43 protein-coding genes are annotated in these 48884 nt (G+C 59.9%); 19 read left to right on the top strand and 24 right to left on the bottom strand.

The window, feature by feature from the left end; all coding sequences use genetic code 11:
• Positions 1–210 precede the first annotated feature (210 nt).
• The 7 genes from OC450_RS28825 to OC450_RS28795 form a co-directional block, all read right to left on the bottom strand.
• Positions 211–1221 (bottom strand): NAD-dependent epimerase/dehydratase family protein, encoded by a 1011-nt coding sequence (locus OC450_RS28825; protein WP_256809087.1) that lies wholly within the window; start codon positions 1219–1221, stop codon positions 211–213.
• Positions 1222–1466: 245 nt separating this feature from the next.
• Positions 1467–2114 (bottom strand): hypothetical protein, encoded by a 648-nt coding sequence (locus OC450_RS28820; RefSeq protein WP_262049119.1) that lies wholly within the window; start codon positions 2112–2114, stop codon positions 1467–1469.
• 118 nt (positions 2115–2232) lie between these two features.
• Positions 2233–4446 carry a polysaccharide biosynthesis tyrosine autokinase gene (locus OC450_RS28815; protein WP_211381877.1) on the bottom strand — a complete coding sequence of 738 codons (2214 nt, stop codon included), beginning with the start codon at positions 4444–4446 and terminating at the stop codon, positions 2233–2235.
• A gap of 6 nt (positions 4447–4452) precedes the next feature.
• Positions 4453–5034 carry a hypothetical protein gene (locus OC450_RS28810; RefSeq protein WP_262049118.1) on the bottom strand — a complete coding sequence of 194 codons (582 nt, stop codon included), beginning with the start codon at positions 5032–5034 and terminating at the stop codon, positions 4453–4455.
• A 102-nt stretch (positions 5035–5136) separates the two neighbouring features.
• The gene (locus OC450_RS28805) at positions 5137–5736 is read right to left on the bottom strand and encodes a transglutaminase-like cysteine peptidase (RefSeq protein WP_211381875.1); all 600 of its coding nucleotides are present in this window, start codon (positions 5734–5736) and stop codon (positions 5137–5139) included.
• Positions 5737–5837: 101 nt separating this feature from the next.
• Complete coding sequence (locus tag OC450_RS28800; RefSeq protein WP_211381874.1) at positions 5838–6500, bottom strand: hypothetical protein; 663 nt, start codon at positions 6498–6500, stop codon at positions 5838–5840.
• 61 nt (positions 6501–6561) lie between these two features.
• Positions 6562–7911 carry an O-antigen ligase family protein gene (locus OC450_RS28795; protein ID WP_262049117.1) on the bottom strand — a complete coding sequence of 450 codons (1350 nt, stop codon included), beginning with the start codon at positions 7909–7911 and terminating at the stop codon, positions 6562–6564.
• 142 nt (positions 7912–8053) lie between these two features.
• On the opposite strand from OC450_RS28795, the gene OC450_RS28790 reads away from it, so the two are divergent.
• The 4 genes from OC450_RS28790 (at position 8054) to epsC (ending at position 13382) form a co-directional block, all read left to right on the top strand.
• On the top strand, positions 8054–9370 hold the full coding sequence (locus tag OC450_RS28790; RefSeq protein WP_211381872.1) for a hypothetical protein: 1317 nt from the start codon (positions 8054–8056) through the stop codon (positions 9368–9370).
• Positions 9370–10581 carry an acyltransferase family protein gene (locus OC450_RS28785; RefSeq protein WP_262049116.1) on the top strand — a complete coding sequence of 404 codons (1212 nt, stop codon included), beginning with the start codon at positions 9370–9372 and terminating at the stop codon, positions 10579–10581. Before OC450_RS28790 ends, OC450_RS28785 begins: the two co-directional genes overlap by 1 nt.
• An 843-nt stretch (positions 10582–11424) precedes the next feature.
• On the top strand, positions 11425–12702 hold the full coding sequence (locus OC450_RS28780; protein ID WP_211381870.1) for a lipopolysaccharide biosynthesis protein: 1278 nt from the start codon (positions 11425–11427) through the stop codon (positions 12700–12702).
• 83 nt (positions 12703–12785) lie between these two features.
• Positions 12786–13382, top strand: coding sequence for a serine O-acetyltransferase EpsC (epsC, locus tag OC450_RS28775; protein ID WP_283814049.1), 597 nt, complete (start codon positions 12786–12788; stop codon positions 13380–13382).
• On the opposite strand, the gene OC450_RS28770 is transcribed toward epsC, so the two are convergent.
• A complete protein-coding gene (locus OC450_RS28770) occupies positions 13379–13939 on the bottom strand; it encodes a serine O-acetyltransferase (protein ID WP_211381869.1) in 561 nt (186 codons plus the stop codon). The genes epsC and OC450_RS28770 overlap by 4 nt on opposite strands.
• 736 nt (positions 13940–14675) lie before the next feature.
• Here OC450_RS28770 and OC450_RS28765 point away from each other — a divergent pair.
• The 8 genes from OC450_RS28765 (at position 14676) to OC450_RS28730 (ending at position 27268) form a co-directional block, all read left to right on the top strand.
• The gene (locus tag OC450_RS28765) at positions 14676–18041 is read left to right on the top strand and encodes a hypothetical protein (RefSeq protein WP_262049115.1); all 3366 of its coding nucleotides are present in this window, start codon (positions 14676–14678) and stop codon (positions 18039–18041) included.
• A 402-nt stretch (positions 18042–18443) separates the two neighbouring features.
• Complete coding sequence (locus tag OC450_RS28760) at positions 18444–19580, top strand: glycosyltransferase (RefSeq protein ID WP_211381867.1); 1137 nt, start codon at positions 18444–18446, stop codon at positions 19578–19580.
• Positions 19581–19717: 137 nt separating this feature from the next.
• On the top strand, positions 19718–20899 hold the full coding sequence (locus tag OC450_RS28755; RefSeq protein ID WP_211381866.1) for a polysaccharide biosynthesis/export family protein: 1182 nt from the start codon (positions 19718–19720) through the stop codon (positions 20897–20899).
• Between the two features lie 239 nt (positions 20900–21138).
• Positions 21139–22365, top strand: a complete 1227-nt coding sequence (locus OC450_RS28750) for a glycosyltransferase (protein ID WP_211381865.1) — start codon at positions 21139–21141, stop codon at positions 22363–22365.
• An 83-nt stretch (positions 22366–22448) separates the two neighbouring features.
• Positions 22449–23807, top strand: a complete 1359-nt coding sequence (locus tag OC450_RS28745) for a hypothetical protein (RefSeq protein ID WP_262049114.1) — start codon at positions 22449–22451, stop codon at positions 23805–23807.
• A 70-nt stretch (positions 23808–23877) separates the two neighbouring features.
• Positions 23878–24993, top strand: a complete 1116-nt coding sequence (locus tag OC450_RS28740) for a glycosyltransferase family 4 protein (protein ID WP_211381863.1) — start codon at positions 23878–23880, stop codon at positions 24991–24993.
• A gap of 259 nt (positions 24994–25252) precedes the next feature.
• Positions 25253–26083: a glycosyltransferase family 2 protein gene (locus tag OC450_RS28735; protein WP_211381862.1), complete on the top strand. Its 831-nt coding sequence runs from the start codon at positions 25253–25255 to the stop codon at positions 26081–26083.
• A 42-nt stretch (positions 26084–26125) separates the two neighbouring features.
• Complete coding sequence (locus OC450_RS28730) at positions 26126–27268, top strand: acyltransferase family protein (protein WP_211381861.1); 1143 nt, start codon at positions 26126–26128, stop codon at positions 27266–27268.
• A gap of 83 nt (positions 27269–27351) precedes the next feature.
• On the opposite strand, the gene OC450_RS28725 is transcribed toward OC450_RS28730, so the two are convergent.
• Genes OC450_RS28725 through OC450_RS28715 form a run of 3 tightly spaced genes read right to left on the bottom strand, consistent with a single transcriptional unit; the run spans position 27352 to position 30393 of the window.
• Positions 27352–28425: a glycosyltransferase family 4 protein gene (locus OC450_RS28725; RefSeq protein WP_211381860.1), complete on the bottom strand. Its 1074-nt coding sequence runs from the start codon at positions 28423–28425 to the stop codon at positions 27352–27354.
• 4 nt (positions 28426–28429) lie between these two features.
• Positions 28430–29185 (bottom strand): class I SAM-dependent methyltransferase, encoded by a 756-nt coding sequence (locus OC450_RS28720; RefSeq protein ID WP_211381859.1) that lies wholly within the window; start codon positions 29183–29185, stop codon positions 28430–28432.
• Positions 29182–30393, bottom strand: coding sequence for a glycosyltransferase family 4 protein (locus tag OC450_RS28715; protein ID WP_211381858.1), 1212 nt, complete (start codon positions 30391–30393; stop codon positions 29182–29184). The genes OC450_RS28720 and OC450_RS28715 overlap by 4 nt, the downstream gene beginning before the upstream one ends.
• 34 nt (positions 30394–30427) lie before the next feature.
• On the opposite strand from OC450_RS28715, the gene OC450_RS28710 reads away from it, so the two are divergent.
• Positions 30428–31801: a glycoside hydrolase family 5 protein gene (locus OC450_RS28710; RefSeq protein ID WP_262049113.1), complete on the top strand. Its 1374-nt coding sequence runs from the start codon at positions 30428–30430 to the stop codon at positions 31799–31801.
• Between the two features lie 238 nt (positions 31802–32039).
• On the opposite strand, the gene OC450_RS28705 is transcribed toward OC450_RS28710, so the two are convergent.
• Positions 32040–33467, bottom strand: a complete 1428-nt coding sequence (locus OC450_RS28705; RefSeq protein WP_211381856.1) for an undecaprenyl-phosphate glucose phosphotransferase — start codon at positions 33465–33467, stop codon at positions 32040–32042.
• Between the two features lie 344 nt (positions 33468–33811).
• Between OC450_RS28705 and OC450_RS28700 the strand changes: the two genes are divergently transcribed.
• Both OC450_RS28700 and OC450_RS28695 read left to right on the top strand, forming a co-directional pair.
• Positions 33812–34090, top strand: a complete 279-nt coding sequence (locus OC450_RS28700; protein WP_211381855.1) for a hypothetical protein — start codon at positions 33812–33814, stop codon at positions 34088–34090.
• 173 nt (positions 34091–34263) lie between these two features.
• Positions 34264–34998, top strand: a complete 735-nt coding sequence (locus tag OC450_RS28695; RefSeq protein WP_211381854.1) for a metallophosphoesterase family protein — start codon at positions 34264–34266, stop codon at positions 34996–34998.
• A 37-nt stretch (positions 34999–35035) separates the two neighbouring features.
• Here the strand turns inward: OC450_RS28695 and OC450_RS28690 are convergent, their stop codons facing one another.
• From OC450_RS28690 to rfbC, 3 genes are all read right to left on the bottom strand, one after another.
• Positions 35036–35458 (bottom strand): hypothetical protein, encoded by a 423-nt coding sequence (locus OC450_RS28690; RefSeq protein WP_211381853.1) that lies wholly within the window; start codon positions 35456–35458, stop codon positions 35036–35038.
• 110 nt (positions 35459–35568) lie between these two features.
• A complete protein-coding gene (rfbD, locus tag OC450_RS28685) occupies positions 35569–36465 on the bottom strand; it encodes a dTDP-4-dehydrorhamnose reductase (protein WP_262049112.1) in 897 nt (298 codons plus the stop codon).
• Position 36466: 1 nt separating this feature from the next.
• A complete protein-coding gene (gene rfbC, locus OC450_RS28680) occupies positions 36467–37021 on the bottom strand; it encodes a dTDP-4-dehydrorhamnose 3,5-epimerase (protein WP_262049111.1) in 555 nt (184 codons plus the stop codon).
• Between the two features lie 87 nt (positions 37022–37108).
• On the opposite strand from rfbC, the gene rfbA reads away from it, so the two are divergent.
• Together rfbA and rfbB are read left to right on the top strand one after the other, a co-directional pair.
• The gene (rfbA, locus tag OC450_RS28675) at positions 37109–37996 is read left to right on the top strand and encodes a glucose-1-phosphate thymidylyltransferase RfbA (RefSeq protein ID WP_211382415.1); all 888 of its coding nucleotides are present in this window, start codon (positions 37109–37111) and stop codon (positions 37994–37996) included.
• A gap of 12 nt (positions 37997–38008) precedes the next feature.
• Positions 38009–39073 (top strand): dTDP-glucose 4,6-dehydratase, encoded by a 1065-nt coding sequence (rfbB, locus tag OC450_RS28670; protein WP_262049110.1) that lies wholly within the window; start codon positions 38009–38011, stop codon positions 39071–39073.
• 386 nt (positions 39074–39459) lie between these two features.
• Here the strand turns inward: rfbB and OC450_RS28665 are convergent, their stop codons facing one another.
• Together OC450_RS28665 and OC450_RS28660 are read right to left on the bottom strand one after the other, a co-directional pair.
• Complete coding sequence (locus OC450_RS28665) at positions 39460–39723, bottom strand: hypothetical protein (protein WP_262049109.1); 264 nt, start codon at positions 39721–39723, stop codon at positions 39460–39462.
• A 407-nt stretch (positions 39724–40130) separates the two neighbouring features.
• Positions 40131–40286: a hypothetical protein gene (locus OC450_RS28660; protein ID WP_211381848.1), complete on the bottom strand. Its 156-nt coding sequence runs from the start codon at positions 40284–40286 to the stop codon at positions 40131–40133.
• A 694-nt stretch (positions 40287–40980) separates the two neighbouring features.
• On the opposite strand from OC450_RS28660, the gene OC450_RS28655 reads away from it, so the two are divergent.
• Together OC450_RS28655 and OC450_RS28650 are read left to right on the top strand one after the other, a co-directional pair.
• The gene (locus tag OC450_RS28655) at positions 40981–41154 is read left to right on the top strand and encodes a hypothetical protein (protein ID WP_211381847.1); all 174 of its coding nucleotides are present in this window, start codon (positions 40981–40983) and stop codon (positions 41152–41154) included.
• Between the two features lie 203 nt (positions 41155–41357).
• Positions 41358–41723, top strand: a complete 366-nt coding sequence (locus OC450_RS28650) for a VanZ family protein (RefSeq protein WP_211381846.1) — start codon at positions 41358–41360, stop codon at positions 41721–41723.
• Between the two features lie 21 nt (positions 41724–41744).
• Here OC450_RS28650 and OC450_RS28645 read toward each other — a convergent pair whose 3' ends face one another.
• The 7 genes from OC450_RS28645 to OC450_RS28615 all read right to left on the bottom strand — a co-directional run.
• Positions 41745–42827, bottom strand: coding sequence for an acyltransferase family protein (locus OC450_RS28645; protein ID WP_262049108.1), 1083 nt, complete (start codon positions 42825–42827; stop codon positions 41745–41747).
• Between the two features lie 455 nt (positions 42828–43282).
• A complete protein-coding gene (locus OC450_RS28640; protein WP_262049107.1) occupies positions 43283–43567 on the bottom strand; it encodes a hypothetical protein in 285 nt (94 codons plus the stop codon).
• A gap of 125 nt (positions 43568–43692) precedes the next feature.
• Positions 43693–44139, bottom strand: coding sequence for a hypothetical protein (locus tag OC450_RS28635; protein ID WP_211381843.1), 447 nt, complete (start codon positions 44137–44139; stop codon positions 43693–43695).
• A gap of 149 nt (positions 44140–44288) precedes the next feature.
• Positions 44289–46016 carry a chemotaxis protein gene (locus OC450_RS28630; protein WP_211381842.1) on the bottom strand — a complete coding sequence of 576 codons (1728 nt, stop codon included), beginning with the start codon at positions 46014–46016 and terminating at the stop codon, positions 44289–44291.
• A gap of 5 nt (positions 46017–46021) precedes the next feature.
• Positions 46022–47113 carry a chemotaxis response regulator protein-glutamate methylesterase gene (locus OC450_RS28625; RefSeq protein WP_262049106.1) on the bottom strand — a complete coding sequence of 364 codons (1092 nt, stop codon included), beginning with the start codon at positions 47111–47113 and terminating at the stop codon, positions 46022–46024.
• A 16-nt stretch (positions 47114–47129) separates the two neighbouring features.
• Complete coding sequence (locus OC450_RS28620) at positions 47130–47984, bottom strand: CheR family methyltransferase (protein ID WP_262049105.1); 855 nt, start codon at positions 47982–47984, stop codon at positions 47130–47132.
• Positions 47985–48123: 139 nt separating this feature from the next.
• Positions 48124–48884, bottom strand: a 761-nt coding sequence (locus tag OC450_RS28615; RefSeq protein ID WP_262049104.1) for a methyl-accepting chemotaxis protein, incomplete at its 5' end; no start/stop codon positions are given.

The raw sequence follows: 48884 nt of genomic DNA, 5'->3' as shown, positions 1-48884 counted from the left end.
GCTCCGGACACCAGTCCCACATAGCCCGTTCCGATCATCGCGATTCGCATGAAAAACTCTTTCCGTTGAAGACGGATGTTCCACTGAACACCCTAGACCATTTCTCTACCCGGCCGCTCGCCCAACATTAGGGCAGGATGCTGCGCGAACTGAACAAACCTTAACCGTCGCCACCCGATTTTTTTCGTGTCTTGCCGTTCGCTTCGGCGATCAGACGCCGTGGTACTTTCGATACCATTCGACGAAACGCGCGAGGCCTTCCGCGATTGGCGTCGACGGCGCGAAGCCGACGTCGCGCTGGAGGGCGGAAATGTCGGCGCGCGTCTCCAGGACGTCGCCGGCCTGCATCGGCAAAAGCTCGCGGATCGCAGGCTTGCCGATGATCTTCTCGAGCGTCTCGACGAACTCGATCAGCTTGACCGACCTGTTGTTGCCGATGTTGTAGACGCGGTACGGCGCATAGCTGGTCGAGTTTTCCGGCTGCTCGGCATTCCACGCCGGATTCGGCGTCGCAGGCCGATCGAGCGTGCGGATCACGCCCTCGACGATGTCGTCGACATAGGTGAAATCGCGCCACATATCGCCATTATTGAAAATCTTGATCGGCTGGTTCGCGAAGATCGCGCGCGTGAACAGATAGGCGGCCATGTCGGGCCGGCCCCACGGACCGTAGACGGTGAAGAAGCGAAGGCCGGTCACCGGCAGCTTGTGAACATGTGCGAACGTGTGCGCCATCAGCTCGTTGGCCTTCTTGCTCGCGGCATAGAGGCTGACCGGATGGTTGACCGAATGCTCGGTCGAATACGGCAAGGTGCGATTGGCGCCGTAGACGGAACTCGACGAAGCGTAGACAAGATGCGCCAAACCGTGGCGCCGGCCGGCTTCGAGCACGGTGACAAAGCCGTCACAATTGGCGCGGATGCTGGTGATGGGATCATCGATCGACGCGCGCACGCCGGGCTGCGCCGCCAGATGCACCACGCGGTCGGGCCGCACATCCTCGAAGACCCGCGCCGTGGCGTCGGGATCGGCAAGGTCCGTCTCATAAGACTTGAATCCGGGATACCGTTGCAGGCGGTCAAGTCGAGCGCGTTTCAAAGCTGGATCATAGTAGGCCGTGATCGCATCGATGCCGACCACATCCTCTCCGCGCGCGAGGAGGCGTTCAGATAGATGCATACCGATAAAACCGGCCGCACCGGTGACAATCACAGGAGCCATGATCAACTCGTCGCCTCATCCATCTCGCACTGCAATGCCAGACTGATACGTCCGAAGCAAGGCTCGGCTTTGCGGCCGTTTCATGCATTGAGAGCGGCATTCCGCTCCATCGTCCGGCGACGGACGTGCCGCGATGGCGATGCATGCACGATGTGGAGCAGCAGCTCAGGGGGCCAGTTCGAAAGGCCGGCGCTCCACGCGCGACGGCGAGAAGCGGTCGTCGTCGGCCATTTCTTTGCAAAATACTATCCGCGGGCTGGATGGTCGGGCTCGGCAAAGCACGCATGCGCGATGCGCAGCCCGCGACCTTCGGCGAAGCGACGGAAGATGAGTCTCACCTCGATCGGATCGTCGCACATGCCCTCGAGCAGCACGGCTTGGGTCGCTTGTGATGCGGCCTGGTACATCAGAACGGCCGTTGGAAAGAGACGGGCGCCAACGATGTCGTCGAAATCGGCGCGTGTCTGTCGCTTGAGGTCTTCCGGCAGGAAGCTGTAGGCGCGCAGCGCAAGCGGCGCGCGGAAAAGTTGCACCCAGATTTCATGCGGCCCGAAATGATACGACTGAGTGAGATAGGAAACCGCGGTCGGGCCAAAGCCTGCGGCTCGAATTTCAACCCAGTACAACGCCAGCCAAGCGATCGATTCCGAGGGCGAGCACGCGATCAGGTGTTTGGCCGAGCGCGTCACGTTCTCCAGGCTCGCATCGAGCGAATCGACGCTGCCGGATTCGAGGTGATTGCTCAGGAGCCGCAGGTTGACCAGCAGCAGGTTGCGACGCTGCCGGGGATCGCAAAATGCCCCCGAGGCGTCGTCGTAACGGGCCGCAATACGTTCGAGCACCTCATTGTCGTAGTTCTCGCCACGGCTCAAACGCTCGGCCAGATCCTGCAACGTGGGCCGAAATGTATAACTCGCAGCCGATAGCAGCCAGACGAGTGCCGTCGCAGCGACTACGACGTTGATGATGGCTGCATATACCGCCGACGGGCGGCGGGACCCGTGCTTGTTCTCAGGCTTGCTCGACGTAATAGTCGGAATAGTGCCGCCCCTTGTACGACTCAATTCGCTTCAGCGTTTTCGGATTGGCTCGATTCAGCACGATACCGACGATCTTGCCTCTGAACACTTCAAGATCGACGATGGCCTCGTTCACCGCCGCACGGCGGGTCTTGCCCCACTCAACCACATAAACGATGGCGTCGACCAAATGTCCGACCGCCTTGGCGTCCGTCACGGGAAGCACAGGAGCGAGGTCGACAAAGATGTAGTCGTATTTTTTTCTCGCCGATTTGAGAAAATCCGACATCGCCTGGGAAGACAGCAAATCAGCCGAATTGACCAGCCGCGCCCGCACGACCGACGGCAGAAAGTGAAGATTGGACTGCCGGTCGACCTGGATGTGCTGCTCGAACTGCCCCGGCTCCGCGAGAGCCTCGACGAGACCAGACTTGGCGCCGGGAGCGATTTTCCGGGTCAATGTCTGAGTGTGCAGATCGCCATCTATCAGCAATGCGCGATGCCCTGCGAGAGCGGCCAGATGCGCCAGATTCGCGGCAACGGTCGTCTTTCCTTCCTTTGGAAGTGACGAGACGACGGCAATGACGTTCGTCTCTCTCGTCAGACGCGACAGGTCGACGGCGGTCTTGATGTTGCGAAGCGTTTCGGCAAACCGCGAGAACGGATGCTCGAGCGCATATCGCGTAAGCGCCGCCCCGCGCGTGTCCGACGACGAACCATCCGACGCCTCCGGACGAAGCTCAGGCAGCGTGCCAAGGCATTGCAGCGCTGTCTCAGTCTCGACCTCAGATGGCGTCCGCAGGACCTCGGTCAGCAACTCCTTGCCGACGGCACCACCGAGACCGAAGCACAGGCCTCCGATCAGCCCGCCCAGGAGCAGCAGCCCCGTTCTCGGCCAGCTCTTCTTGTCCGGTTTCTGAGCCGTGCTGATGATCCTGGCTTCGCTGATCGGGAAGCTCTGGTTTTGCGTCGCTTCCTGCAATTGCTGAAGGAAGTTGTTGTACAGCGTCCGATAGGTGTCGGCGGCGCTCTCCAGATTGCGCAGCTTCACCTGGGCCTGACTGGCGCTGCCGGATTCGCCCACGAGCTTGTTAAGGTCCGTTTCGAGCGAACTTTCCCTGCTTCGCGCAATCTCGTAATCGCTCTTGTAGGCATCGGCGATGCGCCTGACCTCGTCCTTTATCGCCCGCCGCAGTTCCTGCATGCGGGAAGCCAGGTTGACCGACGCCTGGTGCTCCTTGCCGTACTTGTTCGACCAATCCGCATACTGCGCGGCGAGATCGAGATATTGCGCGCGCAGTCGCGTAATCACGGTGTTGCTAAGAGCGTCAGTCACCGTCGGTTGAGCAAGATCCTGGTCGGTGATCGCGTTGATTCTGTCGAGCCGGGCCTTGGCCTCCGCGGTGCTGGCGCGAGCCTGAATCAATTGCGTATTGACGTCGGAGAGCTGCTGCTCGTTCATCAAGCCCTTGCTCGTCCCAACGATGTGATTTTCAGCCTTGAACGTCTGAACCGCCCGATCGGCTTCCATCGCCTGCTGCTGCAGCTCAGTGCTTCGCCTTTGCAGCCATTCGCTCGCTCGCTTCGTCGACTGGTACTTGGCTTCCAGGACGCTGGTCATGTACGCATCTGCCAGGGCGTTCGCAATTTTCGCCGCCTTCTCAGGCATGGTCGATCGAAACGACATTGTCAGCACATAGGTGACGCCGACCCGCTCCACTTTCAGATTTTTCTTGAGGCTGGCGACCACCATCCGCTTCACAAAATCTTTGGATTCCGGCTCGGCGAGACCGAGCAGATTGGTGATTGAGCCAACCACGTAGGAGATCATGTCCCCCTGGACGTATTCAGGATCGCTGGTGAGGTTCAACGTATCTACGACCGAGCGCACCAGGTCGTCGGACGTGAGAATTTCGACTTGGCTCTCGACGAAGCCGGGATCAATCAGCGTGCTGTTCGCCGCGTCCGTCGATTTGTTCATAACCGCTTGACGGGTATCCACGAGAATACTGACGGAGCTCGTGTAATAAGGGGTGGCCGTCAGGGCGTACGCCACCACCACAGCCAGACAGAAGCCCACGACAGAGGCGATCAACGGCCACTGCCGGCGCACAATGTCGAGCGTCCGCTCGAACGTCAAAACGGCGGTGTTGAGCGGAAACGACGAAGACTGCCCAGGCTCGAAAGAATTTCGCGGCTGATACATGCTGCGCTACCGCGGCAGTTCGAGAGGAAGCGGGACGGGGGCGAACGGATTGCCGACATCCATGTTCCATTCTCCCTCGAATAACGAGTTGGACTGGGCGACCGGCTTGCTCGGCGCCGAAATCGGAACAGGTGCGTCGCTCTCAATCGACGCATATCCGGCGCTCACCGACGAGTCCTGCGATCTTCGTACAAAATCGATGATGCTCTGCACGACCTTGGGCTCGATCGGGCCGCAATGCTGTGCCGCTCGAGCAAGCCCGCGTCCGATTGCCGACCGATTCGACCCTGGAGCCAATGAAATCAATTTTGCAATCTGGGGCAGCAGATCGGGGTCGGTGGCCAAATACTCCGTTACTTTGTCCTCGAGCTTGGTCTTGTCGTTGTTCGCGTACTTCAAAAGATGCGCCGGATCGGCCGCAAAAACGCGAAGCTCGACCGGCGGAGTCCTCAACAGCAACGGCAGGCAATGTGCCGTTGCCGACGGCGCACCAGCCAGTGTGAAGCACACCACGGCCAGGAGCGATCGCACCAAGATCGGAGTACGCGAATAAAGGCACAACAGGCGATTGCGGTCTCTACGAAGCACTTGGTCTCACCGTATGTCATGGATCATCCGCGCTTAACGGATAAATACGGCAAGTCTTTGTGCATTGCAAAAGAAAACCGATCGCCCTGCTTGCGGCGGCCCTTACCTGTTCCCGAGCTCGGCAAAATCGCGGTGATCTTGCTTGGCGATCGAAACCCAAAAGCGAGGATCCTCGCCGGATTCCATCGACACCCATAGATAGCTCGATCTCCGCCAATCGCGCACGTCCGGCACGAGATTGTCCAGGACATAGTCACCGTCCTGCAACCGTACGATCAACACAAGGTGCCCTCCAGCGGGGGCATAGACGACCGCCAGACGCAAGGCACTCGCAGGCCACCCCTTGGCGAGAAGCAGATGGCGCTTGGTGATTGCATAGTCGTTGCAATCTCCCGACGAAGGCGAGATCGTCCAACGCGCCAGCAGCGGATCGGTTGATTTCTGCACAGGCGAAATGGCTTGGTTCACGCTCGCGTTGACCTCGGCGAGGGTCGAAAGAGCGACATCCTGAGCCGGCAATCGCGCTTCAGGCGAGCTCTGCGCGCACTCGCTCGAGTAGTTCATGCAGAATTTCACAAACTGCAACGGAGCCAGAACGTTCTGAGCCTCCTTCAGGAACACTCCCTTGCTCGCTCCCTGCTCAACCGCAAGGCACGGCAACGAAGAGCTTAGAACAAACAGAGCTGCAACCAGATGCTTCATCACCGCCTCCCGCGATACATTCGATCGCTCGACGGTAGACTCGAAAGTTCTCGACCCGATTGCGCAATTTCGTAAAATTGCGTCTAAATGGCTCGCTTCGTTCAGTTTGTCGGGCTGGTCTGCGCGAGCGGATTGATCGAGGTGGCCGAGGCCGCCGAGAAGAACGTCGTCGAAGCCGGAGCCGAGGCCGCAGTAAAAGTGCTGCTCACGGAAGTACTTACCGCGCCAGGGGACTGGACCGGAGAGGTACTGCGCCCGCCGCCAAAGATCGAATCCCCGTTTGGATCGGAGCCGGGAACGACGTTCGTCGGGACATCGCCGGTGATGCTTACGAAAGATTGAATGAGATCGCTATTCTCGGTCTTCAGGACAGCGGCCTGGATTGCCATGGCGGTCGTCGGCCGACTGAGCACGCATGTCGATGCGGCCGTTCCAAGTCCAGCGCCAATCGCTCGGTTCTGCGCCGGAGAACTGGCGCTCGATAGCGATCCAATGCCCTCCACCGTCTCGGGGCGCATCGAGGCGAAGTCTCGAATTGCTGCGGACAGCCTGCCTTCTTCCCCCTCGGGGATTCCACTCAACAGCCCAGGCGGATTATCGAGAAACTGAGTTGCCTTTTCAGCGGTCACGCCTCCGGAAAGAGGTACGCAGGCCACGTCAACGGCGGTCGCCGCATTCGATGTCGATGGCGCCAGCAGCAATGCAATCACCAAACCGGGTATCATGCGCATCTGGAAACCCCAATTCCTTCCAAGAAAAAACATCGATTAGACATACAGGATTTCCCGGGGAGCGGTTGAGTAAATTTAACGAGTGGTAAATTGCCTAAATTTTTTGCGGACGTCGGGTCGTGGATATCGACTGAGCCAGGCCGCAGCCCGAAATTGCCGCGAATATCACCGCAAATCCAGCAATTTGTAGTGAAAAATCAATACACGAATGCAACACCCCGAGCAGAAACACCGAGGCAGCGGTGGCGGGAATGTCTCGGTCGCGCAGCCTCGAGAAAGTCCCCCAGAGCATCCGCCCCCAGAAGAAAGCGGCGATGGCGCAAATTGTCGCTCCCAACGGAAGCCCGACCGAAATCATCATTTCCAACGGCGTGCTGTGCGCCTTGTCCCAGATGCCCTGACTGCCAAGACTTGCCGGGCGGTGAGGCGGAAATGCAGTCTCGAAATTTCCAATGCCTATGCCGAGCAATTCATGCCCGCGCAACATCTCCAGTGCCGTCCGATAGACTTCGGCACGTTGACCGTCAGTTAGGCCGAACAGACTAACCCGGCCGACAACACTTCCGCCGATCACAAGGAACCCCACGAGGGTTGCAGCCGCGACGGCTCCCGCTCCCAGCCAGTAATGCCTGGATTGGAACCGAAGTTGCATGAGATGGAGATTGGCGAGGCAGGCAAGGCTGAACAGGGTCAATAGAACCCCGGCACGAGAGCCGGTCATGCCGGTGGCGACGAGACATGTCAGAAAGCCCCCAGCAAGGGTGGCAGGATGGTCTGTAAATGAACGCGAACCGTGCCGACGCGGCTGCTTGGCAACCAGAGCGTCCGATGCAATCCGAGCAAGACGGCCCAAGAACAAGATCGAGCAGCTGCCCCAAAAAACGGCAGCAGTGTTGCGGTTCACGAACGTTCCCGTCGCATAAGGAAGATAGTATTCCTTGCTCCTCCAGAGCAGCGCGCTCGGCGCCGCGAGATGCGCCAGGATGCCATATAGCGCGTAGGCGAATCCCGCATACGCGATCGTTTTCAACGTCTGCCGTGCCGCCTCCTCGTCGGTGGCAAGCAGATAGGCACGCAAGAACGCGAGTACAAAGAGCAAGCAAGAACCGAACCCGATCCATGGCACCGATGCCGTGGCTGAAATACGGTTCGGCTCCGTCACTCCCGCAATGTCCCTGGCAACCCGCCAGGAAGGATCAGCGAGCGCATCACTGACCCCGGGGAAGATCTGAAAAACCGCGAGCGCACACAATAGCAGCAGAACAGCGCCCGTCGGCCCGATAACCCAGAAATCCGAGTTGCAAACCCGGGAGAGATTGGCGGTTAGCAGACTCGCAAGCAGAAGCGACGTCCATATCCAGGTCCAGATCAGATCGACCGACCCAAACGGCAAAGGGACTATTACAAAGACTGCGACTGCGATGAACCGGGATATACGATGCACTGAAAATTCTATAGGCAAGCTGCGGAATCGACGATCATTTGAGCCAGATGTGTAGAATGACCAAAATCGAGACAATTTGCTACGCTACCGATGGGTCATATTGGTCCCTTACAAGACGCGCGATCTAACCGAAGGCCCTACGATGGATCAACCAACGACGCTGGCAGCGGAAAAACGCGAGGTCACACCTGCGGCCTGGGCCCTGCCTACCCTGGAAGGCTTCGCGGTGCTGCTCTATTTCAGCCGCGACGCTTTTGCCGGCGTCTTCCGCTATTATGCGAGTCTGACTCACCTGGACGCTCTGTGGTTCGTTCCCGACGTGTTTGCATTCGCCTGCGTCGGAGCATTCACGTACAGATATGCGTTCAAGCAAGGCAGCATCGTCGCCATTCTGCTCGTCCTGTATACGGCCTTCGCGCTCTTCCTCGGATACGTGTTCCTTGGAGAGGTGAAGGGGTTGGCCTCTTCCATGAAGATGATCGCGCCCGCCTTTGTCGGATTTTGCTTTTGCGGCCGCGAGTTCAAGGATCAAAAAGTTCTGCTGAACATCATATATTTTCTCTTCTTCGCGTCGATGATCGGGATTTTTTGGTCCGCGCATTCGCGGCTGCCATGGGTCGCCTTCTCCTACGAATCTTTCGGCGCGACGCGAACTGCGGCACGACTTTGGTGGACGGGCGGCGAAAGTCGCATTTCAGGGTTCGCCGCTGACAGCACCATGGCTGCATATTTCGTCCTGATAACCTATGTCTTCACCTCCATTCGCAAGAGCGTGCTATGGTGCCTGCTTTGGGCGGGTCCCGCGCTCTATGCGATTCAGGTCTCGACCAACAAGACCGCGCTGGGCGTCCTGGTGATCTATCTGGGCGCCCTTCTGCTGGTTCGCGCATTCGGCGAACGACATCGTTTCGCTGCGCTTCGTTCGCTCGCGCTCTGGTCCTTCCTTTGCCTTCTCGTCCCAGCTGCTTTGATGCTGGCGTTCAGCGGGACCAATCTGGGGAGGATCGCAAAGGGCCTGTACAGCCTGCAGGATCGCATCAACAACAGCTGGCAGCTGCCGTTCGTCTATATGAACGATCTGATGCCTCTGGGATACTTCACCGGCTGCGGGCTGGGCTGCTTCAACTATCCTCAGCAACTGTTCTCGAATAAGGCCAGCTATTACGTACCCGTGGATAATTTCTACATCGGAACCTACCTGATGTTCGGTCCGATCTTCGTGATCTTCGTGATCTTCGTGATCATGGCCGTGGCAAGGACCCGCGACATCTACAAGCTCACTGCCATCTTTGTGATGAATTTCTACACCATAACCGTTCTCGGCTACGGCCCTGCGAGCGGTCTACTGGTGATCACCATGGCGTTCAGCGAAGTTTTTGGAAAGCCGTCCCCGCTCCCGCATGTGAACCGCAATGCGAACAGACAGCCGCCGCAGCTCCTAAAGGTTGCAAGCGGGTGATGGCTCTTCTTGAGCGTCCTTTGGGCGCAGGGAGGGCGAAGTATATCGCCAAGAGGATATCCGACAGCAGGCGCAATATCTTCGGGCCGCACGGCTCTACGGCCCAAGCTCAGCTTTTTGAACCGTCGATCCAAGGGCTGCGTGGCCTTGCCGCGCTAAGCGTCTTGCTCGTCCATCTCTATGACATGCCCCTCATCGCCGGCTTTCTGCCGCCGGTGCCGTCGTGGTTCGATGCGACCATTGCAACCTTCGGCCGCGGGGTCGAAGTGTTCTTTATGATAAGCGGATACCTGATCCCAGCCAGCCTGGTCCGGCATCAGGTGGTCTCGAAATTCTTCGTCGACCGCTGTCTGCGCATCCTTCCTGTATTTGTCATCCTTCATCTCGCGCTCTTCGCCATCGGGCCGCTGGTCGGATACAAATTCTTCAAGGGCATCGATGCGCTGGACTACGCGAAGATCTTCCTCGCGAACCTGCTCTTCCTTCCCGACGTTCTGCATCTACCGCTTGGGCAGCAGAACGCATGGACGCTGACATATGAGTGGGTCTTCTACTTGTGGTTCGCGGCGGGTTTTTATTTCGCCACGCGCTCCCGGCCGGTTACCGCCCTGCTCGTGCTTGGTGGCGCCATCACCGTTCTCTACTTTCCGATCTCGGCCTATTTTCTGGTCGGGTTCGCGCTAAGGGCGATCGACCTGCGCATCGGAGCGCGAGGCGCATCGGGACTGCTGCTCAGCTTCACGTGCCTGGCATTGACGTACATGCTGCTGGAGTATGTTCATCCGTTCCTGGGGCTGCTTCCAGGCCTCATCTTGTTTTCGACAGTCCTGAACCCGGCCTCGACCATTGCGCAGTTGCTGTCGAAAGCTGCACCACAATTCGTCGGCAAGATCAGCTACAGCCTGTATCTCGTTCACCCGTTCGCGCTCTACCCGCTGCAGGTTGTCGGGGCACGGCTGGTTTCCCATGGCTACTCATCATGGGTGGTTTGGCCCATGTTCGTCGCCCTCGGACTGCTGTCCTCGTTCGTTGCCTCGACTATCACCTATGAGCTGATCGAGGTCCGGCTACGGAACGCCATCGCAGCCCGCCTTCGCACGGGCGGCCGGAAGACTTCGGTCGAAGTCCAGAGCGCGGTCGCCAGTCCCCTCTTGCAAGAAAATACGAGCGACCACGTCCCGCTCGATCGTCAGGGACGCCGGCGTGAGTGACGGTCGTGCTTCACCCGACCTGCCTCGACCGGGAGCTTTTTGGCCGGCGCGCTACGCCGTTTTTTCGGGACGATGCTGGGCGAGATCGTCTCTGGCGGACCGTCCTCACCGAACATCTCTATATAATGCGACAAAGGCATGTAACCGGCGTCGACAAGCGCCCTCGCGCTGTCGCGCGTGAGTTTTGCCTTCATTCCAACCTCCCCTTGGTTAACTCATACTTACTCTTCTTTGCCTTTCGATCAGCCTAGGCCGGGAACAGTAAAAGGGGCGTTGAGCAATTCGCCCTGATTCCGCCGATACGTCCACGAGGGCTAAGATCGAATGAACACCGCGATTGGCCATCGCCAGCCGTCGGACGGGAACCGCACGGATTGAAGCCTTGAACCGCCCGCCTTGCGTTTCGATGCGACGCCACGCGGTCTCGAACCGTGCGAGGCTTGCCCGCTCAGGCGGCGCAGAGGCGGGGGCAGTCGCGATGGAAGCACGCCGGCCGATCGGGCTGTCGTATTGGGCAATGACGAGCGGGAGCGCAGTTCGACCCGAGATGCCTCCCTGCATTGCACCGGTTCTCGATATCAACCTCCCGACCGCCTTTGATCGGCGCGCCTCTCTGGCAACCGCACGAGCGGCCTTGCGACATTCGACTTGAGAGCGAATCTTGCGCAATCGGATTCCTGCCTGCAATGAGGCACAAGCGGTCAAAAATTCGGCGGATTGGCGTGCCGCAGAATGATCGCGTGCATACAGGCGAGCAGTAACCCGCGCGATGACGCTTCGCCTTTGACACCGGTCGGATGATATGCTTGCCCTGCACAATCACGGATCATCGGTGCCCTGACAATGCAAGTCCCCCAGAAGCTGGTTGCCTTCGCGAATGTACTCATTCGATCGGCGACGCTAGGGCTACGATTCCTGCTTTCGTTCTACGTCATCAAATATCTGGGCTACGACGCGGCAGGTGTTTATGGGCTGACGGTCGGTGTCACAGGCCTCGCTCCGGCGGTGATCGGCTGGGGCCTGAATTATTTCGTGGCGCGCGAGGTCGTGGGATTGTCCCCGGCCGAAGCGGCAATTCGAGTCCGGAATCGCTTGTTCGTCACATTCGCTTCGCTGAGTCTGGCTACGATCCTGGCGCTATTACTGTCGCTGTACCTGCACCGCACGATCAGCCTCCTTTACGCGCTGATCGCCGTCCTGGTGTGGCTCGAAACGATCGGGCTCGATTTGCACCTGCCGTTGATCGGCCTCGACAAGGCGCTCGAAGCCAATGTGCTCGTTCTGCTTCGTTCCGCCGTCTGGATTCCCTTTGTCATCGGCCTCGGCCTGTTGTTTCCGCAACTGCGCTCGATAGAAACGGTGCTGTGCGCATGGATCGTCTCGAACGTTTTTGCCCTCGTTGCGCTTTGCATCATGGCAAGAAAGTGGAAACTCAGTGGCGTGCTGTCGCGGGAAGTCGACTTCGATTGGATCACCAACCGCCTCAGGAAATCCTGGCACATCTATGTGAGCGATGTCAGCCTCGTCGGGCTCATGTATCTCGACCGCTACATCGTAAGCTTCTTTCTCGGACTCTCGGCGACAGGAATCTATACGTTCTTCTGGTCGCTCAGCAATTCGCTGCAGACGCTGGTATCGACTGCCGTCGTTCAAACTGCCCTGCCGGTTCTCGTGACGACCTATTCGAGCGGGAATCGCGAGGCATGGCGCGAAGCCCTTCGCGGTGAATTCTACAAGGTCATCTCGATTTCCACGGGAATGGCCGTGGCCATTTTCGCGGCGAGCGAAGTGGCGCTGCGCTACATGGCCATGGAGGGACTGAGCGAACATCGCGGCTTGTTCCTGCTGCTGCTTGCGGCAGCCGTGCTGCGCTCATGCTCAGATCTGGGTAATGTCGGGCTCTTGAGCACGAGAAAGGATGCGTCCTACGCTGCCATCAACACGATCGGGGTCTGTCTTTCGACCGCAATGACCTGCGTCGGCATTGTAACTCTCGGCCTCCTCGGCGCAGGAATTGCAATTTTCCTGACCGCGGTTATCCTGTTGCTCATGCGCGCGTGGTTCTTGGCAGGGGCGCTTCGCTCGACCGGCGCATCGTCCTCTCCCGACAACAGCGGATGAGTGGAAATGAAGGTCGCCCTGCCGACCCATCGAGGCCGTTTGGATCTAGCCAGCGCCCAGCCGACGTTGCGGAGCTCACGTTCATGACAGAGAAGATGAAGATCATCGACAAGATCAAAGAGGATCTTGCTCATTACGCCTCGCGCGAACACACCTCGGTAGGCTTTGCATTTGTTGCACGCATGCTGTTGCTGACGCCAGGCTTCCAGTTCGTCTTTGCCTGGCGCATACAGGAGGTACTCTTCCGGGTACCGCTCGTCGGCCGGATTCTTCGCCGCATCGTCTGGTGGTTCACATGCCTGCTGTTCGGCTCGGAAATTGCCCTGGCGGCGAGCGTCGACGGCGGCCTTTATGTTCCGCATCCGTACGGAATCGTCGTGGGTGCCAGTGATATCGGAAAGCGCGTGACGTTATTGCAGCACATCACAATTGGTCGAAAAGACCACACCGATCGGGGCCGGCCGCGGATCGAGGACGGAGCTTCCCTGATGGCAGGCTGTGTCGTCCTCGGGAGCATCACCGTAGGCAGCAATTCAATGATCGGCGCAAACGCCGTCGTGCTCAAGGACGTGCCGCCGAATTCCGTGGCGGTAGGTGCCCCTGCGAAGATTTTGCCGCGCTCCGACGCTTCGCCGAAGTCCCTGGACGGGCTGCAAGGTCTGGCATCCGAAGTGGCTTAGCGCGACGAAGTCGCCCGATTCATATCCGCCGTCAACAACGGGCTTTCCGGCCTGACAGTGCCGACGATCCTCGCGGGCGCCCCCACGACCGTGGCAAAGTCCGGCACGTCAGACAGAACCACCGAATGCGCCGCGACGACCGCGTTGCGTCCGATTCTGATCCGGCCCAGCAATGTTGCGCCAGCGTAGATCACCGCACCATCGTCTATCGAAGGATAGGCGTCGACGTCGTGCGAAGCCCTGCCGAGCGTGACGCCTTGGTAGATCGTCACGTCGTTTCCGATCACGCTACCTTCGCCGATCACGATTCCGACCGGATGCGGCAGGCAGAGGCCGGCGCCGAGGCGCGCGGCAGGGGCAACATAGCATCCGTAATTCCTGACGGTAGACCGCCAGACGAGCCGCGAAAGAGCCCTGCCCCCTTTGCCCCGGTCGTCCAGCCAGGACGCAAGCCTTGCACGCGACACAAGAGCGAAGCCGGGTGACGTGACGAAAGCGATCAGGGCGCCAGTCAGACCATTACGTGCTGCGTTTCGCTGAAGATCCTGTCTCCACATGCTCATCATCACCCTGCTGGACGCCTCTTAACCGATGCTTGCGACCGGCTCCGCCGACCATGATGTAGCAAGTTCCACGGCCTTTCCAAGCGGCCAATATCGGGGCTGGGCTCGCGCAGCCTCTCGGCAGCTGCGCTTGGCAGTCGATATCCGATACCGCAAGGATCGTATGGCACCGTGAACCGTCCAACGAACTGCAACAAAGACTCAAAGTCAGACCGCCCCGGAACTTCATGCGCCCAGGCGAGCCCGCCCGTAAGCAGATCGATAACGCGAAAGTCGCGCGCTGCTTCGCCGTCGTGCAAGCGAGAAGCCGCAACCATCCGGACCGATCTGCACTCTTTCACGCCAACGGCAACTCGAGCACACGATAAACATCTGGCTAACAACGCTTGAACACCTGACGGCCGGAATCGGATTTACGATTCACGCAAATCCGTGCGACGCCGGACGTCGGCTGATTACGAACGAAGCATCTGCCAACTTTCTCATCGGAGATCGCATCTTCGTTGCCCGTGAGAACACGGGGACGGACTCGTTTTCGTGCCCGATGGCATCGAAAATGAGCAGACCCATTTTGCGGAACCTCGCGCACGCGTACGCGATCCGCGGCGCTTGCGCGATCATCGACCTCATTGGGAACACTGTGACGAAACTCTTTTTACCATCTTCAAACACGAAAACTTCCAAGTTGCATGACAGAGATGAGTGAAACTCTCCAACTCGGAATCTCTTCATGACGACGACAAGCACATCATCCGCCGTCCTTTCCGCGCATGCATTCGTCGATTCGATCGCAGTCAACGCCCATGCCGCCTACTCGGCCGCATCTTCCTGGGGAAGCTACGCCAACTCGAGTCTCATGATCGACGACCTGCGCTATCTCGGCGTCACGACGATCCGCGATTCCCTGCCAACCGATCCGTCGGCAATCCCGGTGATCGATGCGCTTGCGGCTGCCGGCGTGAAGTTCGACTTCGTCGTGACGTCCGACCTGCCGGCATCCGGTGCGGCTGGCATTGCCCAGTTCCTCGCTTCCCTCGACGGTTTCGTCGCAGCGTATCCGAACAGAGTCATCGCGATCGAGGGTCTCAACGAGGCCAATATCCAAGCCTTCACCTACCACGGCAGCTCCTCCCTGCAAGCTGCCGCGCAATTTCAGAAGGATCTGTACACGGCCATCAAGGCCGACGCACATCTCAGCGACGTCGCGGTCTACAACATGACGCTGGGACTGAACGACGTGAGCGGCTACGCTCGGCTTGGCGATCTCTCGAAATATTCGGACTATTCGTCGTCCCACGCCTACGTCGCGACGACTACGCCCGAAAACTACGGCATCAAGTACGCCGTCGACCTCGCTTCAACCAGCTCTCCCAACAACCCTTCGGTCATTACCGAGACGGGCTACACCACCCTGGCAAGCTATTCGGGCCTCGGCGTCGACCAACTGGTGCAGGCAAAGTCCATTCTCAATTCACTCGTCGATGCCTTCAAGGATGGGGTCACCACAACGTATCTCTACGAGTTGCTCGACCACGGCAGCAGCTCCGACCCCGAAGGCAAGTTCGGCCTCTTCAATGCGGACGGCACCCCGAAGCTGGCCGCGACCGCAATCCACAATCTGACGACACTCCTTGCTGACGATGGTGCAGGCGGCCACACGCCGACAAAGTCGCTCGGCTACACGATCGAGAACCTGCCCTCAACGGGCAGCAGCATGGTTCTCGGCAAGAGCAATGGGGCCTACGATCTGGTGGTTTGGGCCGAACCGCAGCTCTGGAACGACGCGAAGGACGTCGAAATCGCAAACCCGACAAAGCGGGCTCATGTTCATCTGAACAGCGTGCACAAAACCGTCACGATCTACGATCCGCTGAACACCACGAAGCCGATCGCGAGCTATACGAACGTCCAGGATTTCACCGTGCCCGTGAGCGACCATCCGCTCATCATCGAGATCGACGCCCCCGCCACCTCGGTGACGCAGCCGGCCGTGACCAATGTCACCGGCACCGCAGCCGAAATCGTGGCCGATTTGTCCGACCTCAATGCCGCCGGAACCGTCAAGTCCATCACGCTGACCGACACTCATGTTCTTGCCGTGTCGACGAAAGCGACGATGGACTACATGATCTCGCACTATGGCAACGTGCTTTCGACGATCAAGGGCGGCTATTCGTTCGCGGTGACCACCTCGACGTCAACCTGGAGCCTCACCAAGAACTACGATTCGACCGGTGCGCTCACGTCGACCGAGCAAACGGCCTATCAGGCCGGCCTCACGGTCTACGACCTCGTGACCTACGCCGACGGATCAACCGCCTCCTCGTCCTACGCGAACGGGGTCAAGACGTCGATGACGGTCACCCATAGCGACAAGTCGAAGGACGTGTTCGTCTATGGAATCACAGGCAAATCATATGTCACCGAGGTGACTCACAAATCCGCCTCGGGCGCCCTCACCGGAAAGACCTATATCAGCGCGGACGGAAGCGCGATCGACGATCATTACAACCCGGCCGGCGCGCTCGTGTCGGAAACCAAGACCAACGCTGACGGCTCGACGAGCACCACGCTCTTCACTTCGGGCGTCAAGACGGCAATGTTCGTCACCCATACCGACCGCTCGAACGACAATTTCCTCTACAACATCGTCGGGAAGAGCCACGTCGCCGAGGTTCTGCACGTGAACGCCAGCGGCGTCGTCACGTCCGTCGTCAGAACCCACGCCGACGGAACCCTGGACTACACCGAGACGCGCAGCGCCGACGGCACGGCGACGTCGACCAGCTTCGATGCCAAGGGCGTGAAAATCGCCCAGTCGATCTCGCGTCCCGACGGGACGAAGGACATCTACGCGCTGAACATCAAGCAAAAGGCTTATGTGACGGAACACAGCGGCTTCGACGCGGCGGGTCACCTTGTGCTGTTCGAGCGGCTGCATGCCGATGGCAGCTACGCACAGAAAGTCGCAATGGCAGGCGGCGTCACGACCACCGACAATTTCGACTCGGTCGGAGCTCTCTTGAATGAAACTGTGGTCGTCGCGGGCGGCGCGAGCACGACTTCGCTGTTCAGGGGCGGCATCAAGACGAAAATGTACGTCACGAACGCCGATCACAGTCAGGACAATTACGCGTTCAATGTCGTAGGTCAATCCTACGAAAACATCGTCCAGCACGTCAGCGCATCGGGCCAATTGACGTCCATCGTCCGCACGCATGCGGATGGAACCCTGGAGTACACCCAGGTCGTCGACGCCCATGGGACGAAGACCAGCACGCAGTACGACGCTCACGGCACGAAGCTGGCGCAGACGGTGCATCACACGGATGGATCGTCGGTCAACGATCTGTTCGATGCCGCGGGGTCGATCACTCAGGAAAGCGTCAAGAACGCGGACGGATCCACCTCAACGTCTCTCTTCACGGACGGCGTGAAGACCAAGATGTATGTATTGCACGCGGATCACAGCCAGGACAACTATGCCTACGGCATCGTCGGCCAGTCATACGTCAACATCGTTCAGCACGTCGATCCTGCCGGCAAGCTGAACTCGGCGACCCGCACCCACGCTGACGGTACGCTCGACTACACGCTTGCGACCGGCTCGGACGGCAGCTCGACCGCGACTTACTACGACGCAAAGGGACTGATGGCATCCAAAGTCGTAACCCAGAGCAGCGGCGTGAAGGACATCTATACCTTCCTCTCGTCCGGCGCGCAGGACAAGACCTACAGCCCCGCAGGAGTCTTGCAGAAGACGGATCTGCTCAAAACCGACGGCACACACGTCGAGACGGCGAACGCGGCGGGCGTAACGCTGAGGGGCGGCAACGGCAACGACCTGTTCACGGCGGCCGGTTCGACGACTTTTGTCTTCAGCCACGGCAACGATCAAATCTCCGGTTTTCACGCGGGCGCCTCCGCGAACCACGACGTCATCCAGATATCCAAATCGCTCGCGGCCGACTTCGCTCACCTGAACGTCACCCAGACGGGAGCGGACGCGATTGTTCACCTGGGCGATGGTGCTTCGATTCTGCTCGCGCATGTCAATTCGACCACCCTAACGCACGACAATTTCCTGCTCGTGTAGGGTGCAACGCCCGCGCAGGCTGCCTCGCGATCAGCACTCGCCGTTCTTCTTGCACTCCGCGCGCCAAGCAAGCGCGCGGAGCGACGTTAGATATTCGCGTTGCAATCGCTTGGGCGGAAATATAGACATTGGCGGCTGAGCGGCAGATCGGATGGCGCTACCATTCGAGGCTGAGCTGGTGTTTGTGTGTGCAGTCCAGAGACCAGCAAAGGGCGGACCAGGAAATCGCACCCGCAAAATTTAGTGGGGGCGCTGAATTGCCACAAAGCTCGTTTTGGTTAAGTCTGTCAGCGAATGTATCTCAGCCTGTACCGGGCTTGCTCAAAACCGAAGCAGGAATATCGTTGAAGACCGGGTGTTTGTTGTGTGGGTCGCATATGTCTCCATCAAGCCAATTTTCGAATGACGCCTGATTCCCCTCGGCTTAAGATCATCCACGTTGCCGAGACTATTCGCGGTGGGATCGCGACCTATTTCACCGAATTGCACGCGCTTCAGTGCCAGACTTTCGGCAAGGAAAACGTGTGCTATATCGTTCCGTCGGATCACCGGGCCGACCTGATCGGAATTGCGAATTCCAATATCGTCGCCTTTGACCGCTCAGGGCGGAACTTGCCCAGCCTGATGAGGCTGGCTCTTGAGACGATGCGGCAAGTGCAGGTTGCCAAACCGGACATCGTGCACGTTCACTCGACACTCGCCGGCCTGATCGTGCGAACGGCGTTCGTTTTCATGCGCAATCGTCCTGCCATCGTTTACTGCTCGCATGGCTGGGCCTTCTCGCGCGAGACGTCGCGCTTCAGCAACGCCGTCGCCAAAGTGGCGGAGCGGTTGCTCGCCAAGGTCACCGACAAAATCATCTGTATCTCGCAAAACGAGTACTCGGCAGCTCGCGACGCCGGTATCCCGGAGAAGAAGCTCAGCCTCGTCCTGAGCGGAATGCGAAACGAGCGCCCAAATTTCAGTCGCGATGATGCCAGCTGGAACACATCAAAGCTGAAGGTATTGTTCATTGGACGCCTTGATCGCCAGAAGGGATATGACTTCCTGATCGAGGCGGCGAGGCAGCTCGAGACGTCTATTGACGTCCGAATGATCGGATCCGCGGTCGTCAACGAGGAAGGCGACCACACCATGCCTTCGAATGTCACCCTTCTGGGCTGGCTCGCGCGGACGGACATTGAGGCCCAGCTCGACCTGACAGACATCGCCGTGATCCCGTCGCGGTGGGAAGCCTTCGGATTCGTCGCGCTGGAGGCAATGCGCGCGCACAAGCCGATCCTGGCATTTCGCGCAGGCGCGCTGCCGGAAATCATCGAGGACGGGCTCACCGGGTTGATCTGCGATCCTGCCGGAACACAGGCACTTGTGGCGGGACTGAGGCGAGCCTCACAGGTGAATTTGCGAGCGCTGGGAGAGGCTGGTTACGATCGGTTCGTGTCGATGTTCCGCATCGAGAGGACGCATCAGGAACTGCTCAAAGTTTACGCACTGGTGGTCACAACGTCGCCAAGGCACCTGTCGAAATTTGTCTTCTAGCGAAACGCGACGTGACCGGATTGCAACACTGATTTTCATTGTCCGTTGCAACCTGATCCAGACTTGGTCTCAAATGGTGCGACTGCTAAGAATTCAGCAGGCTAAGTGTGAGATAGGATGCGCGTTTGTTAGTATCGATGTTCAAAGTTTCTCCCGCGCTTGCCATCTCCGCCATTTGCTTGGCGGCGTGCGGCGGGCTTACGCCGCAGGACGCGCCGAACGGGGCTTCGGTCGTCTCAAATGCGGCGCTGACGGTCGCGCCCAGCCCGCCGGTGCCTTACGCGCTTCTGGCGGTGGACCCGCAGATCATGAAGGCGGCAAACTCGATCAGCGATCACGTCAGCGGCAATTTTCGCAATTTGCCTGGCGGAAATTACAAAGACATCACCATCGGCGTCGGCGATATCGTTACTGTAACCGTGTTCGAGGCCCAGTCCGGCGGACTCTTCATTCCGCGAGAGGCCAGCGTCCGGCCTGGTAACTTCGTGGACATACCTCGCCAGCAGGTCGACCAATCCGGCAACATCACGGTTCCTTACGCAGGCACGATCAAGGCCGCCGGGCTGACCGCTCGTGCGGTTGCCGACATCGTTCGCGAGCGGATCAAGAACCGCGCGATCGATCCGCAGGCCGTCGTCTCCGTCGTCGAGCAACGCGGGAACCAGATCAGCGTGCTCGGCGAGGTCAATGCGCCGCTCAGATTTCCGGTCGACCCGGGCGGGATTCGCGTGATGGGCGCAATCGCGCGCGCGGGCGGCCCGAAATACCCGTCGTGGGAAACTAAGGTCAGGGTCAAGCGAGGCGGCCGGACGTACACCGAAACGATGAGTTCGATCGTGCGTCATCCGGAAGAGGACGCATTCCTTGCGCCAGGCGACGTCGTTTATCTGTCCCGTGAACCGCGCGTGTTCATGGTCTTCGGATCGACGCCCTCGCCCGGCTCCATCGGCGGCACCAACAATCGCAGATTCACCTTCGAAAACGACAGGATGTCGTTGGCTGAGGCGATCGCGAAGGCTGGCGGCTTGGACGGCGCTCGCGCCAATTCACCTTCGGTCTATGTTCTTCGTCTTGAGCCGCGCAATCTGCTCAAGTCGGCCGGAATCGACGTCGAACGCTTCCCCGGCGATTTGGTTCCGACCGTCTACAACTTTGACTGGAGCAAGCCCGACGGGTTGTTCTTCGCCGACTCCTTCCAAGTTCGAGATCACGACGCGATCGTGGTGTCGGAATCGCCCAGCACAGAGTTCATCAAGTTCTTCTCGCTTATGATCGCCGGAACGGACTCGGCTGTTAACATTCAGACTCTGACGAGATAACGCACGTCAGACTGGATGGCACCGGCACTCGGCGCTGCAATCCTGCAGCGCCGCATTCGCATCCAATATCTCTTGGGTTGTGCGCGGCTAGGCTGCCTCAGTTCATTGTGACTGGAGCGGGTGAGCCGGGCATTTGGCCCGGATACTGCAAGATGCTGGATGACCTGGGCACGTCATAAAAAGGCGCTGTGTCTGCGCTTAAAGGAGCCAGATCCGCTAGTCATTTGGAGCTTGAAAGTATGCGCATTCTGGTTGTCTCGGCAATGTTCCCTCCGAATGTGCTCGGTGGTGCTGAGATTTCTGCTTTCAACCTCTCCTCCTGGCTCCAGAAGCAGGGACATGAAATCGGCGTACTCACGGCTGCAAAGTCTCGCGCAGAGGAGAAGCACGGCGAGCTCGTCGATGGCATGAGAATCTGGAGTATCTACATGCCGCGGCCATACCCGATCTATAAGCAGGGACGCGTCGATGAAACTTACCTGAAGCCGTTGTGGCATCTGCAAGATCATCTGGACCCGAGAAATCAGCGTATCGTCGGCCGCGTGCTCGACGAGTTCAAGCCCGACTTCTGCAATGTGCATTATCTGACGGGCATCGGACACAACGTTCTGCAGGAGTTTGCCAAGCGCGATCTCCCGATGATGTACGTCATGCCGGACCTGGCGCTGTCCTGCCTGCGGCTGACGATGTTCGTCAACGGAAAGACCTGCGAAACGCAATGCGGCGTGTGCAAGCTTTCGGCGAGCGTAAAGCGGCGCGGGATTCTCTCGATGCGGCGAATCGGTTTCTGTTCTCCATCCCGCGCCAATCTGGAACGGAATGCCGAGTTTCAGCCGCTGAAGCGATTCCCAACCGCGCACATTCTCAACGCGAACAAGTACCCGTCGCCAACAGTCCAGCGCGCCGATTCAGCGTCGGTCCGATTCGTCTACGCGGGCCGGCTGCACGAAGCGAAGGGAATAGATGTCCTGCTTGAAGCCGCCGAGGGGCTCGTGGATCGCTGGCCGTTCACGTTCACGATCGTTGGCGGCGGCGGACATGAACCCGCGTTGCGAAAGAGGTTCGGTCATCATTCGTGGATCAACTTCACGGGCCACGTTCCGCTGCAGGAAGCCATAAATCATATCGCGACGAGCGACGTGCTTTGCATTCCGTCGATCTGGCTGGAGAATTCGCCAGGTGTCGTCATTCAGGCCCTCGGCCTGGGAGTTCCCGTGCTCGGCAGCAACTTCGGCGGAATTCCCGAACTCGTCGAACACGATGAAACGGGGCTGCTGTTGCCGCCGGGAGACGTGGATGCGTGGCGCGCCGGCCTCGAAAAGGTCCTGTCGGACCGCGAGACGCTTGGCCGATACCAGGCTAATGCGATGGGCCGCGCGCGTGAGTTCGATCAGGACTTTCTCGGCGCGAAGTACCTCAAATTCATCGACGAGATTCGCAATTTCCGCGGGCCTGCGAGCCAATGAAGGCCCCAGGATCTTTGACCGGCAGGCCTGGCCATCATCGTACTACGTCGCGTCCGGCACGTCCCGGCGCGCCGTTCAATTCGGTGCTGCGTCGAGCCATTCCATGGTGCCTGATGTGCGGCGTCGCGTTTTTCGGTGCCGAGCGCTCCGCGGCCGCGGAGCGAACCGTAACTCTGCCGCCCGTCACCAGCGCCAATCCGGCAGCTCGGCTGCTGATCGGATCAAACATACATTTCGGCCTCGTGCGCACGCTCGGATACGACTCGGCAACCACGGCCCTGCACGGGCTGGCGCAGATCGGCGCGGCATCTTTTCGCGACTACCTGCCGTGGCAATCCTTCAGCTTTCCGCCTCAAGGTCCGACCCTCGTCAAGTCGCAGCGGCTGATGAATTTTCTGCCTCAAACGAAGTTGAAGCCCGTCCTCAATGTCGGGTCTACAAACTCATTCGTGCCGGGAGGTATCCCGCCCCTGTCCGATGACGCGCTCGGAGTATTCGATGCCTACCTCAAAAAAGTCGTCGAGCTGACACGGCCATATGATCCGATCTATGAGATCTGGAACGAATGGAACATGGACATCGGCACGGGAACACGCCTGCCGAGACTTGTTGGCGAAGGACCGGCCAGCGATCCCCGATCGGCGGTCAACTATGTCCGCGTTGCAAATTCCGCGGTTCGAGCCATCAAGAGTGCGAATGCGCAAGCTGCAGTTATCGTCGGAGCTGTAGGGGACGATATCGACTGGAAATGGGCGAGGGCAATCGTCCGCGATGGTGCTATGAACGGCGCTGATGGCTTATCCGTTCACCTCTACAACCATTGCCTGAAGCCGCAAAACAGAACGGCCACTGAACTGATCGGCCGGGTCAAGCGTTTGCAGCAGGAACTGATGCAGGACCGTGGCGGGGTCGTGACGCCGATCTACGTGACCGAATTCAGCTGGCCCACGTCCACCGAGCCGTGCGGCCTATTGCCACTCGCTGCCGGTTATAACTTCGCTCAATTCATCATGCAGAGCGCAACGATCCCCTGGATCAAGGGAATATGGGTGCATGAATTGAAGGATATCGGTCCGAGTCCGACGGACAGGGAGCAGAACTTCGGTCTATTCACCTTTCACGATGAGCCAAAGCCGGCCGCCTGCTTTGTGCGTGAAGCAACGGATCTCGTTCGCTCGGCTGATCACGTTGACGTTCAAGAGCCGCTCCTGGACGTCTTCATTTTCAGGGCCCGACGCGGCGCACGACAAAACATCGTTCTTTGGACCTCAAACTCGGCCGTCAAGGCGCGATACGAACTATTGAACCCGCCCGGCGCATTGGGACGGCCGATGTGCGACGAGGCCGCGCCGGCCTCGGGTCCGCAAGGCAATGTTGGGCCGAATCCGGTCGTCTACGACATCGATGCGTCCGCTCCGGTCACCGTACGGGTTCTCAACTGATGCTGCCACAAGACCGAACCCCAGAGAGACTCTCGTCCGTTCTTGGCGCGATCAGAGGTCGAGCGACGTGATGCCCAGTGAACTCACCATTCCGCTGTTCGCAATACATCACCACAAGATCGGCGGCACGGAATCCGCGATCTACAATCTCATTCACGGTCTCGACAAGGCGAAGACCGCATTGACGCTCGCCTTTTCCGATCCGAAGCGCCTCTCCCCGGAATTTCTGCAGTGGATGGCGAAAACCCCGACGATCGCGCAGCAGCGACAATCCCCGCTTCCTGGCAAGAACAGCCGCTTCCTCGAGGAGCTTATGTTCGAATGGCAAAGGCCTGGGAACGGCTGGGCAGTCTATCCGAACTATTTCCTTCCGCCGCGGCGTCCCGGCAGCCGCGCCAAGTCAGCCGTAATACTCCACGACATTCAGTACAAGGTGCTGCCGCAGTACCATTCCCGCAAGAGAATCGCCTGGCTCGACTTCTATCTTCCCCGCATGTTCAAGACAGCCGACCTCGTATTCCTGATATCAAATTCCGAGAAGGAGTACGTTCGACGCCATTTCGGGGACGCGGCGGCTAACAAATGCAAGGTCATCTACAACGCCATCGAGTGGTCCAGGCTTGAACAGGGCGAAGTTAGCGAAGAGGCTCGCAGGCTTGCGAGCCGGCCTTACGTTCTCACCGTCAGCCACCCCTTCCCGCACAAGAATTTGGGAGTACTCATCAAGGCTTTCGACCGAGTCGCCCAATCGATGCCCGAAGTCGAATTGTATCTCGCCGGCAAAGCCTCCGACGAGAAAAGGCGTCTGATCTTCGAAAATGCGAGTGAGAGGACCGCCGCTCGCATCGTGATGACGGGCATATTGTCGGACGCAGATCTCGGCGAACTCTATCGAAACGCAAGGCTCTTCGTCTTGCCCTCGCTCTACGAAGGCTTCGGCATGCCGGCAGCGGAGGCTATGGGCTTCGGCGTCCAGACGCTCGTCAGCGGCGTGACATCGCTTCCCGAAGCAACCTTGGGTAAAGCGGAATACGTTGGCGATCCGACCAATGTGGATGCATGGACGGATCAGATGATCGCAACTCTGAATTCCGGAAAACGTCTCTCCACCGAGACCGTCGCAGAAATACGAGAGGCGTTCGCACCCCATAAAGTTGCGCAGTCTCTCCTGCAAAATCTGGGTTAGCGCACTCATGCAGTTTCTCGATGATGACAAAAATAGAGGCTCTCCCGGCTGGGTTTGTGACGGGGTCATCCGGAAAGTTATGGTATGACCTCATCAAGACCGACGAAGGCCGAGCACATCCAGGAAGATCGGAATTCATGCAAAAGATCAGCAGCAGTTGTGACGTCACACGGACGCGGGAATCCTGCCACGGGCGCGGTTTGTCATAGCGAGCACGTTTTGCATGACTAGGCCTTCAACTCTGCAGGAATCTCGCTCGATGAGCAGTTCGGGTAAGCTCCAGGCGATCATCGTCAATTTCAGAACCGCTCAACTGACCATTCGCTGCGTGAAATCGATGCTGGAGCATCGCGTGGTGGATTCGGACGGCGTGCTGATCGTGGACAACTGTTCCGGAGACAACTCGATCGAAGACGTTCGCAAGGCCCTGCCCGGAATTCGAACAATCGTTGCCGACCACAACGGCGGATTTGGAGCCGGTGTGAATCTGGGCGTGGCGGCAACCACCGCCGATTATCTTCTCGTCTTGAATCCCGACACCTATTTCGAGTTCAACAGCGTCGCTTCCGTCGTAGACTTCATGGAGCGCAGTCCCGAAACCGCAATGGTCGGGCTGGACCTCGTCAATCCCGACGGAAGTCGGCAATACTCGGCTCGCCGCTTCTACTCGGTGTTCGACGTCCTTGCCCGGCGCGTGGACTGGATCGGGGCCCTGGTGCCCGGGCGTACCGAAAAGCACCTGATGAAGGACGCTTGGGAGACCGGAAGGCCGTTTGATGCGGAATGGGTTATGGGGACGGGCTTCGTCGTCCGGCGCAGCGCATACGAGCAGATCCGGGGAATGGACGAGAGCTATTTCCTGTACATGGAGGATGTCGATCTCTGCGCACGTCTCTGGCGGGCGGGACACAGGATCAAAGGCATGCCCGGGGCCCAATTGGTTCATGACCATCAGCGGTCCAGCGCCGCCGGTCCTCTCACTTTTGCAGGGAGGACGCATATTCGCAGCCTTCTTCTGTTCAGGTCGCGGTTTACCGTTCCGCTATTCCGGCCGCCGGGCGTGGACAAGATCAGCGGACGCGCAGGCTGAGCTTTGGGCTCCGCTGCGACTTGACGGGGAAAGTCAGCTTTCATGAAGCCCGAACTTCCGAAAGGAGAAACGCAGGTGCCACGGCAAGGACAACTGCTGCAGTTGAACTGGATCCGAGGCATCGCAGCGCTGCTCGTCGTGGCCTACCATTGCGAGGTGACCATGCTGATGCCGAAATACTTCGGGGTCAGCACGTTTCCATTGTTCAAGGCAGGCCATTCCGGCGTTCAGCTGTTTTTCGTCCTGAGTGGCTTCGTCATTTACCTGGCGCATCATCGCGATCTCGAGAATAGCCGCAGTGCCGTCGCAAGGTTCGCGGCGAAACGGTTTCGCCGCCTCTATCCGTCGCTTTGGATCGTGCTTGTTCCCCTGATCATCTTGTCGTTTCTCGGCTTCTCCACGAGAGTACCGAGCAGCACCGACGTCGCCCTGTCGCTGCTGATCTTGCCCGTAAAGGAAGAGGTCATCCTGGCTACGGAATGGACGCTTCGCCATGAAATTCTTTTCTACGCGATGTTCGTCTGCTTCCTGTGGAACCGGCGAATCGGATTCGGAGTTCTGATCGCGTGGGGCCTTGTCGGCCTGCCTCTCGCGTTGGTCGACGAGAAGGGCTGGCTTATCGATTTCATCTTCAACAACAACCATCTGCTCTTTCTCGCAGGGGTTGGCATTGCGTGGCTTTATGTTCGCGGATACTCCGCCGGCGGCCCCTACTTTCTCTTCGCCGGCCTGATCATTTTCGCCGTCACTTTCTACTTCGCAATCTCGAAACAGATTCCTGCAAAGGCTGAGCTTCTGCTGTTCGGACTGGGGGCCGCAGGAATCATCTACGGCGCGTGTTCGATGCCATCCCTGAACCGGCGAATTGGCCCGCTAGAGGAGGCAGGAGCGGCTTCATATGCGCTCTACCTCATTCATTATCCGCTGATCTCACTGCTTGTGAAGTTCGCGGTCAAACTTGACCATTCGATCGCGCTGCCGCACGCCCTGTATTTTGTGACAATTTTGGTCGTCTGCCAGCTGGCCGCCGTGCTCTTCCATCATCTGGTAGAAGCCCCTCTGATGAAAGCCCGCTGGATGCAAAACCTGTTCGTTCCCGCCAAGGCGGCGGCGGTCACCTCGAGCTTTCAGGGACAATCTCCGAAAATCGCGGAACGCAACATGCCGGCGCCGTCTTCCGACTAATTGGGGTTTCAGTTCCCTTCCTTGGTGTGGTTCAGGGCGCCATTGCGCGGCCGCTCGCCGCCGCGAGCCAGCGACAGCGGGCGCTATATCGAATTCAGCAACGCAAGGGCCGACGAAGTCCACGTATAACGTGCCAGCCGGCCGGCTTGGCGTTGTCGCTCGAAGGCGGACAGCGGCCCCTTTTCGATCCGTTCGTGCATCAGAAGCGACAATTGCCCTGCATCCGTCGGGTTGCAGTATTCGGCTGCATCACCACAGATTTCTCGCAGCACGGCAATATCCGAAGCGATCACGGGGCAGCCGAACAGCATCGCCTCGAGCGGAGGCACACCGAATCCCTCATAGAAGCTTGGAAAGATCAATGCTGCCGCGTGCTGGTACAATGCCGCGATCGCCTCATCGGAGACCTGCCCCACACGCATCACTCGTTCATCGGGCATCGGACCGGAGTGCCGGAATACGCGCTCATCCTCCGCGCCGACGATCACGAGCCGATGGTCTGCCGGCATCGATTTGATCGCGTCCGTTGCGAGCCGGATATTCTTGTTCTTTTTCGTGGACCCAATCGCCAGAAAATACCTGCCCGGACCGAGGTCGAGCCTTTCGAGTATCGAAGTGTCCGGTTCGACCTCGGCGAGGTGCTCCGCACTATTCGAGCAGACCGTGATGGCGTCGGACGGGACACCGAGGACAGCCGAGAGTTCGCTCCGGGAGAACTCCGACACGGTTATGAGGTTCGCGGTCCTCGCGTAAAGCCGTCCAAGACCACGATGGAAAGACGCGTAGCTGCGGCTGAAGAACTCGGGGTGACGAAAGACCTGCGCATCGTGAAGCACGATATGATGCCGACGATGGAGCACGGGCCCGGAATTGGCCAGACTGATGAGAGTACCGTTCCGCGCCGCCACGGCGAGATCGATCTGATCCCAGGCATGCCCGGTGCGCGTTCCGACCCTTGCGATGTGAATGTGCTTCAGTGAAAGACGTTCTTCGGCGTTCGAAGGCACCAGAAGGGTCCAGCTTGCGTCGCTGAGCCGAGCAGGCAGCTGCTGTCGATCGATCAATTGATCGATTGCCTTGACGATTTCTGCGGCAAATCGCTGAACGCCGCTCAGCGATTGTGAAAGGAACCGACCGTTCAGGAAGACATCAGGCATGCTTCTAACGGCCTTGCGCGGCCTGCGGCGAGTTCGAACGGCTGAGAACCATGAGGGACCATCCGCCGACAAGTCGAACTGTGGCGTCGGGAGCGGCGCGAAACGCCAAACGTCGGGGCCATGCGGCCAGCCGCTTTTTCCAGGTCTTGTAGGACTGGTCGATCGCCCAAGCCGTATAGAAGCAATCGATCGTCTCCAGGCCGGATTCCGCAATCATCGACAACGCGCTATCCCGGGAGAAATAATGGATATGCCCCAACGTGCGACGGGCTTCGGGCAGCACCCAACCACGTCCGACCGCAAGAGCATTCATGTCGAGCGGGAGATGGATGACCTGCCAACGAGACATCTTCCCCATCGCCCTGAGGAATTCAAAGGGGTTCTCGACATGCTCCACCACGTCGATCGCCATGGTCAGATCGAAATGCTTCCCGCTCTGAAAAGCATCCTGCATGCTGAAACTTAGATTTTCCGACGCTCGCTTGAGGGACAGCTCATGAGCATAGGGAGAAACCTCAAAACCTTCCAGTTTCGATTGCGGATACTGCTTGGACAGGATTCCGACGATCGCACCCGTCCCGCAGCCGATATCGGCGAGCGTTGCCCACGGGATAGCGTTGCGCTCCAGAATCGTCCGAATATGCGAGACCTTCCACGGCGCGTCTTCCTCGTGCCAGTTCGGATTGTCGGCCGCGTAGTCGTCCTGCCTGTACCTGCTCGTTGCGTCTGCCGCCGGCTGCTCCGTCGAGGAAGAATTCATACCGGTAGCGTCCTCACGCTTTCATAGAAGGCAACGACTCGCCGCCCCAAAGTGTCCTGATTGAATTCTTGCATCGCCGCGCCGGCGCTGTCCTTGTACGCCTCAAGACGCTCCGGATGATCCAGTATTTTCTCGATCGCGGCGCTCCAGGCTCTTACATCGCCCGCCTCCACAAGGATACCATTTTTCTCGTGTGTGATGAGTTCCGGTATTCCGCCGGCATTGCTCCCCATGACGGGAAGCCCCTGCCCGAGAGCTTCAACGATCACGCCGGGGGAATTTTCGAACCATATGGACGGCACGAACAGGAGATCGCTCTGCGCCATGCGGTTGGCGACTTCCTGCACCGAGACATGGCCGGCGAACTCGATCCAGCGATGATCACCGAAGCGCCGCCTGAGATCATCTTCGCTGGGGCCGGTCCCGACCAACGTCAGCTTGAAATCATGGCGTGCCGACAGCGGCTCGAGAGCCTGGAGCAGAACGTACAACCCCTTGGACTCATGCAGACGCCCGACATACAGGAAACGAACGGTTCTCGATCCTTCCTTCTCGACTGTCGGGTCCGGCGACTTGTTCGGGTTCAGGATGTGGTCATGGAGCCAAGTCTGGATCGGTTGAAATGCCGACAGCCGACGGAAAATTGCAAGCGAAGGCGACACGAATCCCAGTCGTGGAACGGAGCGGAGAAAGCCGAGCTTCGCTCTCGACGAAAACGCGCAAGGCGCGCATTGGCGCTCGCACTCGCGACCGGACTTGAACATCGCCATCCTCACGCAGGCGAGGCTGAGGTCATGAATCGTGAAGACGACAGGTATGTTCCTGGCACCGATCGCGCGAAGGGTATTCCAGCCGATGCCTTGCAGGACGTGTATGTTGACCATGTCGGGGACAAATTCGTCCAGCACCTGACGCATGATCCAGTTGTTGCGAGGGTCAAAATGGTCTTGAAGATGCCAGATGGATTTCTGCAGACCGGATTTTTGAGCAGCTTCAAACACCGCGTACGGCCGAGGCATGTGAATGCGCCAGACTTTGAGACCGTCAACGATCGCCCCCCTCACCTCGTCCTCCGGAGCCGGTGATGTGGTCAGGACGGCGACCTCATGGCCGTTCGCAACGAGCCACGCCGCCAGATTGCGCGCGGAAATTTCGGCTCCGCCTTGGACAAAGGGCGGAAAGAAAGCTGAAACGATGAGAATTCGCATGTACGTTCGTTACCTGACACAAGTGAGGGCGTAGATGGCCAGAGCAGCGACAAGAGGGTTAGTGGCACTTGCAGTCATCGCAGCGGGTTTGCTCTTCAGTAAAATCTATGCGGCTAATCAAACTACATCCTTCTGGATTGGCAAGCAGCCGTTAGCCGAGCGGGCCGAACGGCCGATAATCGGCATCGGCGTACACTTCGGGATAGGTGGAGAATATGGCTATTCCCCTCAGAAGACCGCGCTGACATTGCGATCCGACGCCTTTGATTCAGTCAGGGACGATCTCGCCTGGAGCTTGTTTCAGGCTGGACCGACGATCGGCAACGCGGCCACTCAAGTGGCACGAGAACCAGCCAAGCTGTTCGATTTCCTGGATCGAACTCAAGCAAGGCCATTGCTCATCCTGGGTCATCCAAATCCTCTGGTTCCTGACGGCCAGCCCCCGCTGACCGACGTCGGCCGAAAGAGCTTCGGCGACTTCGCGGCGAAGGCCGTTCAGGCGACCGCCAAACGTAACCCGATTTACGAGATCTGGAACGAATGGAATATGAACGCCGTGCTGGGACGCCCCTTCCTGGTCGGCGAAGGCGACCCGAGCGATCCGCGCGCGGCGGCCAATTATTCCGCCCTCGCGAAGGAGGCGCTCGCAAGGATACGCAGCGTGGCACCCCAGGCACAGGTGCTGGTCGGGGCGGTCGGAATGGATCCCGACTGGAAGTGGACCATGGCGCTCGTTCGGTCCGGAGCGCTGGACGGTGCCAGCGGCTTGTCCGTTCACCTCTACAATCATTGCGAGCGCGAGGTTTCCAACCGAACCGCAGAGGCTGCGATACATCAAGTCAGCTCCTTGCGGAAGTTGCTGGACTCCGCCGGATCAAACATCCCCATCTTCGTCACAGAGGTCGGATGGCCGACAACATCGAAGACCTGCCCGATTTCAACGCAAACTGCCGCGAACAATATCGCGCAATTTCTATTTTGGACTGCAGCCACACCTTGGATAAAGGGGGCCTGGATCTACGAAATGAAGGATCAGGGTTCTGATCCGACTGCCCTGGAAGACAATTTCGGGCTGTACGACTACGCTTTTTCACCAAAGCCTGCTGCATGCGCGACCCGCGAAGCCATTGCTATCATCAAGAGCATGGGCCCAATGAGACTTGAGCAACCCTTGCCCGGGCTGTTTGTGGTCGAGGCAACGACCCCTGGAGGAAAACAGCTGATCGCCTGGACCTCACAGGAAAAGACTTCGGCGACGCTCGAATTTCCCAACGACACAAAACCGGAATTTGCGCCGCTGTGTCAGCAAAAGACCACGTCGAGCACAATACGGCTAGGGGCCACCCCCGTCGCCATCACCTTGCCGACCACAGCCCCATTCGAACTGAAGGCCACATTGAATCAATGATCCCCGGTCGGCGGACGCCGGCCGGACCTGTCGTACCGCGCTAACGTCGGCGCGCCCGGAGAGAGAATTGCTTTGCATGAAACCACCGAAGCGCGATGCAGGCCCGAGGCAAGCCGCGCTGCGGCTGGCGCCCGCCCGTTGCGGCAGGATGGGCGCATCGGCGATCGCGGGCACGAACATCCTGTGATGGACAGGCAATCAGTTGCGCTTCACCGGCCAGCGGTATGCAAGATCGCCGTCAATACGCTTCCTGATGGATCAAGGCCAGGGCCGTCTTGAAGATGATCTTGATGTCGAGCCAGATGCTCCAGTTACTGACGTACCAGACATCGTACTCGACGCGCTTTTCCATCAGATCGATCGTCGGCGTTTCACCGCGAAATCCATTGACCTGGGCCCACCCCGTCAGGCCCGGCTTCATATGATGGCGGTAGACATACTTGCTGATCATCGGATCGTAATAGTTGTCGTGTGCGAGCGCATGCGGACGCGGCCCGACCAAGGACATCTCCCCGCGCAGAACGTTCCAGAGCTGCGGCAGCTCGTCGATGCTGGTCCGCCGCAGCACGCGGCCGACACGGGTCACCCGTGCGTCGCTCCTCGTCGCCTGCGTGACGATATGGCCGTTCTCCGCCACGGTCATCGAGCGAAACTTCCAGATCTCGAACTGCTTGCCGTTAAAGCCGCGTCGAAACTGCTTGAAGATCACCTTGCCCCTGGAATCGAGCTTTATCATGATCGCGGCGGTCACCAGCAGCGGCCCCAGCAACAATAGCGCGAACGAAGCAATACCGACGTCGAGGCAGCGCTTCTGCGCCTGCTCAAACACGCTGAGCGGCGCACGCTGGATCTCGATCGCGACCGTGCCGCTGACGGGCTGGAACGGACGCGAGACCAGATCGGCGATCGGGAAATCCGGCAGAAGACGAATCGGCTGCGGAACCACGCGCAGGTGCTGGCTCAGCTTCTGGAGCAGCGGCATCTCATCCCAGTCGATCACCAGGAGATATTCCTCCACGTCAGCGGTCCGGGCCTGACGAATGATGTCACGAATCTCGCGATCCCAGCCCGCGCCCTCTTCCGAGGGCTCGAGCACGAAATGCCGCACGACGTTGAAGCCGTGCTTGCGCAGGTCCTTGAGACGATTCGAGGTGAAATCCAGCGGCTTGAGGCTGAGCAGCACCACCTTCCGGTCGACCAGGCGCCCCTTGGCATAGCTCGAGGTGAGAGCCAGGCGCCACAGCACGCGGAGGCCACCCAGAGCAAGGCCGCCGGTTGCGGCGAACAGCAGCGTGGTCCCACGCGACAGCTCTGCAGACGATTTGAGCAGAAACGCTTCGACCGCGAGAATGGTCAGCGAGATCAGCCAGACTGCCAGAGCCTTGCGCAGCTGCCAGACCGTGCTCAGCAGACGATGGTGGTCATACACACCCTGGAAATAGGCGATCGTGACAAACACCGCGCCGACGACAAGACCGGCGCCGACGGATGAATCCTGCTCGGCCGTGGCGAGCACGCGATAAAGACCACTCGCCGTGAAGTAGCTGAGCAGCACGGCGACGAAGTCGCCGGCGATCAACGCGACCTGGAGGGGTCTCTGGAGAGCACCACGCCGGTTCGATATACCCGAATAGAAATTTTCCGAACCGTAAGTTGCTACAGCCATCCGAACCTCGCTGCCTCGTCACACATTCGCAATCAGCAATTGCGAGCAAATCGATCTAAATTCGCGACGTGCGCCAAAGTATATCTTAACTAAACAAAGCGACATTGCGGCAGTGCACCGAAAAAATCAAATCGAATTTATGCAACGCAGCGTCGCCGCAAGAGTTGCCCAAAGTACTGTCACACACGTGACAATTATGCGTGCATCGCGCCGCATTTGCTATCAGATCGCGCCACGTTCGCACCGAAGTCCGCGCGCATTTGAACGGCTGTTCAACCATACCGCTTAAGCCGTTATTAGGTCGGCACCGTTAACACTCGTGACCAATTCGGGGAGTTTGTGTCGTGAGTACGGTAGCCGTTTTCAGTCTGCTGATCGGATCGTTGCTAGGAGGCCGATTCAGAATATTCATCCTGCCGCCCGCCATCGTTCTCGGTGCAGCCTTTCTCGGCGCAGGTCTGGCCTGGCAGGGGCATGATTCGGCTCACACCGTCGTTACGCTTCTCGTCTTTGCGGCGGTGCTGCAGCTTGGCTATTTCGGCGGCGCAGTGCTGGTCCGCGCGCGGGCGAACGCCTGTCGCGACAAAGCCGCGCCGTCGCTCGACGCGGGGAGTTTCGGCTAATCAGACCGGACGCGCAGGGATCGACAACTTGCCGCCCCCCGGCAGGTGATCGATCCGCCGCACAAAGGGACGTCAATCCCGCCTGCCCGGAGAAAAAAGCGACCCGCGGCGCCTCGATTTCGTCGCTAGCATATTGACATCTCGGGCGAAGCTCTCTGAAAGAGTTGGACCCAATGTCCACGACAGCGCCCCGAAATCCGCCCCGGCCGAAGCTACCGAACGGCGTGCGCATCTATGCGATGAGCGACATCCACGGCTGCGCGCATCTGCTCGAGCAGATGTTCGCCGTCATCGACGCGGACATGGCGAACAGCCGGCCCTATCGCGCCATCGAGGTCTTCCTCGGCGACTATATCGATCGCGGGCCGGATTCGCGCCACACCCTCGATCTGCTGATCAGGCGCAGCCGCCGCCGCAACACGGTGTTTCTCAAGGGCAATCACGAGGCCTATTTCACTTCGGTGCTGGAAGACCCCTCGCTCGCCACCGAATGGTTTCAGTTCGGCGGTCTCCAGACCATGATGTCATACGGCGTGTCCGCCGCACCGGGCCTCAGCAAGGACGAGCAGTCCGATCTCGTGCGCGAACTCGCATCCGCCATGCCGCCAGAGCACATCGCGTTCCTGCGTCAGTTGCGGCCGACATTCACCTGCGGCGACTTCTTCTTCGTCCATGCCGGGGTGCGTCCTGGAATTCCACTCTCAGAACAGCGCGAGGCCGATCTGCTGTGGATCAGGGACGAATTCCTGCAGAGCAAGAGGCGCTTCGGCAAATACGTCGTGCACGGCCACACGCCGGTGAAGCAGGCCGAGTTGCACGAGAACCGCGCCAACATCGATACCGGCGCGTATGCCACCGGAAACCTGACGCTGCTGTCCATTCAGGGCAACAGCATGCTCGCGATCTAGCCGTAAGGGCTCGCGGCGTCGTGGGCCGCGCCGGCCTTTAATTGGTGGGGCTCGTCGGCTGCCTATATTCCGGAAAGCGGCTCAGCATCGCCGCCTTCAGGAACTTGAAATGAGCGATCGAGGCGCCGAGTTCCTTGAGCCGCCGCTGGCCGTTCAGGATCTCCTTGTCGAACAGATCCTGATGGTGATTGTCGAGCGCCTCGCGCTCGAGATATTCGTCGTCGCCGTTGCCGAAGGTCACGGCGGCACGCGCCAGCACGTCTTCTACCCGCCGGTTCAGGCCCGACTGTTCCCGCTCGGCCGCGTGGAGGGCGTCCTCGATCGCGATCATAATGGCCTCGATGCGCGTGCGATCCGTTTCGGCGTCCCGCTCAGGCGAGCGCGCACGGAACGCCTGCTCTCCTCCGAAACGGTCCTTCAGGAAGTTATGGGTGCGAGCCCGCAGGAAGAGCTGGAACATGCGGTCATTTCCGGTTGAAGCGCCAGACCAGAAAATGGGCCCGGGATGGTTAACAAAGGTTAAACTCCCGAATCGTTCTGCCCGTTCGCGCGCCCGCGCGGGGGGACAAATCACATCGTTCCGTTGAGAGCGTCCAGTTCGGGATCAAGCGCTTGCTGCCATGTCGGCATCGCAATATCGAACCGTTCCCGCAGGCGCGTCAGATCCAGGCGCGAATTGAAGGGTCGCTTCGCCTTGACAGGAAATTCACTCGAAGCGATCGGAAGGATCTGCTTTACGGCAAACTTGGCCCCACGAGACTTCAGCCCGGAAACGATCGCGACCGCAAAGCCGTGCCAGCTTGTCTCGCCGGCGCACACCAGATTGACGGGGCCGCCCCGTCTATCGAACATTGCAGCAACATCCCCGTCCGCTGGTTGCAGCATCGCGACCATCGCGCGCGCGATCGCGCCTGCGGTTGTCGGACTACCGATCTGGTCGGCGACAATGCGCAGTTCTTCCCGCTCTCCTGCCAGCCTCACGATCGTTTTGAGAAAATTCGCTCCCGAGGCGGCGTAAACCCACGATGTGCGCGCGATCAGATGCGGTCCGCCCGCCTCGGCAATCGCCTGATCGCCAGCGAGCTTGCTCTCGCCATACACCGAGAGAGGGCGCGGAGTGCTGTCCTCACGCCACGGACGGTCACCGGATCCGTCGAAGACGTAGTCGGTCGAGAAGTGCACCAGCGGGATGTGGCGGCGCGCGGCCCATTGGGCGATAGCCCTGGGTGATTCAGCGTTGACACGAAATGCCATCTCGCGCTCGTCTTCTGCGCGATCGACCGCCGTATAAGCCGCGGGGTTGATGATCAGATCAGGCGCGATCGCGTCCAGTTTTTCAGCGAGGCCCGCCGGCTGCGACAGGTCGAACGCCTCACGCGGCGGCGCAACGATGTTGGCGCGGTCCTGAAACTGCTGCAGCAGCGCCCCACCAACTTGCCCGGCAGCGCCGGTCAGAAGGATCTTCATGTCAGACCTCCCCATAGCGGGGGAGGCCCTTCACGTCTGCCAACAGCGGCGCCTCGGCATCCTTGGGTGAAAGTGACGGATCCGCGACAGCCCAGTCGATGCCGATTGCCGGATCGTTCCACCGCACTGAGATTTCATCCTTCGGACTGTAAAGCTCGTCGCATTTATAGAAGAAATCCGCAGTCTCGGAGAGAACGGCGAAACCGTGGGCGAAGCCACGAGGAACCCACAATTGCCTCCGATTATCTTCGCTCAGTTCAACGGCAACATGGCGCCCAAAGTTTGGGCTGCCGATGCGCACATCAACTGCAACATCGAGAACTCGACCGCAAAGCACCGTGACCAGCTTGCCCTGCGTGGCCGGATTCTGTAGATGCAGCCCACGCAGCACTCCGAAACGCGAGCGCGAGAGATTGTCCTGGACGAACGGCCGCGTAATGCCGTTCTGCACGTATCGCGCGAATTGATAGGACTCCAGGAAGAAACCGCGTTGATCACCGAATAGCTTTGGCTCGACGATCAGAACTTCGGGCAAATCCGTCGTGAGAACGTTCATTCGCAGGGACTCTAGCTCGGCGTCGACAAAAATCTTGTGCAGCGCACTCTATCTGATATTTTCGCGCTGGCAAACCAGAGAGGGCCGATGAAGGGAATAATACTCGCAGGCGGAACAGGTTCGCGCCTTTATCCCGTCACGACCGTGGTGTCGAAGCAACTGCTTCCGGTTTTTGACAAACCGATGATCTACTATCCGCTGTCGGCACTGATGCTCGCTGGAATCCGCGACATTCTCATCATCTCCACGCCGCAGGACAAGCCGCTGTTTCAACGCCTGCTTGGTGACGGAACGGAAATCGGCGTCAAGTTTTCGTATGCCTCGCAGGAAACTCCGCGCGGTCTTGCCGACGCATTCATCGTCGGCCGCGAGTTTGTAGGAGAGGATTCCGTCGCGCTCGTTCTGGGAGACAATATCTTCTACGGACATGGACTTCCCGAGCTGCTCGCCAAGGCCGCGGCTCGCAAGAGTGGCGCCACGATCTTCGGCTATGTCGTCAACACGCCCGAGCAATATGGCGTCGTTGAGCTCGGCAGTGACGGGCGCGCACGTTCGATCGAAGAGAAGCCCGCGCGACCGAAGTCGAACGTGGCCGTGACGGGCCTCTATTTCTACGACAATCGCGTGCTCGACATCGCCGCGAAGATCAAGCCTTCCGCGCGCGGAGAGATAGAAATCACCGACGTGAACAACGCATACCTCGCCAGTGGCGACCTGTTCGTCGAAGTTCTTGGGCGCGGGTTTGCCTGGCTCGACACCGGAACGCACGCCTCCCTGGTCGAAGCCAGTCACTTCGTGCAGATCCTGGAACAGCGACAGGGGCTGCGCATCGCGTGCCCGGAAGAAATTGCCTTGCGGCGCGGCTACATTTCCCTGGAATCCTTCTCGAAGGTTGCCGAGAAGACCGCCAAGAGCAGCTACGGCCAGTATCTGCAATCGGTGGCTCGCTCCTTCTCCGCTCACGGTCTGGACTGAGGCAAACGACTCATGCGCTTTGAAGGCTCCACGATTTTCGTCACGGGCGGTGCCGGTTTCATCGGCTCGGCAGTCATCCGTCATCTTCTTCGGGATACGCACGCGCGCGTCGTCAACGTCGACAAGCTCACTTACGCGGCAAATCTCGAGTCGATCCCGGGCGCCGTCGCAAATCCGCGCTACGCGTTCGAGAAGCAATGCATTTGCGAAGCGCTGTCGATGAGGAAGCTGTTCGAAAAGTACCAGCCCGTCGCGGTCATGAATTTGGCAGCCGAAAGCCACGTCGATCGCTCGATCGATGGGCCCGGAGAATTCATTCAGACCAACATCGTCGGCACCTTCACGCTGCTGCAAGAAGCCTTGCGGTACTGGAAAGGGCTGTCACCGGACCGGCGTTCACGGTTCCGCTTTCTTCACATATCGACGGACGAGGTGTTCGGCTCGCTCGGCAAGGACGGTTACTTCACGGAGACAACCTCTTACGCACCGAATTCGCCCTACTCGGCGAGCAAAGCGTCATCTGACCATCTGGTCCGCGCCTGGCGCGAGACCTACGAACTCCCGACAATGGTGACGAACTGCTCGAACAATTACGGGCCTTATCACTTCCCCGAAAAGCTCATCCCCCACATGATCATCAAGGGGCTGGCCGAAGAAGCGTTGCCGGTTTATGGCGACGGGCAGAACATCCGAGACTGGCTCTACGTAGAGGATCATGCCAAGGCGCTTGCGCTCGTGCTCGAGCGCGGCGTGATCGGCGAAACATACAATGTCGGCGGACGAAATGAGCGCAGCAACCTCCACGTCGTGGAAGGCATCTGCGATCTGCTGGATGAAATTTCGCCGTCCGGGACAGGTTCTCGGCGGAGCCTGATTTCGTTCGTTTCCGATCGTCCAGGGCACGATCGCCGTTATGCGATCGATGCTTCGAAGCTCGAGAGCCAGCTTGGATGGCGTGCGGACGAGAACTTCGAGAGCGGGCTGGCCAAGACCGTCCAGTGGTTCATCGACAATCGGGAGTGGTGGGAGAACATTCTCGGTCGCGGTTATCAGCAGAAGCGTATCGGCCTGGGCTAACCGCATTGGTGTCCTTTTGCGAAGGCTTGCCCAAGTCGGCGTGCAGGACATCGGCGGTTTGTTCGCATTGAATGCGACGGGCCCGCGAGAAATGGACGAATACTACTTCGTATGGATCCGTGGCCTCGACGGGCGCCCGAAGCCGCAGATTTGGGCCGCAGATCAATTTGACGGACCTGGATGGAAATTTCGGAACGTCATCGCGCGGCACGTTCTCGATGCGGCGGAACGCGGGATGGGTGCGGATCGCCTCGCGAAACTTTTCCCAGCGCCACCTGGTCAGGAAGAGTGCATCTAGTTTTTTCGACCTGACATGACTGCCGGACGCCACTTCGACTTCCACAATAGCCCAACGAGCAAGCCGCACGACTCCGTTTGACGTGTGATCAGCTTATGGATCTATTTTGCACCAACCAGGCCTTCCAGGCTCCTTCATGCTTTTCGTAGAGTTGTAGCCAGCGCTGCTCGCCGGCAGCCGGCCAGACATCCCGGCCGTCGGGCTCGGTCTGGCCCCGCGCCGGACCGAGTACCAATTCGCTATCGAGCCGTTCGAATTCGAACGTCTCCTCGCACGTCAGGCCGATCAGAACGCGCCGGCCCGCGGCATCGACGAAATATCGCCGGTGGGCGTTGTTTGTCGGGCTGATCATCGCGCGCCCCTCCCATAATGCCGGCCCCGCCCCCCAGCGCTCCGTGGACGACGTCGGCCCCCACATATCCGAAGTTGCAATCGCTCAGAATGCACGCCGCGCCCTCGTCAGCGACGCATTCTGTGGAGATAGGGTCTGATCGTAAGGCTGATAGAGCGGATGACGCGTTCTGCGCCGGCGCGATCGCCACGCGCGCGTCGCGTAGCCTGAACCAAAGCCGGCGAGGATCGAGAGCAGGATCGCAACTATCATCATTCTGAAGTCTTCCAGTTGCTGAGCGCGGTATCTTCATGACCCAGCATTCTCATCTTCGAGTTGTGTCGACATCATGATGAGCGCTGCTGATCTTGTTGTCAGGCCGCGTGTTTTAACAGCACGATGGATGCGAATTGATCGCCTGGTCTGCGTCAGCCGAAGAAGTAGAAGAACAGTCTCACCAGCAGCAAGGTGATGAAATAGACCCAGCCTGCCATCGCGATCAGCGCTATGCTGAAAAACGCGCCTTCAAATGCTCGCTCTCTGAGCTTGGTGAGAGGGAATGCCGCTCGCGCTTTCTGAAGCATCTCGATCTTCTGAACGGTCCGTTGTTGTTGGCGTGATCATAGCCGCGTGAATTAGACGATCTCGTGACGACTCGCCCGAGAGTAGCGCAACACTGCTCGTTGAGATCGGCGCGGCATGCTCGCGCCGCGATCGACCGATTCTCGGTCGCATCGTCGTGATCGTATCGGACGTTGGCACGATCATGATTGGCTGGCATTGACAGTCACAGGTTTGCCGCACGGCAACGATTCCGAATCTCACGCAAGAGCTGACGCCGCTGGAATAGGCGCCGTCCTTCCTCGCCGCCAAGCGTGAGTGCTCACCGATACTGTCTCTCCGGATTCCCGAGCGAGTCGAGCCTGCACAACAGCACGCGGTCGGCGCGGCGTATTGGTCTTCCAATGAACGTTGGGTCGGGACTTCGAGGAGCCGGACGAAGTGCCGGAACATCCTCGACCGAAATCGAGGATAAGCGCGGATCGACCTCGGCTGATCAGAACACCCGTGGTTATACGGAGCGACGCGCATCGATTTCATGCTGGTAAGGTTGAGCGGTTAGCTTAATTCGCGTTGTTTGTTGCGAAGTCTCTCCCATCGCTTATCCATCCTCTCGCCGGACTTCCCCAAGGCCCGGCCCACCCAAGCAAGGCCGTCCAGCGAACATGGTCCGCTTGGCGGCTTTGTCGTCATGTCAACGAGAGGATCATTTCGGTTATGGCGCGCAAGCCCTGGTCGTTCAAGGAGGATCGCCGGCTCATGGAGTTGGCCAAGTCTTCGACTTCGCTGGAAGAGGCGGCGAGACAGCTTGGGCGATCGCCTGACGCGATCAAGCGGATGGCCTTGCGGCTCGGCCTGTCGTTGAAATCGAAGGGTGCGAAGAAGGGCTGACGGCACGAACACGATCTTGCCCAAGCGGAACAGCCGGCCGCCCGGTGCGCCATATCCGCCAGGACTTACAGCGGCTTCGGTTGCGTCATACGTCGCCACTCCCCTCGCGGGCGATCAGGCCGAACCTCACTTCGGGGTCGAGACCTTAACGATATTCTTGGCTTTCGGGAGCGTCGCTCCGATCGAACCGTTATGATGCTGCAATGCGTCGAAACCATCTCATCGCAGCTACAGTTATCTGCCTTGCGCTCATCGTCTACGCCATACTCGTCAAACGTGCTGGCAGACCGGCGCTCATCGGCCACGCCGAAGCCTATTGGGTGGTGATCATCGAGCGATTCAGCGCCTACTGTCTGCTGGGCTTTCTGCTGTCTTTCCTGCTGCCCGGCCGAATCAGGCTGGCTTGCGCCTTCGTGATTGCCGTCGCAGTCGCGCTAGAGGTTTTCCAGGCGGTAACGCCTGCCCACGATCCCCACTTGATCGATGTGCTACAAAAGGCAGCCGGCGGCGCTTTCGGCGTCATTCTCGCCCAGACGATTCTGGCCTTTCTGCCGAGGTCGCCGTCCTAGTCGAGTCTCATGGCGCGCGAGCTAGGTGCTGCCGGTCAGCGGAGCCACACGGGGCCAACGAATACGCTCAACCCATAAGCCGAGCCTATCACGCACAGGCTGATCGACAAATTTCGTCGCAACGTACGCAGCGCCGAGGCAAGTGATCACCTCCAGCACGATCGAAAGGGCGAGCGCCATTTTGCCAAGGGCAAGAGTTTCCTGAAAATAGAAGAAGATGCGCGTGATCGGGTAGTGCACCGCGTACAGCGGATAGGAAAGCTCTCCAGCGAACCTGCATGCCTGCCTCCAGCCCGGCGGCACGGCTGTCCCGGCGCCGCCCCATATCAAGACCGGGAATACGACAAGAATACATGCAACATCGTACATCGGGTGCTGGGGCAAAGGTGCAATGAACACACCAACCAAAACCACGACGGAGGCGACGGCCGTAGGACCGCTGACGATGGATACCGTTCCGATCCTCGACATAAGGACGCCGGCAAAAAATGAAAAGCCGACACGGAGCAAACCAGCATAGACTTCTCCGGTTCTTGCTCCCAATTCGAGGTCGCCCTGTTCGAGCGACACCACAACCAGTCCTACCGCGAAAAGAACCGCGAGGATTGAGAGTACGGGTATGCGTAGCCACCGAAACGCGAAACAGTAGACAACATTTGCCACCACTTCATAGAACAGAGACCAAAGAGGGCCATCAAACGGAAACACGGATGCGGTCAACGGCATTCGGCCAAAGGGCAAAAGCAGCAACCCACATGACAGCACCAGGGCCATTTGGGTCAGGTCCAGCGCATGCCCTCTCAAGAGGCCGCCAATTGAAACAGCGGCGCCGACAAGGGTGCCCAGAATGATCATCGGCCAAAGACGGACGAAACGCCGCAACAGGAATTCAAACTTGAAAGAAGGATCTTCCAACCGCATGCCGTAGGCACGATCGATGACGAAGCCGCTCAACAGGAAGAAGAAGTCGACGGCAAGATACGCGTGAATTGCCATACTTGCGATCTGCAGGGATCCGGCAATATGGTAAATCAGCACGGCAAGGGATGCGATAGCCCGATAAACATCAAGAATAGGGTAGTGCCGGCTTCCCGGAGATTTCATTGCTCAAACGCCATTCGGAAACATATAAAAAACGCCGGCAAGAATATGGGAAATTAGCGGTCAGCCAAGATTAAACCTTTGGCAATGGGCGCTCGCTTTTCGCCTAGGTCGCCTTGCCAACCGCCGGCGCCGTTCTCGCCGGGATGGCCGCCCGTGCGCATCTTCGCATGCCGCTTGCTTGCCAGAAGATCCGCAGCATGCGCCTCGCCGAGCGATGCTGTGCCTCGGATCAGGCTTTCCGCCGTGTCACACGCCGCTTCGGCCTTGCCAGAACCTGGACTCGTTCGCGGCACTCGTTGGTGCTCTTGAACTCCGCCTGCAATTTAGCCATGTCGGCGCTTGCGACCGCCGCAAGATCGCGCAGGAGCGCAACAACTGTCGCACCCCCACGGGGCCGCACCGGCTGTACGACCACCTGATTCGAAGAGGGCCGGCTTGCCGCCTAAGCGGCGGACTTACGCCACTCCGCGCCCGAGCCCTTCCCGCTCGGCAGCGCGAACGCCGGACATCTGCCGATGGGTATCGCGCAACGCCGCGATCGCCTCATCGAGATCGAATTCGGCTTCACGAATGGTCTCGAAGAACCGGGCCATCAATGCGGGGGTCAGCTTGACGCGGGTGTTCCCGTCGCGGCTCTTGCGGCGATCGAGCGACAGATGCAGCGCCTGCACCCTGGCTTCGGCAGCGTCACAGCCGCTGAGTGTCGCAAATTCGTCATATGTCATCCAGATCTGAGGCATGTCCCTGTCCGCCTTTTGTTATGGGCGCCAACCTAGATTCCACGTCTAAAGGCACTCTTGCCGCAGCGCGGCCGGGAAGCGTTTTCGCGACAACAGCGTCAATGCAAAGCTAAAGCGCAGGATCCTCAGGGAACGGGCGTCTTGGGAGGCACAAACGGGTGGCGCGACCGCGAACGGCCGTCGATGCCCTTGGGCAGCTTGTCTGCATTGAGCTTCACGACCGCACCTCTGGCGTCAGCGGCCGGCGCCTCGTCCTGGCTGTAGATCAGCGTCGCCTCGAACTTCACATCGGGCGCCTGGTCGGCCTTTCCGGAACAGGTCGCCATCGCGCCGCTGCACACGCCCGAGAGCCTGACCTCGACCTCGTCGGGTCCGAACACGGTCGGCGGGCCCTCGGAATGTCGCCGCGTGGTCAGAACGGCCGTGAAGCGTTGCTCGTCGACCCGATAAGAGCCGCCGTACGTGAAGAAGCAGTCGCTGCCCGAGATTCGCCCTTCGGCCAGATGCACGACGCCGGTGCCCTGACCGCGCGGGGTTCTGAACCAGGCAGCATATTTGCCGTCTCTCAGCATGAAACACCCGTCGTGAAATTCATCCGTATTTGCAGCCAACTCTGGGGCGCGACAATGACCGGTGCGGCGAGTATTCCGCCACGGTTAACGCCCTGCAAAGTCAACCCGTCAAATTGCTGCCGAGGCTCGAGCCGAAGCCGGCGGCGACCTCAAAACAATTCTATGCCGTCATCGGCGGTCTCGACCGCCTCGACCCGGCGCGCCGCCGCGATCGATGCCAGCCCCAGGGTTCGAAGGAATTCCCGGTGAACGTCCCGCTCGCGCTCCATCGTGTAATGCGCGAACAGATCGTCGAGCATCGCTTCGTCGTCCGCATGGAGCTGCGGCCGCTGCGAGCCGTCGCTCGCGGCCTCGAGGCGCCCGGCGACCGCGGGCAACGCAGCGGAACCTTCACCGAGCGTGGTCATCAGGCCCAGCGCCGAATTCATCAGCCCCTCGAACTCCGCACCTTCGGCGACGAGCCGGCTCATCAGCTTGCCAAGCCGTTCGTTGCCGGCCTCGACCTCGCGGAGCGCGTGGAGGATCTGCGGCTCGAGCTTGGCGAGCTGCGTGGGATCTCCCTGCACACGGAGCTCCTTCAGCTCCCTGGCCGAGCGCTCGATCCCGTCGAGCACGGGCCTCAAGCGCCCCGCGCCCGCCGAGACCTGATCGGCAGTCGCCTTGAGCTCGTTGGCGATGACGACGAAGGCGCTGCCGCGGCTGCCGAGATGGCTCGCCTTGAGGCCAGCATTCATCCCGATCAGCGTGATGTCGACCGTCGCCTCGGCGAGCCCGGCGATCGCCTGGCGAAATTTTGTCAGCGTGTCCTCGACGATCGCCAGCGCCTCGTCGACCGAACGGCCGGCGCCGTCGCAGGTGGCGATCAGGGTCGAGGCGTGCGCCAGCGTCTGCTTGATGCGCGCCAGGAACGACGACGAGCCGCCGTCCTCGCCGCCGAACAATGTGCGGCCGTGGCCGACGACGCTTCCCGCATCGTGCAGGATGGCCGTCAGCGCGCGGACGATCTGGCCGATGTCGCCGCCGAATTCGCGCTGGGCGTCCCTGAGTTGGGCCGCCTGCAAATGGCAGACCGCGCGCGTGCCGTCGTCGCTCGCAACCGGTTCAGGAACGAGGCCCGGAGCGGAGCCGGACACACGGGAAAGGCCGTGGGAGACGTGCTCCAGGCGTTGGCGCGTGCTGTCGCCGGCCTGCAAGGAGATGATCGCACTGCCGACCGCCTCGGCGATCCATTTGGTGCTGGTGCTGGCAAGTACGGCGAGCTGGCTGCTGCTGCGGCGCTGGTCGAGCAATCCCGAATAGGCGGCGCCGAGCTCAGCGCTCTCCGAAACCAGTTGATTCCCGTAGCGGCTCTCGAACTCCCGTTGCCGGCCGGATGCGGTGGCGACGGCTTCCGACAGGCGCTGCTGATCCCGCGCGCAGCCCTCGATCGAGCCCTGCACGGCCCTGCCGAGATCATAAGCCTCCTGCGTGAACGCCAGAAAGCCCTCGCGGTCGCCGTCGAGCGAAGCGGCCTCGATCCGCGCGCTGCGCGCGATGATGGTGATCATCTGGACGTGCTTGAACAGCGGCTTGAGCAGCGCCGACGCCTCAACGGTGCTCGTGCCGATCGTCGCAAGCAGGGCGCTCTCGGCCGGAAGCGCCTGCGCAAGCTCGCTGAGCCGCGCGGCGATCTCCTGTAGCGCCGTTGCGGCGCCCTCGATCTCGGCGCCCGCGAGTTCCTCGGACAGCGTCGCGAGGCCCTGGTTCAGCTCCTTGAAGATGAGGTGGCCGCGCCCCAGCTCCTGACCGACGCGCGCGAAGACATCCTCGATCCGAGACGAGACGTCGTCGACCGCGGCGGTCGCTTCAATGAGCGTGTTGGCCGGCATGGCGGACATGACCATCAACCTGTTAGGGCCGTATGCCCGGCCTGGTACCAGAGCATGATCTCGCGCGGGATATGGTGCAGCGAGACGATTTTCTCGACACCGCCATGGGCAATCGCTTCCTTGGGCATGCCGAACACCACGCAGCTCTCTTCATCCTGCGCCCGCGTCGAGGCGCCGAGCTTGCGCATCTCCAGCATGCCGCGCGCGCCGTCGTCGCCCATGCCGGTCATGATCACGCCGAGCGCATTGGCGCCGGCATGCTGGGCGGCCGAGCGGAACAGCACGTCCACGGACGGGCGATGCCGCGACACCGGCGGGCCGTCCTTGATCGCGATCTGGTAGCGCAGGCCGATACGCTGGAGCAGCATATGACGGGCGCCCGGCGCGATATAGGCGCAGCCCGGCAGCACCGGATCGCCGTCCTCGGCTTCCTTGACCCGGATCTGGCAGACGCTGTCGAGACGCTTGGCAAAGGCCGCCGTGAAACCGGCCGGCATGTGCTGGACGATGACGATGGGCGGACAGTGCGGCGGCAGCATCTCGAGGACGTCGTTGAGCGCTTCGGTCCCACCTGTCGATGCACCGATGCAAACGATGCGTTCCGTTGTCGGCCGCGCCCTGCCCTGCACCGGCGGCGGGATGATGGCGTCGGCCGTCAGCTTCTTTTCGATCACCCGACGTTCGGTGCGCGGGCGCACCCGTGCGCGCGCCGCCGACTTCACGGCCTCGCGCAGCCGCATCGAGCATTCGAGCAGCGCCTGCCGCGTGTCGATCTTCGGCTTGGGCACGATGTCGACTGCGCCCGCCTCGAACGCCTCGAACATCACGTTCGAACCTTCCTCGGTGAGCGAGGAGCAGATGATCACCGGGATCGGACGCTGCGCCATGATCTTGCGCAGGAACGTCATGCCGTCCATGCGCGGCATCTCGATGTCGAGGATCATGACATCGGGGATCTCGTTCTGGAGACGTCGCGCCGCCGCAAACGGATCGGAAGCCGTCCCCATCACCTCGATCTCGGGATCCTCATTGAGGATCGTTTGCAGGATTTGGCGCACCGACGCCGAATCGTCCACGATCAGTACGCGAACTTTCTCCCTCGGCATTCTGGTTGCGCTCCGGCTAGACCTGGAAAATGGTTGGCTGAACTTGCTTCAAACCCGGCACTGCACTGTGAATCATCGATTCCGAATGTCCGACCAGTAAATAGCCGCCGGGCCGCAGATGATTGCAGAGTTGCTCGACAACTTTGCGCTGGGTCGGCTTGTCGAAATAGATCAGGACGTTGCGGCAGAAGATCATGTCGACGTCGCGATCGACGGGATAGGATGCATCCATCAGGTTCATCCGCATGAAATGCACCATGCGCCGCAGCTCCGGCACGACCCGTACCTCACCACGCGACTTGTCCCGCGACGACAGGAAATATCGCTTCACGAAGTGCTCCGGCACCGGCGCAAGCACGTCGCGCGCATAGATCGCGGTCTGGGCGAGGCGGAGCACCGCGGTTGAAATGTCGGTCCCCAGGATACGATACTGAAACCGCGAGCCGTTTCTTGTCATGTCGTCCAGCACCATGGCGGTGGTGTAGGCTTCCATGCCGGTCGAGCTCGCCGAGCTCCAGACCTTCAGGTTCGCGCTCTTCCGTCCATGCGATTTGAGCAAAGCGGGGATCGCGACCTCCCGCATGAAGGTGAAGTGCTGGGGCTCGCGGAAGAAGTCGGTCTTGTTGGTCGTCACCACATCGATGAGATGAGTGAGCTCGGTATCGAAATGATCCGGTTCGAACAGGTTGTCGACATACTCGTTGAGGTCGGAGAAATTCAGCGCGCGCACGCGCTTGTGCAGCCGCCCCTCCAGCATCAGCCGCTTGCCCTGCGGGAGTTTGATACCGACCTGGCCTTCGATCAATTCGGCGATGGTCCGGAAGTGGCGGTCCGAAAGATGGACGGCCGTATCCTGCATGGCAGGCATCATCGTTGCCTGCCCCCGTCCGGGATGGCCGCCTGCATCGAATGTCGGGCCGTACGGGCCATCTTCAATCCCACGCGTTTTACGCAATCACTGGCGACCGATCGGCCTATTGGTGACGGATGGACCGATCGCTTGACGGGTCTCAGCGCTGGAACTCGGCGTCCCGATCATCCTCGCCGTCGTTCATGTCGAAGGCAAAGCCGCCGCCACTGGCCGCCTTGACGGCCCGCACCGGCTTGGCCTGCGGCTTCCTGGCCGGACGCTCGACCGCCGCCATGGTGGCCGCCTTGGCGCGCAACTGGTTGACCGCCCGGTCGATCGGCGCGTGGCCCTTTCCGCCGTGCTCAATGCGGAAATAGGCGATGGTGGATTGAAGCTGCTCGGCCTGGGAGGCGAGCTCCTCGGAGGTCGAGGACACCTGCTCGGAGGCGCTGGCGTTCTGCTGGCCGACCTTGTCGAGTTGCTGGATCGCCTGGTTGATCTGGGCCGAACCGACGTCCTGCTCGCGGCACGCCGCCGTGATCTCCTCGACCAGCTCGGCGGTCTTCTTGATGTCGGGCACAAGCTTGGCAAGCATATGGCCGGCTTCCTGCGCCACCTTGACGGTCTCGGTCGAGAGCGTGCCGATCTCGGCGGCGGCCGCCTGGCTGCGCTCGGCAAGCTTGCGCACTTCGGAAGCCACGACGGCAAAGCCCTTGCCATGCTCACCGGCGCGCGCGGCTTCGACCGCCGCGTTGAGCGCGAGCAGGTCGGTCTGGCGTGCGATCTCCTGCACGATCGTGATCTTCTCGGCGATGGTCTGCATCGCATTGACGGCGCGGCCGACCGCGGCGCCGCTGGCCTCGGCATCCTTGGCCGACTGCGCGGCGATCTTCTCGGTCTGGTTGGCGTTGTCGGCGTTCT

Source organism: Bradyrhizobium sp. Bra78, from assembly GCF_024519855.1.
GTDB lineage: Bacteria > Pseudomonadota > Alphaproteobacteria > Rhizobiales > Xanthobacteraceae > Bradyrhizobium > Bradyrhizobium japonicum_G.
Note: the sequence above shows the minus strand (reverse complement) of the source record. Positions and strands in the feature narration are given on the sequence as shown.

What these genes read in the sequence shown, in the direction of transcription:
- OC450_RS28825 (WP_256809087.1), bottom strand. Translation starts at nt 1,221, where the DNA reads ATGGCTCCTGTGATTGTCACCGGTGCGGCCGGTTTTATCGGTATGCAT.
- OC450_RS28815 (WP_211381877.1), bottom strand. Translation starts at nt 4,446, where the DNA reads ATGTATCAGCCGCGAAATTCTTTCGAGCCTGGGCAGTCTTCGTCGTTT.
- OC450_RS28805 (WP_211381875.1), bottom strand. Translation starts at nt 5,736, where the DNA reads ATGAAGCATCTGGTTGCAGCTCTGTTTGTTCTAAGCTCTTCGTTGCCG.
- OC450_RS28800 (WP_211381874.1), bottom strand. Translation starts at nt 6,500, where the DNA reads ATGTTTTTTCTTGGAAGGAATTGGGGTTTCCAGATGCGCATGATACCC.
- OC450_RS28790 (WP_211381872.1), top strand. Translation starts at nt 8,054, where the DNA reads ATGGATCAACCAACGACGCTGGCAGCGGAAAAACGCGAGGTCACACCT.
- OC450_RS28785 (WP_262049116.1), top strand. Translation starts at nt 9,370, where the DNA reads ATGGCTCTTCTTGAGCGTCCTTTGGGCGCAGGGAGGGCGAAGTATATC.
- OC450_RS28780 (WP_211381870.1), top strand. Translation starts at nt 11,425, where the DNA reads ATGCAAGTCCCCCAGAAGCTGGTTGCCTTCGCGAATGTACTCATTCGA.
- epsC (WP_283814049.1), top strand. Translation starts at nt 12,786, where the DNA reads ATGACAGAGAAGATGAAGATCATCGACAAGATCAAAGAGGATCTTGCT.
- OC450_RS28770 (WP_211381869.1), bottom strand. Translation starts at nt 13,939, where the DNA reads ATGTGGAGACAGGATCTTCAGCGAAACGCAGCACGTAATGGTCTGACT.
- OC450_RS28765 (WP_262049115.1), top strand. Translation starts at nt 14,676, where the DNA reads ATGACGACGACAAGCACATCATCCGCCGTCCTTTCCGCGCATGCATTC.
- OC450_RS28760 (WP_211381867.1), top strand. Translation starts at nt 18,444, where the DNA reads ATGACGCCTGATTCCCCTCGGCTTAAGATCATCCACGTTGCCGAGACT.
- OC450_RS28755 (WP_211381866.1), top strand. Translation starts at nt 19,718, where the DNA reads ATGTTCAAAGTTTCTCCCGCGCTTGCCATCTCCGCCATTTGCTTGGCG.
- OC450_RS28750 (WP_211381865.1), top strand. Translation starts at nt 21,139, where the DNA reads ATGCGCATTCTGGTTGTCTCGGCAATGTTCCCTCCGAATGTGCTCGGT.
- OC450_RS28740 (WP_211381863.1), top strand. Translation starts at nt 23,878, where the DNA reads ATGCCCAGTGAACTCACCATTCCGCTGTTCGCAATACATCACCACAAG.
- OC450_RS28735 (WP_211381862.1), top strand. Translation starts at nt 25,253, where the DNA reads ATGAGCAGTTCGGGTAAGCTCCAGGCGATCATCGTCAATTTCAGAACC.
- OC450_RS28730 (WP_211381861.1), top strand. Translation starts at nt 26,126, where the DNA reads ATGAAGCCCGAACTTCCGAAAGGAGAAACGCAGGTGCCACGGCAAGGA.
- OC450_RS28725 (WP_211381860.1), bottom strand. Translation starts at nt 28,425, where the DNA reads ATGCCTGATGTCTTCCTGAACGGTCGGTTCCTTTCACAATCGCTGAGC.
- OC450_RS28720 (WP_211381859.1), bottom strand. Translation starts at nt 29,185, where the DNA reads ATGAATTCTTCCTCGACGGAGCAGCCGGCGGCAGACGCAACGAGCAGG.
- OC450_RS28715 (WP_211381858.1), bottom strand. Translation starts at nt 30,393, where the DNA reads ATGCGAATTCTCATCGTTTCAGCTTTCTTTCCGCCCTTTGTCCAAGGC.
- OC450_RS28710 (WP_262049113.1), top strand. Translation starts at nt 30,428, where the DNA reads ATGGCCAGAGCAGCGACAAGAGGGTTAGTGGCACTTGCAGTCATCGCA.
- OC450_RS28705 (WP_211381856.1), bottom strand. Translation starts at nt 33,467, where the DNA reads ATGGCTGTAGCAACTTACGGTTCGGAAAATTTCTATTCGGGTATATCG.
- OC450_RS28695 (WP_211381854.1), top strand. Translation starts at nt 34,264, where the DNA reads ATGTCCACGACAGCGCCCCGAAATCCGCCCCGGCCGAAGCTACCGAAC.
- OC450_RS28690 (WP_211381853.1), bottom strand. Translation starts at nt 35,458, where the DNA reads ATGTTCCAGCTCTTCCTGCGGGCTCGCACCCATAACTTCCTGAAGGAC.
- rfbD (WP_262049112.1), bottom strand. Translation starts at nt 36,465, where the DNA reads ATGAAGATCCTTCTGACCGGCGCTGCCGGGCAAGTTGGTGGGGCGCTG.
- rfbC (WP_262049111.1), bottom strand. Translation starts at nt 37,021, where the DNA reads ATGAACGTTCTCACGACGGATTTGCCCGAAGTTCTGATCGTCGAGCCA.
- rfbA (WP_211382415.1), top strand. Translation starts at nt 37,109, where the DNA reads ATGAAGGGAATAATACTCGCAGGCGGAACAGGTTCGCGCCTTTATCCC.
- rfbB (WP_262049110.1), top strand. Translation starts at nt 38,009, where the DNA reads ATGCGCTTTGAAGGCTCCACGATTTTCGTCACGGGCGGTGCCGGTTTC.
- OC450_RS28665 (WP_262049109.1), bottom strand. Translation starts at nt 39,723, where the DNA reads ATGATCAGCCCGACAAACAACGCCCACCGGCGATATTTCGTCGATGCC.
- OC450_RS28660 (WP_211381848.1), bottom strand. Translation starts at nt 40,286, where the DNA reads ATGCTTCAGAAAGCGCGAGCGGCATTCCCTCTCACCAAGCTCAGAGAG.
- OC450_RS28655 (WP_211381847.1), top strand. Translation starts at nt 40,981, where the DNA reads ATGGCGCGCAAGCCCTGGTCGTTCAAGGAGGATCGCCGGCTCATGGAG.
- OC450_RS28650 (WP_211381846.1), top strand. Translation starts at nt 41,358, where the DNA reads ATGCGTCGAAACCATCTCATCGCAGCTACAGTTATCTGCCTTGCGCTC.
- OC450_RS28645 (WP_262049108.1), bottom strand. Translation starts at nt 42,827, where the DNA reads ATGAAATCTCCGGGAAGCCGGCACTACCCTATTCTTGATGTTTATCGG.
- OC450_RS28640 (WP_262049107.1), bottom strand. Translation starts at nt 43,567, where the DNA reads ATGCCTCAGATCTGGATGACATATGACGAATTTGCGACACTCAGCGGC.
- OC450_RS28635 (WP_211381843.1), bottom strand. Translation starts at nt 44,139, where the DNA reads ATGCTGAGAGACGGCAAATATGCTGCCTGGTTCAGAACCCCGCGCGGT.
- OC450_RS28630 (WP_211381842.1), bottom strand. Translation starts at nt 46,016, where the DNA reads ATGTCCGCCATGCCGGCCAACACGCTCATTGAAGCGACCGCCGCGGTC.
- OC450_RS28625 (WP_262049106.1), bottom strand. Translation starts at nt 47,113, where the DNA reads ATGCCGAGGGAGAAAGTTCGCGTACTGATCGTGGACGATTCGGCGTCG.
- OC450_RS28620 (WP_262049105.1), bottom strand. Translation starts at nt 47,984, where the DNA reads ATGATGCCTGCCATGCAGGATACGGCCGTCCATCTTTCGGACCGCCAC.